This is a genomic window from Halomonas tibetensis (assembly GCF_042643535.1).
Classification (GTDB): Bacteria; Pseudomonadota; Gammaproteobacteria; order Pseudomonadales; family Halomonadaceae; genus Halomonas; species Halomonas tibetensis.
The window spans coordinates 115344-173014 of sequence record NZ_JBHRSQ010000014.1; the positions used below are offsets into that span (position 1 = coordinate 115344).

At 64.2% G+C, this 57671-nt stretch carries 49 protein-coding genes, 1 tRNA gene and 1 pseudogene (2 of these 51 cut by a window edge); 38 read left to right on the plus strand and 13 right to left on the minus strand.

From position 1 onward, the window contains the following. The 7 genes from ribBA to lon form a co-directional block, all read left to right on the plus strand. Positions 1 to 773, plus strand: partial view of a bifunctional 3,4-dihydroxy-2-butanone-4-phosphate synthase/GTP cyclohydrolase II gene (gene ribBA, locus ACFODV_RS11135; RefSeq protein ID WP_379759144.1) — the 3' portion only. 415 nt of this gene lie to the left of the window's left edge; only the last 773 of its 1188 coding nucleotides appear in the window; the start codon falls outside the window, past its left edge; the stop codon is at positions 771 to 773. Positions 774 to 840: 67 nt separating this feature from the next. Further along, on the plus strand, positions 841 to 1335 hold the full coding sequence (gene ribH, locus ACFODV_RS11140; RefSeq protein ID WP_379759147.1) for a 6,7-dimethyl-8-ribityllumazine synthase: 495 nt from the start codon (positions 841 to 843) through the stop codon (positions 1333 to 1335). Then, positions 1332 to 1835 carry a transcription antitermination factor NusB gene (nusB, locus tag ACFODV_RS11145; RefSeq protein WP_379759150.1) on the plus strand — a complete coding sequence of 168 codons (504 nt, stop codon included), beginning with the start codon at positions 1332 to 1334 and terminating at the stop codon, positions 1833 to 1835. Before ribH ends, nusB begins: the two co-directional genes overlap by 4 nt. Positions 1836 to 1848: 13 nt before the next feature. Then, positions 1849 to 2832, plus strand: a complete 984-nt coding sequence (gene thiL / locus ACFODV_RS11150; RefSeq protein WP_379759153.1) for a thiamine-phosphate kinase — start codon at positions 1849 to 1851, stop codon at positions 2830 to 2832. Between the two features lie 2 nt (positions 2833 to 2834). Continuing rightward, positions 2835 to 3308, plus strand: a complete 474-nt coding sequence (locus ACFODV_RS11155; RefSeq protein WP_379759535.1) for a phosphatidylglycerophosphatase A family protein — start codon at positions 2835 to 2837, stop codon at positions 3306 to 3308. Positions 3309 to 3367: 59 nt separating this feature from the next. Continuing rightward, positions 3368 to 4603 carry a DUF945 family protein gene (locus tag ACFODV_RS11160; protein WP_379759156.1) on the plus strand — a complete coding sequence of 412 codons (1236 nt, stop codon included), beginning with the start codon at positions 3368 to 3370 and terminating at the stop codon, positions 4601 to 4603. Between the two features lie 133 nt (positions 4604 to 4736). Next, a complete protein-coding gene (gene lon, locus ACFODV_RS11165) occupies positions 4737 to 7199 on the plus strand; it encodes an endopeptidase La (protein WP_379759159.1) in 2463 nt (820 codons plus the stop codon). On the opposite strand, the gene ACFODV_RS11170 is transcribed toward lon, so the two are convergent. Further along, complete coding sequence (locus ACFODV_RS11170) at positions 7196 to 7948, minus strand: SDR family NAD(P)-dependent oxidoreductase (RefSeq protein ID WP_379759162.1); 753 nt, start codon at positions 7946 to 7948, stop codon at positions 7196 to 7198. The two genes, lon and ACFODV_RS11170, sit on opposite strands and share 4 nt — an antisense overlap. A 73-nt stretch (positions 7949 to 8021) precedes the next feature. On the opposite strand from ACFODV_RS11170, the gene ACFODV_RS11175 reads away from it, so the two are divergent. From ACFODV_RS11175 to ACFODV_RS11190, 4 genes are all read left to right on the plus strand, one after another. Then, positions 8022 to 8987 carry a TAXI family TRAP transporter solute-binding subunit gene (locus ACFODV_RS11175; RefSeq protein ID WP_379759165.1) on the plus strand — a complete coding sequence of 322 codons (966 nt, stop codon included), beginning with the start codon at positions 8022 to 8024 and terminating at the stop codon, positions 8985 to 8987. 57 nt (positions 8988 to 9044) lie between these two features. Beyond that, on the plus strand, positions 9045 to 10850 hold the full coding sequence (locus ACFODV_RS11180; protein WP_379759168.1) for a TRAP transporter permease: 1806 nt from the start codon (positions 9045 to 9047) through the stop codon (positions 10848 to 10850). Between the two features lie 11 nt (positions 10851 to 10861). Further along, the gene (locus ACFODV_RS11185; RefSeq protein WP_379759170.1) at positions 10862 to 11410 is read left to right on the plus strand and encodes a hypothetical protein; all 549 of its coding nucleotides are present in this window, start codon (positions 10862 to 10864) and stop codon (positions 11408 to 11410) included. A gap of 101 nt (positions 11411 to 11511) precedes the next feature. Further along, positions 11512 to 12600, plus strand: coding sequence for an oxidoreductase (locus tag ACFODV_RS11190; protein WP_379759173.1), 1089 nt, complete (start codon positions 11512 to 11514; stop codon positions 12598 to 12600). On the opposite strand, the gene nudE is transcribed toward ACFODV_RS11190, so the two are convergent. After that, positions 12601 to 13197, minus strand: a complete 597-nt coding sequence (gene nudE, locus ACFODV_RS11195) for an ADP compounds hydrolase NudE (protein WP_379759176.1) — start codon at positions 13195 to 13197, stop codon at positions 12601 to 12603. It lies immediately after the preceding gene. 74 nt (positions 13198 to 13271) lie between these two features. Between nudE and yrfG the strand changes: the two genes are divergently transcribed. From yrfG to rsd, 8 genes are all read left to right on the plus strand, one after another. Then, entirely contained in the window at positions 13272 to 13982 is a 711-nt protein-coding gene (gene yrfG, locus ACFODV_RS11200; protein ID WP_379759179.1) for a GMP/IMP nucleotidase, read from the plus strand. Next, positions 13975 to 14364, plus strand: coding sequence for a ribosome-associated heat shock protein Hsp15 (gene hslR, locus ACFODV_RS11205; protein WP_379759182.1), 390 nt, complete (start codon positions 13975 to 13977; stop codon positions 14362 to 14364). The genes yrfG and hslR overlap by 8 nt, the downstream gene beginning before the upstream one ends. Before the next feature lie 13 nt (positions 14365 to 14377). Beyond that, on the plus strand, positions 14378 to 15253 hold the full coding sequence (hslO, locus tag ACFODV_RS11210) for an Hsp33 family molecular chaperone HslO (protein WP_379759185.1): 876 nt from the start codon (positions 14378 to 14380) through the stop codon (positions 15251 to 15253). Positions 15254 to 15501: 248 nt separating this feature from the next. Next, the gene (locus ACFODV_RS11215; RefSeq protein ID WP_379759188.1) at positions 15502 to 17055 is read left to right on the plus strand and encodes a phosphoenolpyruvate carboxykinase; all 1554 of its coding nucleotides are present in this window, start codon (positions 15502 to 15504) and stop codon (positions 17053 to 17055) included. Between the two features lie 155 nt (positions 17056 to 17210). Next, positions 17211 to 19619 (plus strand): Tex family protein, encoded by a 2409-nt coding sequence (locus ACFODV_RS11220; RefSeq protein WP_379759191.1) that lies wholly within the window; start codon positions 17211 to 17213, stop codon positions 19617 to 19619. Between the two features lie 50 nt (positions 19620 to 19669). Further along, a complete protein-coding gene (gshA, locus tag ACFODV_RS11225) occupies positions 19670 to 21280 on the plus strand; it encodes a glutamate--cysteine ligase (RefSeq protein WP_379759194.1) in 1611 nt (536 codons plus the stop codon). Beyond that, on the plus strand, positions 21277 to 21795 hold the full coding sequence (locus tag ACFODV_RS11230) for a disulfide bond formation protein B (RefSeq protein ID WP_379759197.1): 519 nt from the start codon (positions 21277 to 21279) through the stop codon (positions 21793 to 21795). The genes gshA and ACFODV_RS11230 overlap by 4 nt, the downstream gene beginning before the upstream one ends. 107 nt (positions 21796 to 21902) lie before the next feature. Continuing rightward, positions 21903 to 22397: a sigma D regulator gene (rsd, locus tag ACFODV_RS11235; protein WP_379759200.1), complete on the plus strand. Its 495-nt coding sequence runs from the start codon at positions 21903 to 21905 to the stop codon at positions 22395 to 22397. Positions 22398 to 22456: 59 nt separating this feature from the next. Here rsd and ACFODV_RS11240 read toward each other — a convergent pair whose 3' ends face one another. Then, entirely contained in the window at positions 22457 to 25528 is a 3072-nt protein-coding gene (locus ACFODV_RS11240) for an efflux RND transporter permease subunit (RefSeq protein ID WP_379759203.1), read from the minus strand. 1 nt (position 25529) lies between these two features. Continuing rightward, positions 25530 to 26621 (minus strand): efflux RND transporter periplasmic adaptor subunit, encoded by a 1092-nt coding sequence (locus ACFODV_RS11245; RefSeq protein ID WP_379759206.1) that lies wholly within the window; start codon positions 26619 to 26621, stop codon positions 25530 to 25532. Between the two features lie 189 nt (positions 26622 to 26810). Here ACFODV_RS11245 and ACFODV_RS11250 point away from each other — a divergent pair, with 189 nt between their 5' ends. Continuing rightward, positions 26811 to 27788 carry a malate dehydrogenase gene (locus tag ACFODV_RS11250; protein ID WP_379759208.1) on the plus strand — a complete coding sequence of 326 codons (978 nt, stop codon included), beginning with the start codon at positions 26811 to 26813 and terminating at the stop codon, positions 27786 to 27788. 88 nt (positions 27789 to 27876) lie between these two features. Here ACFODV_RS11250 and ACFODV_RS11255 read toward each other — a convergent pair whose 3' ends face one another. After that, a complete protein-coding gene (locus ACFODV_RS11255) occupies positions 27877 to 28533 on the minus strand; it encodes a histidinol-phosphatase (protein ID WP_379759211.1) in 657 nt (218 codons plus the stop codon). Positions 28534 to 28724: 191 nt separating this feature from the next. On the opposite strand from ACFODV_RS11255, the gene ACFODV_RS11260 reads away from it, so the two are divergent. Together ACFODV_RS11260 and ptsP are read left to right on the plus strand one after the other, a co-directional pair. After that, positions 28725 to 29216 carry an RNA pyrophosphohydrolase gene (locus ACFODV_RS11260; protein ID WP_379759214.1) on the plus strand — a complete coding sequence of 164 codons (492 nt, stop codon included), beginning with the start codon at positions 28725 to 28727 and terminating at the stop codon, positions 29214 to 29216. A 216-nt stretch (positions 29217 to 29432) separates the two neighbouring features. After that, positions 29433 to 31691, plus strand: coding sequence for a phosphoenolpyruvate--protein phosphotransferase (ptsP, locus tag ACFODV_RS11265; protein ID WP_379759217.1), 2259 nt, complete (start codon positions 29433 to 29435; stop codon positions 31689 to 31691). A gap of 200 nt (positions 31692 to 31891) precedes the next feature. Here the strand turns inward: ptsP and ACFODV_RS11270 are convergent, their stop codons facing one another. Beyond that, entirely contained in the window at positions 31892 to 32659 is a 768-nt protein-coding gene (locus tag ACFODV_RS11270) for an NRDE family protein (protein WP_379759220.1), read from the minus strand. 140 nt (positions 32660 to 32799) lie between these two features. On the opposite strand from ACFODV_RS11270, the gene ACFODV_RS11275 reads away from it, so the two are divergent. The 12 genes from ACFODV_RS11275 to ACFODV_RS11330 all read left to right on the plus strand — a co-directional run bounded on the left by ACFODV_RS11275 (position 32800) and on the right by ACFODV_RS11330 (position 47614). Beyond that, positions 32800 to 33810 carry a response regulator gene (locus ACFODV_RS11275; RefSeq protein ID WP_379759223.1) on the plus strand — a complete coding sequence of 337 codons (1011 nt, stop codon included), beginning with the start codon at positions 32800 to 32802 and terminating at the stop codon, positions 33808 to 33810. A 60-nt stretch (positions 33811 to 33870) separates the two neighbouring features. Continuing rightward, positions 33871 to 34659, plus strand: a complete 789-nt coding sequence (gene lgt / locus ACFODV_RS11280) for a prolipoprotein diacylglyceryl transferase (RefSeq protein ID WP_379759226.1) — start codon at positions 33871 to 33873, stop codon at positions 34657 to 34659. Between the two features lie 81 nt (positions 34660 to 34740). Next, a complete protein-coding gene (locus ACFODV_RS11285) occupies positions 34741 to 35040 on the plus strand; it encodes a nucleotidyltransferase domain-containing protein (protein ID WP_379759229.1) in 300 nt (99 codons plus the stop codon). Positions 35041 to 35237: 197 nt separating this feature from the next. After that, positions 35238 to 36068 (plus strand): thymidylate synthase, encoded by an 831-nt coding sequence (locus ACFODV_RS11290; RefSeq protein ID WP_379759538.1) that lies wholly within the window; start codon positions 35238 to 35240, stop codon positions 36066 to 36068. Then, on the plus strand, positions 36065 to 36598 hold the full coding sequence (locus tag ACFODV_RS11295) for a dihydrofolate reductase (protein WP_379759232.1): 534 nt from the start codon (positions 36065 to 36067) through the stop codon (positions 36596 to 36598). The genes ACFODV_RS11290 and ACFODV_RS11295 overlap by 4 nt, the downstream gene beginning before the upstream one ends. 81 nt (positions 36599 to 36679) lie before the next feature. Next, positions 36680 to 37912 carry a ProQ/FINO family protein gene (locus ACFODV_RS11300; protein WP_379759235.1) on the plus strand — a complete coding sequence of 411 codons (1233 nt, stop codon included), beginning with the start codon at positions 36680 to 36682 and terminating at the stop codon, positions 37910 to 37912. 314 nt (positions 37913 to 38226) lie between these two features. Then, positions 38227 to 39279 (plus strand): porin, encoded by a 1053-nt coding sequence (locus ACFODV_RS11305; RefSeq protein WP_379759238.1) that lies wholly within the window; start codon positions 38227 to 38229, stop codon positions 39277 to 39279. A gap of 269 nt (positions 39280 to 39548) precedes the next feature. Beyond that, complete coding sequence (locus tag ACFODV_RS11310; protein ID WP_379759241.1) at positions 39549 to 41522, plus strand: sensor domain-containing diguanylate cyclase; 1974 nt, start codon at positions 39549 to 39551, stop codon at positions 41520 to 41522. A gap of 322 nt (positions 41523 to 41844) precedes the next feature. Continuing rightward, positions 41845 to 44334: an EAL domain-containing protein gene (locus ACFODV_RS11315; protein ID WP_379759244.1), complete on the plus strand. Its 2490-nt coding sequence runs from the start codon at positions 41845 to 41847 to the stop codon at positions 44332 to 44334. 45 nt (positions 44335 to 44379) lie between these two features. After that, a complete protein-coding gene (locus ACFODV_RS11320) occupies positions 44380 to 46098 on the plus strand; it encodes an ATPase domain-containing protein (RefSeq protein WP_379759247.1) in 1719 nt (572 codons plus the stop codon). Next, entirely contained in the window at positions 46095 to 46397 is a 303-nt protein-coding gene (locus ACFODV_RS11325; protein ID WP_379759250.1) for a circadian clock KaiB family protein, read from the plus strand. The genes ACFODV_RS11320 and ACFODV_RS11325 overlap by 4 nt, the downstream gene beginning before the upstream one ends. Before the next feature lie 164 nt (positions 46398 to 46561). Continuing rightward, positions 46562 to 47614, plus strand: coding sequence for a GGDEF domain-containing protein (locus ACFODV_RS11330; protein ID WP_379759253.1), 1053 nt, complete (start codon positions 46562 to 46564; stop codon positions 47612 to 47614). A gap of 91 nt (positions 47615 to 47705) precedes the next feature. Here ACFODV_RS11330 and ACFODV_RS11335 read toward each other — a convergent pair whose 3' ends face one another. Continuing rightward, positions 47706 to 49562 carry a diguanylate cyclase gene (locus ACFODV_RS11335; RefSeq protein WP_379759256.1) on the minus strand — a complete coding sequence of 619 codons (1857 nt, stop codon included), beginning with the start codon at positions 49560 to 49562 and terminating at the stop codon, positions 47706 to 47708. A gap of 194 nt (positions 49563 to 49756) precedes the next feature. Between ACFODV_RS11335 and ACFODV_RS11340 the strand changes: the two genes are divergently transcribed. Beyond that, entirely contained in the window at positions 49757 to 49903 is a 147-nt protein-coding gene (locus ACFODV_RS11340; RefSeq protein WP_379759259.1) for a hypothetical protein, read from the plus strand. A 224-nt stretch (positions 49904 to 50127) separates the two neighbouring features. Continuing rightward, positions 50128 to 50381, plus strand: a pseudogene (locus tag ACFODV_RS11345) (IS3 family transposase); the annotation flags it as partial. Positions 50382 to 50420: 39 nt separating this feature from the next. Here ACFODV_RS11345 and ACFODV_RS11350 read toward each other — a convergent pair. The 6 genes from ACFODV_RS11350 to ACFODV_RS11375 all read right to left on the minus strand — a co-directional run bounded on the left by ACFODV_RS11350 (position 50421) and on the right by ACFODV_RS11375 (position 55446). Further along, the gene (locus ACFODV_RS11350; RefSeq protein WP_379759262.1) at positions 50421 to 51194 is read right to left on the minus strand and encodes a M15 family metallopeptidase; all 774 of its coding nucleotides are present in this window, start codon (positions 51192 to 51194) and stop codon (positions 50421 to 50423) included. A 4-nt stretch (positions 51195 to 51198) separates the two neighbouring features. Further along, positions 51199 to 52476 carry a TRAP transporter large permease gene (locus ACFODV_RS11355; protein ID WP_379759265.1) on the minus strand — a complete coding sequence of 426 codons (1278 nt, stop codon included), beginning with the start codon at positions 52474 to 52476 and terminating at the stop codon, positions 51199 to 51201. Next, the gene (locus ACFODV_RS11360) at positions 52473 to 52967 is read right to left on the minus strand and encodes a TRAP transporter small permease (protein WP_379759268.1); all 495 of its coding nucleotides are present in this window, start codon (positions 52965 to 52967) and stop codon (positions 52473 to 52475) included. The genes ACFODV_RS11355 and ACFODV_RS11360 overlap by 4 nt, the downstream gene beginning before the upstream one ends. A gap of 63 nt (positions 52968 to 53030) precedes the next feature. Beyond that, positions 53031 to 53987, minus strand: a complete 957-nt coding sequence (gene dctP, locus ACFODV_RS11365) for a TRAP transporter substrate-binding protein DctP (RefSeq protein WP_379759541.1) — start codon at positions 53985 to 53987, stop codon at positions 53031 to 53033. A gap of 176 nt (positions 53988 to 54163) precedes the next feature. Next, the gene (locus ACFODV_RS11370; protein WP_379759271.1) at positions 54164 to 55099 is read right to left on the minus strand and encodes a LysR family transcriptional regulator; all 936 of its coding nucleotides are present in this window, start codon (positions 55097 to 55099) and stop codon (positions 54164 to 54166) included. Positions 55100 to 55369: 270 nt separating this feature from the next. After that, positions 55370 to 55446: transfer RNA gene (locus ACFODV_RS11375), tRNA-Arg, on the minus strand. Positions 55447 to 55615: 169 nt separating this feature from the next. Here ACFODV_RS11375 and ACFODV_RS11380 point away from each other — a divergent pair. Next, positions 55616 to 56896 carry an efflux RND transporter periplasmic adaptor subunit gene (locus ACFODV_RS11380; RefSeq protein ID WP_379759275.1) on the plus strand — a complete coding sequence of 427 codons (1281 nt, stop codon included), beginning with the start codon at positions 55616 to 55618 and terminating at the stop codon, positions 56894 to 56896. After that, positions 56893 to 57671, plus strand: partial view of an efflux RND transporter permease subunit gene (locus ACFODV_RS11385; protein ID WP_379759278.1) — the start only. 2359 nt of this gene lie beyond the right edge of the window; 779 of the gene's 3138 nt are visible here — the first part of the coding sequence; its start codon is at positions 56893 to 56895; its stop codon lies off the right edge, out of view. Before ACFODV_RS11380 ends, ACFODV_RS11385 begins: the two co-directional genes overlap by 4 nt.

Below are 57671 nucleotides of genomic sequence, written 5' to 3' on the forward strand. Positions count from 1 at the left end.
AGCCCGGCGGCGTGCTGCGCCGCGCCGGGCACACCGAGGCCGCCTGCGATCTGTCTGCCCTGGCCGGTCTCGACCCCAGCGGCGTGATCTGCGAGATCATGAACGACGACGGCAGCATGGCGCGCCGTCCGGAGCTCGAGCGCTTCGCTACCGAGCACGGCCTCAAGATGGGCACCATCGCCGATCTGATCCACTACCGCATCCACAACGAGCAGACCGTGCAGCACGTGGAAGCCACGCCGGTCCATACCGCCTACGGCGAGCTGACCCTGCATGTGTTTCACGACAGCATCCAGAATGCGCACCATCTGGCCCTGGTCAAGGGGCATCCCAGCTCCGATACCCCGACCACGGTGCGCGTGCATCTGGCAGACGCCATGCGCGATCTGCTCTCCCTGCAAAAGGGCGAAAGCGCCCACTGGAATTCCCACCGGGCCATCGCCGAGGTGGCCCGCGCCGAACGCGGTGTTTTCGTGCTTATCGACGACGGGCGGCCTCGCCAGGACCTGCGCGACTATCTCGACACCTTCCTGGAACGCCGGCGGACGCCGCGTACCAGCGATTCCGACGGTGCCGGCAACTACCTGACCATTGGTACCGGCTCCCAGATCCTGCGTCACCTGGGCGTGGGCAAGATGCGCCTGCTCAGCTCCCCCTGGAAGTTCTCGGCCCTCTCCGGCTTCGACCTGGAAGTGGTCGAACGCCTGAGCCCCGAGGACATCGCAGATGCCGCCGCCGCCGAGGCTGCGCCCTCCGAGCCCCGCAGCGACTGACGACGACTCCCCGACCATCGAGTGGGCGCGGCCACGGCGGCGCCCCAGCACTATCAGGAAGACAGCTATGGAACCCATCTCTCAAGTGGAAGGCAGCTTCATCGACGTTGACGGCCGCTATGTCATCGTCGTGGGCCGCTTCAACCATCATGTGGTCGACAGCCTGGTGGAAGGCGCCGTCGACATCCTGGTGCGCCATGGTGTCGCCAGTGAGAACATCGATATCGTTCACGTGCCGGGTGCCTGGGAGCTGCCGCTGGCGGTCAAGAAGGTTCTCCGCGTGGCCCACCCCGATGCAGTGATCGCGCTGGGCGCGGTGATCCGCGGCGGCACCCCCCACTTCGAGTATGTGGCCGGCAGCTGCAACTCGGCGCTGGGTGCTCTGCAGCTCGAGTTCGAGACCCCCATCGCCAACGGTGTACTGACCGTCAACTCCATCGAGCAGGCCATCGAGCGCTCCGGCACCAAGGCCGGCAACAAGGGCGCCGAGGCGGCCATGGCCGCCATGGAGATGGTGTCCCTGCTGCGCTGCTTCGGCGATGACGACGGGGGTGAGGAATGAGTGGCGAGCGCGCCAGAGCTCCCTCCAAGTCGCAGCTCGCGCGCCGTGCCGCCAGGGAACTGGCGGTGCAGGGCCTTTATCAGTGGCAGATGACCGGCAAGTCGATCAGTGCGGTGGAAGCCGAGTTCCGCAGCCAGCTCGCCGATGACGACCTCGAGGACCACGAGAACTGGCTCAAGGTCATGGAGATCGCCGACCTGGCGCTGTTCCATGAGCTGCTTCACAATGTGGCGCGTTTCAAGGCCGACCTCGACGCTTCTATCTCGCCACTGCTGGACCGCAAGCTCGAGGAGCTTGATCCCATCGAACTCTCCATCCTGCGACTGGGCGCCTATGAGCTCTCGCGACGCCTGGAGGTGCCTTACCGGGTGGTGATCAACGAGGGCGTTGAGCTGGCCAAGTCCTTCGGCTCCACGGACGGTCACAAGTACGTCAACGGCATCCTCGACAAGCTCGCGGGGCGTCTGCGCTCCGCCGAGGTGGCCGCCCGCCGCCGCTGAAGGGGGTGCCCCCATGCCAGAATGTCAGCACAGTGAATTCGAGCTGATTGCCCGCTTCTTCACTCCGCCGCCACCCGGATCCGACGCCGGCGTCGCGCTGGGGGTGGGGGATGATTGCACGCTGCTGGCTCCCACTGTGGGGCGGCAGCTGGCGGTGAGCGTCGATACCTCGGTGGCCGGCGTCCACTATCCCGAGGACGCCCCCGCCGACGCGGTGGGTCACCGCGCCCTGGCGATCAGCCTGAGCGACCTGGCGGCCATGGGCGCGCGTGCCCGCTGGTGCCTGATGGCGCTGACCCTGGCGGAGGCCGACGAGGGCTGGATGGAAGGCTTCTCGCGGGGTTTTCGCGCGCTCTGCGAGAGCAGCGGCACCGCGCTGGTGGGCGGGGATGTGACTCGCGGGCCCACCGCCATCGGTGTCACGGTGATGGGGGAACTGCTCCCGGGCAGCGCCTTGACTCGCCACGGCGGATGCCCGGGGGATCTCATCGCCGTGACCGGGGCGCTGGGCGGCGGGGCTGGCGGTCTGGCGCTGTGGCAGCGCGGCGAACGCGACCTGGACCACCCGCTGGTGATTCGCTATCTGCGCCCCCAGCCGCGCCTGGCGGCCGGAGAGGCGCTGGTGGGGCTGGCCAGTGCGGCCATCGATGTTTCCGACGGCCTGCTGGCCGACCTGGGGCACCTGCTCGAGTGCTCCGGCGTCGGCGCTGCCCTCGAGCCCGCGGCGCTGCCGCTGGCAGAAGGGCTGGTCGATGCACTGGGTGACGCGGGGGCCCGCCAAGCGGCCCTCTCCGGCGGAGACGACTACGAACTGCTGTTGGCCCTGCCCCCAGAGAATCTCGACGAAGCCAGAGCACGGCTTGCCGCCCTGGGCCTGCCGCTCACCGTGATTGGCCGCTTCGAGGCCGAACCCGGCCTGCGGGGCGTTGAGGAGCAGAGTGACGGCGGCGGTTGGCAGCACTTCCATGGTTGGCCGTCTCGGGGAGGAAGCTCATGAAAATGAAAAACGCGCCCGCCAGCATCTGGCATCGTCCGACCCACTTCCTGGCCTTCGGTCTCGGCAGCGGCGCCTCGCCATGGGCGCCGGGAACCTTTGGCACCCTGGCCGCCATTCCTTTCTACTGGCTGCTCTCCGAACTGCCCCTGGGCTGGTATATGTCGGTGGTGTTTGTAGCGTTCGTCTGGGGGGTATGGCTGTGCGAGAAGACCTCCCGCGATCTCGGCGTTCATGACCACTCCGGCATTGTCTGGGACGAGTTCGTGGGCTACTGGATCACCATGGCGGCGGTGCCTTTCTCCTGGGAGGCGGCGCTGTGGGGGTTCGTGCTGTTCCGCATCTTCGATGTTATCAAACCCTGGCCGATCCGCTGGGCCGACCGCCGGGTAGCGGGAGGCTTCGGCATCATGATCGACGACGTGATGGCAGGCGTCTATGCCTGGAGCATCATGCACATCTGGTTCTGGCTACACTGAGCGACGGGTGTGTTGCGGCTCGCCCGACCGGGCGACGCTGAGCGGGGAACGGGTGGGCTATGCGCAAGGAACGACTGATCGTCCCGGTGGCGGTGACGCTGGCCGTGGTATGGGCGGTGGCTCAACTCCTCGCTTCGCTGCTCTTCGAGCGAGAACTGTCGCGCGCTCTGGTCGACCTCGAGGCCCGGGGCGAGCTGGTGGTGGAGCGCAGCGATGTGGAGCGCGGCTGGCTGAGTTCTTCCGGGGTCGTGCATATTTCGCCGGTGCTGGGTGACGGTTGGCGGCTCGAGCTCTCCTATGCCGCTCGCCACGGGGTCTTCAGCACCCGGGTCGAGGGTGGCGCGCATCCCTCGACCGGCCCACGTCAGCTGCGCCTGTTCGGCGACTGGCTGCCGTCGAGTCCGCCGCGTTGGCACGCCCGCTACCAGACCCTGGGCGGGACACTGGAGGGCAGCATCCAGCTCGCCCCCTTCCTGATCAGCCAGGGTCCTCGGGAGCTGGACTTTCGAGGTGGCCAGATCAGTTTTGGGGGAGTGTACGGCGACTGGCGCCTGCGGGCTCGGCTGCAGCCCTGGCGTCTGACCGACGGAGCGGCCACCCTGGCGTCCGGGCCAGTCACCCTGGAGAGTCGCTATGCCTATACCGCCGGCGCCCACCACTTTACCCAGCATGACCTGCTGCGCATCGATGAGTTGGCCTGGCAGCAGCCCGGTCTGGAGCTCGAGGCCCATGATCTGTTCTATCTCAGCCGCATGCAGCTTGATGACAGCGAGCTGCGCATCGACGGCGAGCTGACCCTTGCCAGCGTGCTGGTGGCGGATCAGGTGTTGCTCAGCGGTCGGGTGGCCATGGAGGTGTCGCGAATCAACGCCGATGCGCTGCGCGAAGCGCTGGCCGGGCTTCGCCGGGAAGCGGCTCAGGCCCTAGAGCGCGACCCGCAGGAGCTGCTGGCACGCCTTGAGCCAGCCTTGCTGGCCACCCTGGTCGACTCGCCGCGCCTTGACCTGAAGGCGGTGGATCTTGACAGCCCCATGCTGGGAGTCGCTGCTCGCGGCGACGGGGCGCTGTTCTTCGATCCGCGCGGCCTGGATGAGCTTAGCCTGGTGCGGCTCGACGACGAAGCCGAGCAGGCGCGTTGGTTGGGGAGGCTGGACGGCGACTTTGTCTGGCGCGAGGTGCCGGCCGTGGTGTCCCTGTGGCTGGGTCTGCCGCTGAGCACGCAAGACCTGGAGATCGACGTGATACGGGGCCAGGTACGGGTCAATGGACGCCCGATGCCGCCGCTCTGGCGTTGAGCGCGGCGAGGCATCGAGGCTCGATTCGCGGCGCTTAATTGGCATGAAAGCCCGGATAAGACTTGAAGTGGCGGACCTTCGCCCGCATCCCTGAGCCATTGGCACAAGCCACCATCGGATCAGGATGATGACCATGAGCGACGAGCAGGATCGGCACCACGACCCGGATGCGCCGGAGTGGCTGCACGACTCCCTCGACGAGGATGAGCTCTTTGACCTCGGCGACCAGAGCAGTGATAGCCAGCCCAGCGAGAGCCAGCACGCCATGGTGCCGGCCCGCGACACCCTTCCCGAACGTATCTACCTGCTGCCGATCCATAACCGCCCTTTCTTCCCGGCTCAGGTGCAGCCGCTGGTGATCAATCGCGAGCGCTGGGACGAGACCATACAGCGCGTCGCCAAGACAGCGCATCGCACCGTGGGCTTGGCTTTCGTGGGGGAGGGCGCATTGGAGGGGTTGGCCCAGGACGACTTCCCCGAGATCGGCACCGCGGTAAAGATGCACAAGCTGCAGAGCGAGGAGGGGCAGCTGCAGTTTATCGCCCAGGGGCTGCAGCGCTTTCGCATTCAGCGCTGGCTCTCCAGTGAGCCCCCCTATCTGGTTGAGGTGAGCTACCCCCGCGAGCCAGTGGACGCCGAGGCCGATGAGGCTCGCGCCTACGCTATGTCGTTGATCAACGGCATCAAGGAGCTGCTGCCGATCAACCCGCTCTACGGCGAGGAGCTCAAGCACTACCTCAACCGCTTCAGCCCCCATGAACCGGGCCCTCTCACCGACTTTGCCGCCGCTATCACCTCCGCTAAAGGGCGTGAGCTGCAGGACGTGCTGGCCACCCTGCCGGTGCTTCCTCGCATGCAGAAGGTGCTGCCGCTGCTGCGCAAGGAGATCGAGGTCGCTCAGTTACAGAGCGAGATCAGCGACCAGGTCAACGCCCAGATGCAGGAGCGCCAGCGGGAGTTCTTCCTGCGTGAGCAGCTCAAGGTGATCCAGCGTGAGCTGGGCATCTCCAAGGACGACCGCGAAAACGACGTCGATACCTTTCGCGACCGCCTGGAGAGCCTGGTGGTGCCGCCAAAGGTATTGACCCGCATCGAGGAGGAACTCGATAAACTCTCGGTGCTGGAAACCGGGTCGCCGGAATACGGCACCACCCGCAACTATCTCGACTGGCTGACGAGCATGCCCTGGGGCGTGCACACCCAGGACCAGCTCGACCTGGCCCATGCCCGGCAGGTGCTCGACCGCGACCATGACGGTCTGGCCGACGTGAAGGAGCGCATCATCGAGTTTCTCGCCGAGGGCACCTTCAAGGGCGACGTGGGCGGCTCCATCCTGCTGCTGGTCGGCCCGCCCGGGGTCGGCAAGACCTCCATCGGCCGCTCCATCGCCGAGGCCCTGGGGCGCGAATTCTACCGCTTCTCGGTGGGCGGTATGCGCGACGAGGCGGAGATCAAGGGGCATCGGCGCACCTACATCGGCGCCATGCCCGGCAAGCTGGCGCAGGCCCTCAAGGAGGTTGAGGTCGAGAATCCGGTGATCATGCTCGACGAGATCGACAAGATGGGCCAGTCCTTCCAGGGCGACCCCGCCTCGGCGCTGCTCGAGGTGCTGGACCCGGAGCAGAACGTCGACTTCCTCGATCACTATCTGGACGTGCGCGTGGACCTCTCCAAGGTGCTCTTTGTTTGCACCGCGAACACCCTGGATGCGATTCCGGGTCCGCTGTTCGACCGCATGGAGCAGATTCGCCTCTCCGGCTATATCGCTGAGGAAAAGCTGGCCATCGCCAGGAACCATCTTTGGCCCCGGCTGCTCAAGCGGGCCAATATTCCCAAGAAGCGCATCAACCTCACCGAGGCGGCGCTGCGTCAGCTGGTCGAGGGTTACGCCCGAGAGGCGGGGGTGCGTCAGCTTGAGAAGCAGCTGCACCGTATCGTGCGCAAGGCGGCGGTGATGCTGCTGGAAAACGAGCAGCAGTCGGTGAAGGTCTCGGTGAAGAATCTCGAAACCTTCCTCGGTGCGCCGACCTTCCGCAAGGAGGAGGTGCTGACGGGGGAGGGCGTGGTCACGGGTCTGGCCTGGACGTCCATGGGGGGGGCCACCCTGCCCATCGAGGCCGGCAAGGTGCACTCGCTGACCCGGGGCTTCAAGCTGACCGGCAAGCTCGGCGAAGTGATGCAGGAGTCGGCCAACATCGCCTACAGCTATGTGCTGGGGCACCTGGGAGAGTACGGCGCCGACACTGACTTCTTTGACTCCGCCTTCGTGCACCTGCACGTGCCGGAGGGCGCCACGCCCAAGGACGGCCCCTCGGCGGGGGTGACCATGACCACGGCACTGCTTTCCCTGGCCAAACACCATGCCATCGACCGGCCGCTGGCCATGACCGGCGAGCTGACGCTCACCGGCCAGGTGCTGCCGGTGGGCGGCATCCGCGAGAAGGTGATCGCCGCCCGGCGCAGCGACATCTTCGAGTTGATCCTGCCCGACGCAAACCGCCGCGACTTCGACGAGCTGCCCGGCCACCTCAGGGAAGGCATGACGGTGCACTTCGCCAAGCGCTACAAGGACGTTGCCAAGGTGGTGTTCGGCTAGCCGGGCCTGTCTGGTTCCCCGCCCAGGTTGGCGGTCGCCCCGCCGTCCAGCACCAGCGTCTGGGCGGTGATGAAGGTGTTCAGGGGAGACGCGAGCTGAAGCACCGCCCGGGCCACTTCGTCGGGGCGTGCCACTCGTCCGAGGGGGGTGGCGGCCTGCCAGCGGCGTCGCGATTCGGAGTCGGCGTCCTGCATGCCGACACTGACCGGCCCCGGCGCCACCGCATTGACGAGAATGCCCTGGGGGCCCAGCTCCACGGCGAGGGCGCGTGTCAGGGACAGGATGGCACCCTTGCTCATGGCGTAGGCGCTGCGCTCGGCGCTGGTGCGCAGGCCGTGAGCCGAGGCAATATTGACGATTCGCCCGCCCTGCGGCATGAGCCTAACGGCGTGCTGCAGGGCCTGAAAGGGGCCGGTGACGTTGATCGCCATCACCTGCGCCAGGGCGTGCGCCGAGGTCTCCAGGAAGCGGGCGCGGTGAATGATGCCGGCCGCATTGATACAGGCGTCGAGACCCCCGGCGTCTTTGCCGATCTCGCGGAACGCCGCCGTAATACTGCTCTCATCGCAGAGGTCAATGGCGATAAAACGGGCCTGCTCCGGGCCAGATGACAGCAGGCTGTCGAGTGGGCTTCTTCGCTCCTCCAGATCCAGCAGCCAGAGTCGCGCTCCCTGCTCCACTAGCATCTCGGCGATGGCGCGACCGATCCCACCGCCGGCGCCGAGTAGCGCAACGTCTTGTCCTGTCATGGCAAAAAGGTTCCTCGCCTGGAAAATCGGCATTATAGTGGTTTGTGGATTCTGGACACCCAAGGAGAACAGCATGCCCCACTTCACCCGCCATCTGCTGGCGTCCGCGACGGCCGTCCTGATCGGCACCGCGGCTTTTCAAGCTCAGGCGGAGACCCGCGTCACCTACAAGTCCGCTTCGGCGGGTACCGCCTACTATCAGATGGGGGTCGAGCTCTCGGAAGCGATCCGCCAGGGGTCCGATGGCGAGGTCGTGTTGACCCTGGAAGAAAGCCAGGGCTCGGTGCAGAACGTCATGGAGGTGATGGCACGCCAGGGCAACTATGTCTTTACCACGCCGCCGGGGCTGGTGACGCAGGCCATGGCAGGCGAGGGCGCCTTTGCCGAGCGTCAGAACCCCCGCTTTCAGGAAATTCGCGGCCTTTTCCCGATTCCTGCGATCACCATGCACTTTGTGGTGGCCGGCGACGAGGGCGTGATCGGTCTGGAAGAACTCGAAGGCAAGCATATCCTCATTGGTCGCGGCACCTTCGGCGCTCGTGAGGCGGAGCGCTATCTGGAGATGTTCGACCTGCTGGACAAGGTCCAGGTGGCCAGTGCCAATATCGGCAGTGGTCCTGACGCCCTGAAGAACGGCCAGATCGAGGCCTTCGTCACCGCCAGCTCCTTCCCCACGCCCAACGTGATCGAGACGGCCGCCAGCATGGCCGTGAGCCTGGTCAGCCTTACCGATGAGCAGATTGCACAGACGGGAGCGGCTCGGCAGACCATTCCGGGAGGCACCTATCCCGGTATCGATCAGGATGTCGAGACCACCTCGCTGCCGGTGATCGCCTACACCACCACCAGCATGGATGACGACACCGCCTACACCCTGACCAGGACCTTCTGGGAGCGGCGTGACGCCATGGCCGAAGAGACCGCCTGGTGGGGGGGCATCACCCACGACATGGTCGGCAACATCGCCGGGACCCTGCATCCGGGCGCCGCACGCTACTACGATGAAGCCGGCATCGAAATACCCGACGCCCTGCGTTAATGTCCCCCCGGCGCCCCTGGCCTCCCGGGGGCGCCTCGCGTCAGCAAGGTAAGCCGCATGTCCCTTTCTCTTTCTTCATCGTCGGCCGATGCCGGCGATGCTACGGCGTCGCGCCTGCACCCGCTCTGGGTGGTGCTGGGCGGCGTCAGCGTTATTTTCCATCTGGGGCTGATCTTCTACGGTCTGACCCCTGCGCTGATCAGTCGGCCCATTCATATGGCGCTGGCGCTGCCGTGGATCCTGATCCTGCTGGCTCAAACCCCCTTCGAGCGCTGGAGTGGCTGGCTGCTGACGGCGCTGGGCATTGCCGCCTGCGGCTACATCGTCTTCAACGAGCAGGCGCTGGCGAATCAGTACGGCTTTATCGATACCTCCTTGCAGATGACGATCGGGGTATTTCTGATCGGGCTGACCCTTGAAACGGCGCGCCGTGCCATCGGCTGGCCGCTGCCCACGGTAGCGCTCTGCGCGCTCCTCTATGGGGTCTTTGGCTCGCATATCCCCGGTCAGTTTGGACACCCCGGTATGCCGGTGCAGAGCTTCGTGGGCACCTTGACCATTTCGGAGGGTGGCCTGTGGGGGTCGCTAACCGGGGTGAGCGTCGGCGTGGTGGCGATCTTCGTGATCTTCGGCGCCGTGCTCAACGCCGGAGAGGCGGGGCGTGGATTCATGAACATGGCCAGCGCCGTGGCGGGACGTCTCACCGGCGGAGCCGCCAAGGTGTCGGTCATCTCCTCGGCGCTGATGGGCTCGATCTCCGGCTCGGCGTCGGCCAACGTCGCTTCCACCGGCGCCATCACGATTCCGTCCATGGTGCGCCTCGGCTATCCGCGCTCCCTGGCCGGTGGCGTGGAAGCCGTAGCCTCTTCCGGCGGACAGATCATGCCACCGCTGATGGGCGCCGGAGCCTTCGTCATGGTCGAGCTGACCGGCACCCCCTATACCCAGATCATGGCGGCGGCCATGATCCCGGCCATTCTCTACTTCGTCACGGTCTGGATCGGCATCAACGCCTATGCCACGCGCCATGATCTGCGCCCCATGGCCGAAGAAGAACGCCCCTCGGGTCGTGAGGTGCTGATCACCTCGATGTTCTTTGCGGTGCCCTTTGTGCTGCTGCTGGAGCGCATCTTTCTGGGTGGCTACACGCCACAATATGCCGCCAGCCTGGCGGTCTTTGCCGGCCTGGCACTGCTGTTCTTCGACGTCACGCTCAGCTTCTCGCTGCGAGGCTTCGGCACGCGTCTGGCCGAGGCGCTGTTCACGGCGGGGCGTCAGGTCGCGGTGATCGGGGCCATCATCATCTGCGCCTCCCTGGTCATCGGGGTGCTGTCACTCACCGGGCTGGGGGTGAAGATCACCTCGGGGATCCTGTCACTCTCCAACGAGATGCTGTGGCCGGCGCTGTTGCTCACCGCGCTGGCCTGCCTGGTCCTGGGCATGGAAGTGCCGACTACCGCGGCCTACGTCATCTGTGTTTCCGTGGCGGGGCCGGCGCTGATCTCGCTGGGGCTGGAACCCTTGCTGGCCCATCTCTTCGTGTTCTGGTTCGCGCTGCTTTCCACTATTACGCCGCCGGTCTGTGGCGGCGTCTTCATTGCCGCCGGCATGGTGGGGGAGAATTGGCTGAAGGTGGCGTTCAAGGCCATGGCGCTGGGCATCGGGCTCTACATCATTCCCCTGGCCATGGTCGCCAATCCCGACGTGATTCGTCTGGCCTCCGATCCGGCAGGGGCGATCTTCGATGGGGTCAAGATCGCCGTTGGCCTTGGCGGCATTTCGTTTGGCGTTATCGCACGCCGAGCGCTCTGGCTGCGCGCCCTGCTGGTGGTCGCCGGCGCGCTGATCATCTTCATGCTGTAGGAGACGACACAATGCGGATCGCCACCCTGGGGCCCATCGGCAGCAATCACGCGCTGATTGCACGTCGCTACGGCGACCGCCACGCTCCCGCCTCGACAGAGATTCTGCTGTTTGGCGACTTCTTCGCCGCCTTCGAGGCGCTGATGGCCGGTGAAGTGGATAGTGTGCTGCAGTGCACGGCTCACTTCATTCATGCCGACTGCGTCGGGCGCTATATGCATCGTGCCTTTCCGGTCGACCTGTTCGTGGCGGGCAGTCGTGCGCTGGCGCTGCTGGCTCGGTCCGAAGTCGCCAAGCCCGAAAGCGTGGGCTTTCAGCCGGCAACGCGGTATTACACGGACCTTGCGGCCTTCGATGCGCGGGTCGAGGTGCCCACCATCGTCGCCGCGGCCGAGGGCTTGCTGGCCGGCCGCTTCGACGCCGCCATCTGCGCCCGGGACGTGCTGGACCAACACGCCGTAGCGCTGAGGCTGATCGAGGATCTGGGGCCGGCGCTGGATGTCTGGGTGCTCTATGGCAAACATCCACTGCCGGACACCAGCCCGCTGGTGCTTTCCTGAACCTGGCCTGGCGGCCGATCGCATGACAGAATCCATGGCCTGGCCATCAGAAACGCCCCGGCTCCGTGCCGGGTAGGCCCTATCAGCAGGGAAGCCGCTTCATGAAGACCCACACCCTCAGCGTCGGTTTGATCGGCTACGGCATGTCGGGGCGGAATTTTCATGCCCCGCTGATCCAGGCGACGCCCGGCCTGGAACTGGCCGCCGTGGTCAGCGGCGATGCCGACAAGGTCCATGCCGACCTGCCCGACATGGACGTGCTGGCGAAGCCGCCGGCGCTGCTGGCACGGCGCGATATCGATCTGGTCGTGATTGCCACCCCCAACGAGACCCACTACCCGCTGGCCAAGGCCGCCCTGGCGGCAGGCAAGCATCTGGTCATCGACAAGCCCTTTGCCGTCTCTCTTAACGAGGCGCGGCGGCTGCGCAGCCAGGCGGAGGGCGCCGAGCGGCTGGTCAGTGTCTTTCATAATCGCCGCTGGGACAGCGACTTCCTGACCCTGCGTGCGCTGCTCGAGGCCGGGACCCTGGGGCGAGTGGTGGCGCTGGAGTCGCGACTCGATCGATTTCGCCCCACGGTCACCGACCGCTGGCGCGACCACCACCAGCCGGGCAGTGGGATCTGGTTCGACCTGGGGCCGCATCTGCTTGACCAGGCGAGGGTCCTGTTCGGAATGCCTCGGGCGATCCTGCTAGAGCTCGCCACAGTGCGCAACGGCGCCGAGGTGGACGACGATTTCCTCTGCCTACTGGAGTATGACGGCCTGCGGGTGACCCTCCAGGCGAGTTCCCTGGTGGCCGAGCCTACGCCGCGTTTTCGAGTGCACGGCACCCGTGGCAGCTACGTGAAGTTTGGCTTAGACCCCCAGGAGGCGTGGCTCAGGGCAGGGCGCGTTCCGACACCTGGCTGGGGAGATGATCCACTGGCGGGGCGTTTGACCCTGGCCGAAGGCGAGGGTGAGTCACCCACGGGTCAGGCATACCCCAACCTGCCGGGCGACTGGCCCGACTACTACGGGGGCATTGCTGCGGCACTGATGCAAGGCGCGCCACCGCCGGTGACCCTCGATGAGGCCATGGACGTCATGTCCCTGCTCGAGAGCGGTCTGGATAGCTATCGCCAGGGACGCTGGCTGCGCCTCAAGGAAGGCAACGACCTGCGGCGCCGGCTGCACGCCGCGCGCCGCTGACTACCAGAGCGAATCCGAAGTGGACTCGGCGCGTAGCCGCTCCCTGGCAATATAGAGCGCGGCGATGGCCCTGGCTTCGTGGAAGTCTTCCCGGGTAAGCAGCGAGGAGAGCTCATTGATCGAGTGGGTCTCGACGATCAGCGGCTCGGGCTCGTCGCCGGGCAGCCGCTTCGGATAGAGATCCTTGGCCAGCATGACCTGCATGCGGTGGCGCATGTAGTTGGGCGCCAGCGAGAGCTCTACCAGCGGCTCCATGCTGCGCGCACCAAAGCCGCACTCCTCCATCAGTTCTCGGTTGGCAGCGGTGACGATGTCCTCGCCCGGGTCCACCAGCCCCTTGGGCAGGGTCAGCACGTAGTCCTCGAAGCCGGCAGCGTACTCGCGGATCAACAGCACGTGCTCAGGATCAGGCATGGCGACGATCATCACCGCGCCCTGGTCGCTGCCGGTGAGCCGCTCGAAGGTGCGCTCCTCGCCGTTGGAGAATCGCAGGTCGAGAGACTCGACGTGGAACAGTCGGCTTCTGGCCACCGTCTGGCGGGCGAGAACGCGGGGCTTTTGCGGCCACTCTGAGTCTGACCGGGGAGGGTGGGACATACAGGCTCCGTTTCTGGGTAGGGAGGTCGCCTGATACAATACCACTCCTTGTCTGCCACCACCCGGGAGTCGCGATGATCGACTGGCGCGCCATCGATACCGTCCTGCTCGACATGGACGGCACCCTGCTGGACCTCCATTTCGACAGCCACTTCTGGCTGGAACACCTGCCCAGACGCTACATGGAGCTGCATCAGCTCGACGAGGCCACTCAGGAGGTGGTGCGCTCGAAGGTGCTGCGCGAGCAGGGCACTCTCAACTGGTACAGCCTGGCCTACTGGAGCCGCGAGCTTGACCTCGATATCGTTGCCCTCAAACGCGAGATCCAGCATCTGATCGGGCTGCGCGGCGATGCTCTGGACTTTCTCAAGTGGCTCAAGCGGGCACACCCCCGGGTAGTACTGGCAACCAATGCCGATCGGGCGAGCCTCGAGCTGAAGCTGCCGTTGACCGGCCTGGAGGAGTACCTGGATGCCATCGTCTCCTCGGCGGATCTGGGCGTCCCCAAGGAGGACCAGGCGTTCTGGTTGGCGCTGCAGGAAGTCGAGCCCTTCGACCCGGCGCGCACCCTGTTCATCGACGACAATCCCCGGGTGCTGGAGAGCGCTCGGGAGTTCGGGATTCGCCATCTGCTGGGCATCAAGCAGCCCGACAGCATGCGGCCGGAGAAGGAGCTCGAGGAGTTCATTGCCCTGGACCGCTTCGCGTCGATCTTTCCCGGCAACCTGCCCCCTGGCCAGCGCACCGTCGCTGGGCGCGCGCCGGAGGAGGGAGCCCATGGATAGCGTTCGGCTCGACAAGTGGCTGTGGGCGGCGCGCTTCTTCAAGACCCGGGGCCTGGCCAAGAAGGCCATCGAGGGTGGCAAGGTGCACTATAACGGCGCCCGGGCCAAGACCAGCAGGAGCGTCGAGCTGGGCGCCCTCGTCCGTGTGCCCCAGGGGTGGGATCTCATGGAGGTGGAGGTCGTCGCGCTCTCCGACCAGCGCCGCGGCGCTCCCGAGGCGCGTGCGCTCTACCGGGAGACCGAGGAGAGCGCGGTGCGCCGTGAACGCGAGGCCGAGGCGCGACGTCTCACCAATCAGGCCATGCAGCATCCGCTCAAGCGCCCCGACAAGAAGCAGCGCCGTGACATTCAGCGTTTCCAGCGTCAGCAGCCCGACGACTAGCCAGAGAGTCAAGATGACCGACCAGATCCAGCGTTTCCTCTTCGATAATACCAATGTCCGCGGCGAGCTCGTGACCCTTGAGCAGGCCTATGCCGAGGTGCTCGTTCGCCACGACTACCCGCCGGTGGTCAACCGCCTGCTGGGCGAGCTGCTCGCCGCCGTGGCGTTGCTCACCGACACCGTCAAGCTCGATGGCACCCTGAGCATCGAGGTGCGTGGCAAGGGGGCTCTGGCCATGCTGATGGCCGAGTCCAATCCCGGTGGCGAGCTGCGCGCCATCGCCCGTCTGGCCGAGGATGCTCCGGCCCCGGCCGATGATGTGGGCTTTCTCGAGCTGCTCGGCGGCGGGCAGATCATGATCACCCTGGACCCCCGGGAGGGGAATCGCTATCAGGGCATCGTCGCCCTGGATCACGACAGCCTGGCCGGCTGCCTGGCCGCCTACTTCGTTCAGTCGGAGCAGCTGCCTACGCACCTGTGGCTGGCGGCGGACGGCCACCGTGCCGGCGGGCTGCTGCTTCAGCGCATGCCGGACGAGTCGCAGAACCAGGACCTTGATGCCTGGGACCGCAGCGTCCTGCTGGCCGATACGGTCATGGATGAAGAGCTGCTGGCGCTGGCTCCCGAACAGCTGCTGCAGCGTCTTTATCACGAGGAGCCGGTGCGGATCTTCGACCCCAAGTCGCTGCGTTTCGGCTGTACCTGTTCTCGGGAGCGGATCTCCTCCGCGCTGCTGACCCTGGGCGAAGCGGAGCTGCGCGAGGTGCTGGCCGAGCACGGCAGCATCGATACTCAGTGCCACTTCTGCCACACCCGTTATCACTTCGGCGAAGTCGACGTTGAGGCGCTGCTGGCCGAGGGCGAGGGATCACCCCCGGTGATCCACTGAGCGCATTGCTGCGGCGCACAATGCTTCCTGTGGTGAAATGGCGTCATGTTGTAGAAAAACTACACGAATTTCGGCCAAAAACAGCGTTTCACGCGGCGGCGGTTTTTGCCATAATGGCGCCGCTTTTTCGGCTCGATCGTTTCGCCACCCGACGGAAAATCCGCAGCGGCGATCGATGGCAGGTACCCGCTGCGTCGCCACTGACGCCCGGCACACGTGAGAATCGGCCGCAAGGCCCAGGAACCGATATGACCACACCCCAAGCTCCCAAAGCCCACGTCAACCTCAGCAGCGCAGAACTGATTGAGCGTGCAGTGGCCACCGGTGAGGGCCGCCTGGCCGCCAACGGCGCCCTGGTGGTGGATACCGGTGTGCGCACCGGGCGCTCACCCAAGGACCGTTTCCTGGTCGATGAGCCGTCCACCAGCGCGCAGATCGACTGGGGCAGCGTCAACCGTCCCTTCGACGCCGAGAAGTTCGATGCCCTCTGGGCCCGCGTCGAGGATTACCTGCTGAGCCAGGAGCACTTCGTGTCGGAGCTCCACGTTGGCAGCGATCCGACCTACTACTTGCCGGTACGCGTTCAGACCGAGGCCGCCTGGCAGAACCTGTTTGGCCGCACCATGTTTGTGCGCCCGGAGGCCTACAACCCCTCCGCCAAGGAGGAGTGGACCATCATCAACGCCGCCGGCTTCGAGTGTGATCCGTCCCGTGATGGCACCCATTCTGACGGCGCCGTGATCATCAACTTTGCCCAGAAGAAGGTGCTGATTGCCGGGATGCGCTACGCCGGCGAGATGAAGAAGGCCATGTTCTCGGTGCAGAACTTCCTGCTGCCCGGCTTCGACGTGCTGCCGATGCACTGCTCTGCCAACGTGGGCGAGGACGGTGAGACCTGCCTCTTCTTCGGTCTCTCTGGTACCGGCAAGACCACCCTCTCCGCCGACACGGCCCGCTACCTGATCGGTGACGACGAGCACGCCTGGGGGCCGGGCACCGTGTTCAATATCGAAGGTGGCTGCTACGCCAAGTGCATCGATCTTTCCGAGAAGAACGAGCCGGTTATCTGGAACGCCATCAAGTTTGGCACCGTGCTGGAGAACGTGGTCCTCGACGACCGCCGCGAGCCGAACTACGCCGACGACAGCCTCACCCAGAACTCTCGTGCCGCCTACCCGCTGGAGCACGTCGAGAAGCGCGTGCTCGAGAACCGCGCCGGTGAGCCCAACGCCATCGTCTTTCTGACCTGCGACATGAGCGGTGTGCTGCCGCCGGTCTCGGTGCTTTCCAAGGAAGCCGCGGCCTATCACTTCCTCTCCGGCTACACCGCCAAGGTGGGTTCCACCGAGATGGGTTCCGCCGAAGGCCTCTCCACCACATTCTCCACCTGCTTCGGTGCGCCTTTCTTCCCGCGCCCGGCCCGCGTCTACGCTGACCTGCTGATCAAACGCGTGGACGAAAAGGATGCCCAGGTCTACCTGGTCAACACCGGCTGGACCGGCGGCTCCTACGGTGAGGGCGGTTCGCGCTTCTCCATCCCGACCACCCGCGCCATCATCAGCGCCATCCAGTCCGGCGTGCTGCGCGAGATCGATACCCAGCGCCTCGACGGGCTCAACCTGGACGTGCCGATGGCGGTGCCGGGGGTTGATTCCAGCCTGCTCAATCCGCGCGATACCTGGGAAGACAAGGACGCCTACGACCGTAAGTGCCAGGACCTGGCCGAGCAGTTCGTCGACAACTTCAAGAAGTTCGACGGCGTCAACGAGGCCATCGTCAAGGCAGGCCCCAGCCTGACCTGATTGCCTGGCGGCACCAGCGCGTCTCGCGACCCCTGCAACAGCCCCGCGTGCCCCGGCCGCGGGGCTGTTGCTTTCACGGACGTCAAGCCTGCCGCGGGCGGGGCGCTTGTGATACCTTGTCGCGATTGAATTTCGAGCATCAGCGAAGGGGTTACATGGACGCCACCAGCCGCATCATCACGCGCCTCGTCGAGGAACTCTCCGTTCGCCCGCAGCAGGTCTCGGCGACGGTGGAGCTGCTCGACGGCGGGGCGACCGTGCCCTTCATCGCCCGCTATCGCAAGGAGGTGACCGGCGGGCTTGACGACATTCAGCTGCGCAACCTTCACGAGCGCCTCGCCTATCTGCGTGAGCTGGAGGAGCGCCGTGGGGCGGTGCTGGCCGCCATCGAGGAACAGGGCAAGCTGACCGCCGAGCTCAAGGGGCAGATCCAGGCCGCCGACACCAAGCAGCGCCTGGAAGATCTCTATCTGCCCTACAAGAAGAAGCGCCGGACCAAGGCCCAGATCGCTCGCGAGGCGGGGCTTGAGCCGCTGGCCGAGGCGCTGCTGGCCGATCCGACCCTGGACCCGGAGACCGAGGCGTCCCGCTATCTTCACCCGGCGAAAGGCGATGTCCCCGCCGTCGAGGATACGAAAGCGGCCCTGGATGGGGCCCGCCAGATCCTGATGGAACGCTTTGCCGAAGACGCCGAGCTGGTAGGTCGGCTGCGCGAGCGGCTTTGGCAGGAGGGCGAGCTCAGCGCCAGGCTGATTGCCGGCAAGGAGCGCGAGGGCGCCAAGTTCTCCGACTACTTCGAGCACGACGAGAAACTCGCCAGGACGCCATCTCACCGGGCGCTGGCGATGTTTCGGGCCCGCAACGAGGGCGTGTTGACCCTGGCCATCAGGCTGCCCGGCGAGGACGAGGCGCCGATCCATCCCGCCCAGGTGGCCATCGCGCGGCACTTCGATATCTTCAACGGGAGCGGCGACGAGGGCCGCGCCGCCGACAAGTGGCTGCGCGACGTGGTGCGCTGGACCTGGCGGGTCAAGCTCTACACCCATCTCGAGACCGAGCTGTTGGGCCGGCTGCGCGAGCGCGCCGAGCTTGCGGCCATCGAGGTGTTCGCCGCCAACCTCAAGGATCTGCTGCTGGCCGCCCCGGCGGGGCAGAAGGCGACGCTGGCCATCGACCCGGGCCTGCGCACCGGCTGCAAGGTCGCTGTGGTGGACGCTACCGGCCAGTTCCTCGAGGAGGCCACCCTCTACCCCCACGCGCCGCGCAACGCCTGGGAGGCGTCCCTGGTCGAACTGGCCAGGCTGGTCGAGAAGCACGATGTGGCGCTGATCGCCGTGGGCAACGGCACCGCCAGTCGCGAGACCGACCGTCTGGCCGGTGATCTCGTCAAGGCCTTCGCCTCGAAGCGGGCGCTCTCCAAGGTGATGGTCAGCGAGGCCGGGGCCTCGGTCTACTCCGCCTCGGAGTACGCCTCACGGGAAATGCCGGATCTCGACGTTACCATTCGCGGGGCGGTCTCCATCGCTCGGCGCCTGCAGGACCCGCTGGCCGAGCTGGTCAAGATTGAGCCCAAGTCCATCGGCGTGGGCCAGTACCAGCACGACGTCTCCCAGCTGCAGCTGTCGAGAAGCCTCGAGGCGGTGATCGAGGACTGCGTGAACGGCGTGGGGGTCGACCTCAACACCGCCTCCAGCGCGCTGCTCTCGCGAGTGGCCGGCCTCTCACCGGCCCTGGCCGAGGCGGTCGTCGCCCGGCGCAATGCGCAAGGCGCCTTCGCCAGCCGCCGTGAGTTGCTTGAGGTCAGTCGCCTGGGGCCCAAGACCTTCGAGCAGTGCGCCGGTTTCCTGCGCATCATGAACGGCACCAACCCGCTGGACGCCAGCGCGGTGCACCCCGAGGCCTATTCGCTGGTAGAGCGCATCGCCCGCCAGAGCGGTCGCGAACTGGCCAGTCTGATTGGCGACACCGCCACCCTTCGGTCGGTGAAGCCTGCCGAGTTCGCCGACGAGCGCTTTGGCGTGCCCACGGTGACAGATATCCTCGCCGAGTTGGACAAGCCGGGCCGTGACCCGCGGCCGGAGTTCAAGGCCGCGGCGTTCCGCGAAGGGGTCGAGACGCTCAAGGACCTGGAGCCCGGCATGGTGCTCGAGGGAACCGTCACGAACGTTACCCACTTCGGCGCCTTTGTCGATATCGGGGTCCACCAGGATGGCCTGGTGCATATCTCGGCGCTCTCCGACACGTTCGTCGAGGACCCGCGTTCGGTGGTCAAGGCCGGCGACATCGTCAAGGTCAAGGTGATGAGCGTGGACATTGAGCGGGCCCGCATCGGCCTTACCATGCGCCTGGACGACCAGCCCGACGAAGAAGGCGGCGGTAGGCCGCGCCGAGGCAACAACAGCCGCCAGCCCGGGGGCCAGAAATCCGATGGCCACAAAACCAATGGCCACAAAACCAATGGCCAGCCTGCTTCCCGCAAGGCAAATGGGCGCAGCTCGGACACTCCAGAGGGGCAGGTGGGCGCTCTCGGTGCCGCCCTGCTCAAGGCCAAACAGAAGCGCTAATCTTCCACGCTAATTTTCCACGCTAATTTTCGACTACCAGGGGTGTTACCTTGTCCGACTCACTCGCCACCCTCATCGAGCGCCTGGCCGGTCCCGCCCGCCAGGGGCAGTTCAGCCGGCTGCGCCGCGGTCTTGAGAAGGAGGGGCTGCGCGTCGACCCTGCGGGGCGCATCGTCCAGACCCCGCACCCGGTCGCGCTGGGTTCCAAGCTGACCCATCCGCATGTCACCACCGACTACTCCGAGGCGCTGCTCGAGTACATCACGCCGGTGTACTGTCGCCCGGCGGACGCCATGGCCTTTCTCGGCGATCTGCACCGCTTTACCTATCGCTACCTGGGTGAGGAGCTGATCTGGCCGGCCAGCATGCCCTCGCGGCTCGACGGCAACGACAGCGTGCCGATCGCCGACTACGGCACCTCCAATGTGGGAACCATGAAGCGGGTCTACCGCAAGGGCCTGGACGTGCGCTATGGGCGGATCATGCAGGCCATCGCCGGGGTGCACTATAACGTCTCGCTGCCCGAGGACCTCTGGCAACTGCTGCGCGAGCTGGAGGGAGCCTCCGAACGGCCCATGTCCGACTATCGCTCACAGCGCTACTTTGGGCTGATCCGAAACTTTCGCCGCCACAGCTGGCTGCTGCTCTATCTGTTTGGCGCTTCCCCGGCGCTGGATCGCAGCTTCCTGCCCGACGGCGAGCTTCCCGATAAGCTCCAGGCTCACGGTGCCGAGACCCTGATCTCCCCCTGGGCCACCAGCCTGAGGATGTCGGACCTGGGCTATCAGAACAAGGTCCAGGAGCAGCTCAAGATCTGCTTCAATTCCCTTTCCAACTATGTGGGCACCCTGCGCAATGCTATCTCCACCCCCTGGCCCGCCTATGCGGCGCTGGGCGTGAACGAGGACGGTGAGTGGCGCCAGCTGAACGCCAATATCCTGCAGATCGAGAACGAGTACTACAGCGATATCCGCCCCAAGCGGGTGACCCGCCACGGCGAGACCCCCAGCCAGGCCCTGGAGGGCGGCGGGGTGGAATACATCGAGGTGCGCTGCCTCGACCTCAACCCGCTGCTGACCCTTGGGCTGGATGAGGAGCAGATCTACTTCATCGACGCCTTCGTGATGTGGTGTCTGCTCGACGAGAGCCCCTGGATTTCCGATGAGGAGTGCGAGAGCCTCGACGACAACCGCCGCCTGGTGGTGGAGCGTGGCCGCGACCCGGAGCTGCGCCTGAATGACCGCGGTCGTGATCGCAGCGTGGCGGAATGGGGCGACGAGATCCTGGCTGCCATCGACGGCGTGGCCGGCCTGCTCGACCTGTTGGAGGAGGGCAGCCCCCACCGTGACGCCGTGGCCGCCATGGCCCCGCGCCTCGCCGATCCTGCTCTCACGCCCTCCGGGCAGCTGCTCGCGCGCTTGCAGGAGAACGACGAAGAGTTCAGTGACGCCATGCTGGCCATCGCTCGCGAACAGGCCGAACGGCTGCGCCGCGAGCCCATGGACCCGGCTCGTGAGGCGCTCTTCGAGGAGCTGGCAGGAACGTCCATGCGCCAGCAGGAGGAGATCGAAGCCGGTGACCGTGTCTCCTTCGATGACTTCCTGGCCGACTACTTCGCCCATGCCCGAGAGTCGCGCATCATCGGCGAGGCACGCCCATGAGCCATCCCCTGGCTCGCCTGAGCGTGCGCCACTGGAGCCTGGCCGGGTTGGCCTTCTGCGTGTTGATGATGAGCGTGGCCCTGGTTCTGGAGCACGTCGTCGGGCTTGCCCCCTGCCCGCTGTGCATCTTCCAGCGGGTGGCAGTGCTCGCCGCCGCCGCTGTCTTTGTTGTCGCTGCCCTTCACAACCCCACGGGACGGGTTGGTGCGGGTGTCTATGGTGTGCTGGGGTTGGCTGCCGTGATTGGCGGCATCGGCGTGGCCTGGCGGCATCTTTGGCTGCAGTCGCTGCCCCCTGACGAGGTGCCCAGCTGTGGTCCAGGCCTCGACTACATGATGGAGTTGCTGCCCTGGCGGGACGTGCTGGCCATGGTGCTCTCCGGCTCCGGCGAATGCGCCGAGATCGACTTCCTGCTGCTCGGCATCTCGCTGCCAGGCTGGACGCTGATCGGCTTTGTGGTGCTGGCCGTGGCGCCGCTGGGCCTGGTGCTCTCGGCATTCCGCGAGCGTCGCTGAGCCCCCGCCCGGGCGGGGGATTGACACTCGCCGCGGGAGGGGGGAGTCTGGATTCATCGGTACGGTGTCTCCTGCCACCGGCCCTCATGGAGCAACGGAGGTTCCCCATGCTGGAAGACTGCAAGAGCGCCCTGGAACGCTGGGGTGGCGTGCACCAGCTGATCGATCGCTGGTTGGATGAGCGCCGCGAGCTGCTGGTCCACTTCGTCGCCCTCAAGCAAGCCTGCGACGTTGAACTGGAAGCGGTGAGCAAGGCGGATATCGATCGCTTCAGCGAGCTGTTGATGGACTACATCAGCGCCGGCCATTTCGAGATCTACCCCCAGTTGCGGGACGAGGCCAAGGCCTTCGAGGACGAGGCGGCCCTGAACCTGGCCGATAGCCTGCTGACGCGGCTGGAGATGTCGACCGAACTGGTGCTTTCCTTCGATGCCGAGTACAACAGTCCCGGCCGCGTGCGTCAGCATCTTGGTCGGCTGCCCGCCTGGATCGAACGCCTGGCCCACGGCCTCACCGAGCGCTTCGGCCTCGAGGATCAGTTGATCGCTCGGGTTCACGCCGCCCACGCCCCGGATGCGGCCCGAGCCGAGCTGGGCTCCTAGCCGCCAATAATAGCTTTCGTTCTGATAATAGTTTTCGTTCTTGTCCCCTGGAGCCCGATTTATCGGGCGCGCTTCTCGAAGCGCCCACCCAACACCAGCATGCAGGGCGTCAGCAGTAGCGTCAGGGCGGTGGCGAAGGTCAGGCCGCCGGCGATGGCGCTGGAAAGCTGGGTCCACCACTGGGTGGAGGGGGCCCCTAACCCCAGGCTCGGCGCAAACAGGTTCACGTTTACCCCCAGCACCATGGGCGTCAGGCCGAGCACCGTGGTCACCGCGGTGAGCAGCACGGGGCGCAGGCGCAGCCCGCCTGCCTCAAGGGCTGCCTCACCGGGAGATAGCCCCTCGCCACGCAGCTGATTGTAGGTGTCGATCAGCACGATATTGTTGTTCACCACGATCCCTGCCAGGGCGATGATGCCCATGCCCACCATCACGATGCCGAACGGCTGGGCGTTGACCAGCAGCCCCATGAGCACTCCCGCAGTGGAAAAGACGATCGCCGTGAGCACCAGTCCCGCCTGATAGAAGCTGTTGAACTGTGTCACCAGGATCAGCGTCATCATGGCGATGGCGATCAGGAATGCGCTGCCCAGAAAGCGGCTGGCCTCCTGCTGGTCTTCCTGTTCACCGGCCACCTCGACCATCACTCCCTCGGGCGGCGTGCCGCCGGCCTCCAGCAAGGCGCGCAGTCGCTCATCGCTGCGGTATCCCTCCGCCACATCCGCCTCCAGGGTCACCGCGCGGCGGCCGTCGATGCGGTGCAGGGTGCCCACCTTGGGTGCCGGCACCAGCTCCGCGAAGTGTGAGATCGGCACCTGACCCCGGGCGGTATTGAGGGTCAGCCGGCCCAGCTGGTCCAGTGAGCGGTAGCCCGCCGGCAGGCGCACGCGAATGTCCACCTCGTCGCTGACCCCGGCGGGACGATAGCTGGCCACCTGCAGGCCGGTGGTGATCAGCTGAACGGCGCTGCCCACCGCCGCGACATCGGCGCCGAAGCGCGCCGCCGCCTCGCGGTCCACCATCACTCGCCACTCCACCCCGGGCAGGCTGCGGTTATCTTCGATGTCGCGGAAGCCACCTAGCCCGTCCATCAGCTCGCGCAGTCGCTCTACTGCGCGGTCGGTGGCGGCATCGTCATGGCCGCTCACCTCCAGGACGATGGGTTTGCCCTCGCCGGGCCCCATCTCCTGTTCGCGAAACTCCAGAATGACCCCGGGCAGGCCGGCGGTGCGCTCGCGCATCTCCGAGAAGATCGCCGCCACCGGGCGGCGGCGCTGCCAGTCGATCAGCTGAAACTGCAGCACGCCGATCACGTCGCTGCCGAGCTGTTGATTGGGCATGGCGAAGGAGCGGGCGTAGAGCGCTTCCACCTCGCTCATGCCGGACAGGCGAGCCTCCACCCGGCGCACCACGGCGTCCTTCTCCTCAGCAGAAAAGTCGCCCCGGGTCCGCACCAGCACCTGGGCGCTGTCCGGTTCCACGGCAGGAAAGAATTCTACGCCGTGGTTGAAACGGGCATAGGCGGTGGTGATCAGCATCATGAGCAGCAGGGCGAACAGCAGGGTCAGTCCCGGCATGGAGAGCAGGCGGGCGAGCAGGGCGCGATAGAGTTGTCCGCCGACGCTGACCCGGTTCTGGTTCTGCCCGGTTTCTCGGCGGGAGGCACTCACGCCGAAGACGCCGCCCAAGGTGGGCAGGAATACCAGCGCCATGGCCAGCGAGGCCAGCAGGCAGAGAATCACCGTGGCTGGCAGGTACTTCATGAACTCCCCCACCACGCCGGGCCAGAAGAGCAGCGGCATGAAGACGGCCAGGGTGGTGGCGGTGGAAGCGATCACCGGCCAGCTCATGCGCGCGGCGGCATTCACCCAGGCCTCTCGGGGCGGTTGGCCCTGGCGCAGATGGCGGTCGGCCAGCTCGCTGACCACAATGGCGCCATCCACCAGCATGCCGGCCACCAGGATCAGCGCGAAGAGCACCACCACATTGAGGGTATAGCCGAGCGTCCAGATCATCAGGATGCCGCTGAGAAAGGCCCCGGGAATGGTCAGGCCCACCATCAGCGCGCTGCGCAACCCCATGGCGGCAAGAACCACCACCAGCACCATGACCACCGCGGTGAGCACGTTGTTGAGTAGCTCGTCGAGCATTTCTTCCACCATCTCGGACTGGTCCATGATGGTGGTGATCTCGAGAGCCTCGGGTATGACCCCGCCGGCGTCGTCGAGCAGGCGCTCGACCTGTTCGATGGTGGCGATGACGTTGGCCCCGGCGCGTTTGGATATCTCCATCACCAGCGCCGGCTGGCCGTCGATGCGGGCGAAACCTTCCGGGTCCTTGAAGGTGGGGCGGATCCAGGCCACATCGCCGAAGGTGACCACCCGGTCGCCGTCCACCTTCACCGGCATGGCCATGACATCCTCGAGTCGCTCGATCACGCCGGGTACCTTGAGCGCCAGGCGTCCGGCGCCGGTGTCCAGGCTGCCCGCCGCCACCAGGCGGTTGTTGCGGTTGACCAGGTTGAACAGGGTGCCGAAGTCGACGCCGTAGGTGTCCAACACCAGGGGGTCGACCACAATCTCCAACAGTTCTTCGCGGTCGCCGCCGATATCGACCTCCAATACCTCGGCGATGCCCTCGATCTCCTCCTTCAGACGGCGCGCCACGGCCAGGCGCTGGGTCTCCTCCAGCGGCCCGGAGAGACCGATGGAGAGCACCGGAAAGAGCCCCACATTGACCTCCATGACGCGAGGTTCGTCGGCCTCCTGGGGCAGCTCGGCCCGGGCGATGTCGACCTTCTCGCGCACGTCGGTAAGCGCCTGTTCCGGATCGAAGCCGGCATCGAACTCCAAGGTCACCGCGGCGCGGCCTTCGCTTGCCTGGGAGGTCATCTTGCGGACCCCCTCGATGCTGCGCAGCTCCTGCTCCATGGGTCGCACCAGAAGCCGCTCACCATCCTCGGGGCTGACCCCCTCCAGCGACAGCGACACATAGATGATGGGGATGGCAACGTCGGGGTTGGCTTCCTTGGGAATCACCTGCCAGGCGGCCAGGCCAGCCAGCAGCAGGGCGGCCAGCAGCAGCAGGGTGGTGCGCGACCGATCCAGGGCAGCTTCGATCAGGGTGCGCATCTCAGGGCGACGCCTGTGTGGCGTCGGCCTCGACCGGCACGACCCGTTCGCCCGGGGCCACCAGACCGGCGCCCAGGGTAATCAGGCGCACCCGCTCGGGTAGCCCCGCGACCCGGGCGTCATCACTGGAGGCGTCGACCAGGGTCACCGGCGTGCGCACGACCCGATCCTGGTCATCCAGATGCTTTACCGCCAGCTGGCCATCATCGTCGAGCCCCAGCAGGGCGGGGGAGAGTCGGTGCACCGGCTGCTCAGGGAGGGTGATGACCAGGGTGGCGCTGGCGCCGGCCAGGCGCCGCCGGTCGGGGTTGGCCACCCGGGCCTCCACGGCGAAGGTGCGTGTTTCATCCTCGGCACGTCGGCCGACCAGACTCACCTCGCCCTGCAGTCGGGAACCGTCCAGTAGATGCAGCTCCGCGGGCAAGCCGGGCTCTAGCCCATGGGCATCCCTCTGGGGGGCCCAGGCTCTGGCGACCAGTCGGGTATCGTCCACCAGCAGGCCCCAGGCCTCCCCCACCTGAATCAATTCGCCAAGCTCGGGGTCGAGGCGGTCGAGCACGCCGTCGAAGGGGGCGGTGGGGCGAGTGTCGCCGAGCTGGCGGCGCAGGCTTGCCAGCTCGGCAACGGCGCGGGAGGCGCCGCTCTGCAGGCGCAGGTAGTCGGTGTTGGAGATCAGCTGTCGGCGGCGCAGGTCGTCCGCGCCGGCCAGTTCGGCGCGGGCCAGGGCCAACTCCGCCTCGGCCTGTTCGAGCCTAGCCGGCAGCTCGTCTTGGGCCAGCGCAAGCAGCACCGTGCCGGCCTCGACCCGGCTGCCTGCCGCCTTGGGGAGTGCCTCGACGCGCCCCGCCTGACGCGCGCGCAGGGTCAGTTCGCGGTCGGCCGCAAGCTGACCCTGAAGCACCAGTCGTGGGGAGTGAGCCTCGGCCTTCTGCGTTACCACCTCGACCCTTGCCGCCGGCTCTGCCTCGGCTGCCTCACCCTCAGGTGCAGCGTCCTGGAAACGCTGCAGATCGCCGAAGGCCAGCCACACCACCAGGGCAAGGGTCACGGCGATGGCCAGCAGCGGGGAGAGGGGTAGGCGTCGAAGCAACATGCGGGGTGATCCATCAGCGAGCATGACGTATCAGCATATCACCCTCGGCAACAGGTCCTCATCCTAGGTCGAATTGAGTTTTGTGCAGTGCAGGCATAACATGCCCCGGTTTGAATGCTGGCCCGGCGGCAAACCCGGCGGGTCCGTCCTCACGGCGATAACCCGTGCGTTGACAATCAAGGAGCCTCCATGAAACAGCCCGTCCGTATTGCTATCACCGGCGCTGCCGGTCAGATCAGCTACTCCCTCGCTTTCCGCATCGCCTCCGGCGACATGCTGGGCAAGGATCAGCCGATCATCCTGCAGCTGCTCGAGATCCCCCCGGCCATGGAAGCCCTGAATGGCGTCGTGATGGAGCTGAACGACTGCGCCTTCCCGCTGGTGCAGGAGATCGTCGCCAGCGACGATCCCAATGTCGCCTTCAAGGACGCCGATTTTGCCCTGTTGGTCGGCGCGCGTCCGCGCGGTCCGGGCATGGAGCGCAAGGACCTGTTGGAAGCCAACGCCGCCATCTTCTCCGTGCAGGGCAAAGCGCTGAACGACAACGCCAGCAGCGACGTGAAGGTGCTGGTGGTGGGCAACCCGGCTAACACCAACGCCCTGATCGCCTCCTGCAACGCGCCGGATATCGATACCAAGCAGTTCACCGCCATGACCCGTCTGGATCACAACCGCGCCCTGACCCAGCTGGCCCAGAAGACCGGCAAGCACGTCACGGATATCCAGAGCATGGTGATCTGGGGCAACCACAGCGCCACCCAGTATCCCGATATCGCCCACTGCAAGGTGGTCGGCAAGCTGGCGGCTGACCTGGTCGAGCGTGACTGGTACGAGAGTACCTTTATTCCAGACGTGCAGCAGCGCGGTGCGGCGATCATCAAGGCTCGCGGTGCCTCTTCCGCTGCCTCCGCTGCTTCTTCTGCCATCGACCATATGCGCGACTGGGCGCTGGGCACCGATGGACAGATTGTCAGCATGGCGATTCCGTCCGACGGCAGCTACGGCGTGGAGCCGGGCATCATCTACTCCTACCCGGTGACCTGCCAGGGCGGCAAGTACGAGATCGTCCAGGGTCTCGAGCTTGACGATTTCAGCAAGCAGAAGATGAAGGCCACCGAAGACGAGCTGCGCGAAGAGCGTGCCGCCGTTGAGCATCTGCTGGGCTGAATTTCAGCGATAAGCTGTGAGCTGTAAGCCGTAAAAAACCCCGCCAGGCTTTCCTGCGCGGGGTTTTGGGTTGTGCATGAAGCGGCGCTCAATCCCTCAGACTGATGATCCGCCAACCCCGACTCTCTGCCACCTCGCGAAGGGTGGGGTCGGGGTCTACCGCGACGGGATAGTCAACTTTTTCCAGTAGCGCCAAATCGTTGTGGGAGTCGCTGTAGAACCAGGCGTCGTCCAGGCTCAGCCCCTGGTCGGTTAGCCACGCCTCCAGGCGAACGACCTTGCCCTCGCGGTAGCTTGGGGTGCCCGTCACATGGCCAGTATAGCGACCTTTTACCATCTCGGGCTCCACGGCGATCAGGTCGTCGATACCCAGCCTCTCGGCGATGGGGCCGGTGATGAAGCGGTTGGTGGCGGTAATGATCAGCAGGGTGTCGCCGCGAGTCCGGTGGCGGGCCACCAGCTCTTCCCCCTTGGGCAGGATGTGCGGCTCGATCTTGCTGGCCATGAACTGCTGATGCCAGGCCGCCAGCTGCTCGGGGCTGTTCTCGGCCAGGGGCCTGAGCGCCACCTCGAGAAAGGCGTGAATATCCAGGGTGCCGGCCTGGTAGTCGGCGAGGAAGCGATCATTGGCGTCGCGGAAGGCCACCGGGTCCACGGCGCCCTGCTCGAGCAGAAACTCTCCCCAGGCGTGGTCGCTGTCGATCGACAGCAGGGTATTGTCCAGGTCGAAGATGGCCAGGCTCACGATGACTCCCATGGGCAGGTTGCAAACGGTGAAGGTCGGGGGTGACGGTCAGTGCCGAAAGTCGGCGATTATCGCAGAACACTGGGTCGTCTGCGACTCGAGTTCAGCCCGCTCGTCCGCAATGCGTATTGATGCGGTTCGTGGCCTTGTGGAAGAATGGTGTTAATTCAGGTTTTAACAAGGTGAAGTCCGTGATCGACGCTGACGGCTTTCGCCCTAACGTTGGCATCATCATCGCCAACGATCAGGGGCAGCTGCTATGGGCGCGTCGGGTAGGGCAGAATGCTTGGCAGTTTCCCCAGGGAGGCATCAAGGCGAACGAGACACCGCAAGAGGCACTTTTTCGCGAACTCTTCGAGGAGATCGGCCTGACGGACGACGATGTCGATATCCTTGCCTGCACCCGGGGTTGGCTGCGTTACCGCCTGCCGCGACGCATGATTCGTACCCATTCACGGCCGGTGTGCATCGGCCAGAAACAGAAGTGGTTCCTGCTGAGGATCCGCTGCCAGGAGAGTCAGATCTGCATGGACGGGACTGAGCAGCCAGAGTTCGACGGGTGGCGCTGGGTCAGTTACTGGTATCCTCTGGCTCAGGTTGTGCCCTTCAAGCGTGAGGTCTACCGCCGCGCGCTCAAGGAGCTTTCCCCCCGTGCCCAGCGCCTGGCCCTGGGGTTAGGCTAAGGTTTTCGGCTAAGTTCCTCGGATGAGTTCCTCGGCTGAGTTCTTCGCTTAAGTTCTTCGCCTGAGATCCTTGACCGATCTATCTGCTCGGCCGGTTCCTCTGAGAGTCTGAGGGTGTTGCCGGACACAGGAACCCCGCCCCGGTGAGGCAGTCTCAAAGGGCTGAAGAGATTGCCTGCCTCTCTCCCAACGATAACAACGGGAAACGTCACCCCCATGCTTGATGTCCTGCGCCGCATCACACAGGAAGTCACCGGGGCCCGCACCCTGGAAGCGGCTCTCGCCACCATGGTGCGGCGCATCCGCAAGGCCATGAAGGCTGATGTCTGTTCCTTCTACCTCCACGACGATGAGATCGAGCAGCTGGTGCTGATGGAAACCATCGGCCTGCGCACCCAGGCGGTGGGGCGGGTGTCGCTGCCCGTGGGCGAAGGCCTGGTGGGGCTGGTGGCCAGGCGCGAGGAGCCGCTCAATCTCGAGGACGCTCAGGCGCATCCCCAGTTTCGCTACTTCGAATCCACCGGCGAGGAGCGCTACTGCAGTTTCCTCGGCGTGCCGATCATCCACCAGCGCCGCATGCTCGGCGTGCTGGTGGTGCAGCAGGAAGAAAAGCGTCGCTACGACGAAGAAGACGAGGCTTTCCTGGTCACCATGGCGGCCCAGCTCGCCGGGGTGTTGGCCCATGCCCTGGCCACCGGCAATCTCACCCGCCCGAGCCTTGAAGGCCAGGTGCACTTCAAGGGGGTGGCCGGTGCCCCGGGCATGAGTATCGGCGAGGCGGTGGTGATCGCCCCGCCCGCCGATCTCGACAGCGTGCCGGATCTGATCCCCACCGACATGGAGTACGAGATCGCTCGCCTCAAGGAGGCGATCGGCCGCGTGCGAGAGGAGCTCCGCGCCGTCGCCGCGCGCCTGGCCAACCGGGTCTCCGCCCAGGAGCTGGCGCTGTTCGAGGTTTACCAGCAGATGCTCAGCGAGGCGGCACTTTCCCAGGAGGTGGAGAAGCGCATCCGCGAAGGGCAGTGGGCCCCCGGGGCGCTCGCCGACGTGGTCAAGCGCCACGTGCAGTACCTGGAACGGGTCGATGACGATTATCTGCGCGAGCGTGCCGCCGACGTGCGGGATTTGGGGCGCCGCGTGCTGGCGCACCTGCAGGAAGAGACGCCGCAGATGCCCGCGGTCTTTCCCGACAGCACCGTCCTGGTGGGCGACGAGCTGAGCGTGGCGATGCTTGGCGAGGTGCCCCGCGACAAGCTCGCCGGGCTGGTCTCGGTCCGCGGCTCCAGCACCTCCCACGTGGCGATCATCGCCCGCGCCATGGGCATCCCCACGGTGCTCGGGATGGTCGACCTGCCCCTGCCCAGGCTTTCCGGCGCGCGGGTGATCCTCGATGGCCACCGCGGTCGACTCTTCGTGCGCCCCGGGGAGGAGCTGCTCACCCACTATCGTGGACAAATCGCCGAGGAACAGGCGCTCACCGAGGTGCTGGAGCACGAGCAGGACCTGCCCAGCCGCACCCCGGACGGTCACGATATGCCACTGATGGTCAACACCGGCCTGGTGGTGGATGCGGTGGCCTCGCTGAAGAGCCGCATCAGCGGGGTGGGGCTCTACCGCACCGAGGTCCCCTTCATGGTCACCGAGCGCTTTCCCGGTGAGCAGGAGCAGACGCGGCTCTACCGCGACCAGCTGGAGAGCTTCGCTCCGCTGCCGGTGGTGATGCGCACCCTGGATATCGGCGGCGACAAGGACCTGCCCTATTTCCCCATTGAGGAGGCCAACCCCTTCCTCGGCTGGCGCGGCATCCGCGTCACCCTCGACCACCCCGAAGTGCTGATGGTGCAGCTTCGCGCCATGCTGCGTGCCTCCCAGGGCCTGGACAACCTTCAGGTGCTGCTGCCCATGGTGACCAACGTCGACGAGGTCGACGACGCCCTCAAGCTGCTCGACCGCGCCATCGTGGAACTGGGCGAGGAGGGCGTTGAGGTCCCGCGGCCGAAGGTGGGCGTGATGATCGAGGTGCCGGCGACCCTCTACCAGCTCGACGCCCTGGCCCGGCGCGTCGACTTCTTCTCGGTGGGCAGCAACGACCTCACCCAGTACCTGCTGGCGGTGGATCGCAACAACCCGCGGGTCGCCGATCTCTTCGACGCCTGTCACCCGGCGGTGCTCTCCGCCATGGCGACCCTGGCCCGCGAGGCCCGGCGGCTCGATAGGCCAATCTCGGTGTGCGGCGAGCTGGCCGGAGACCCCGCCGGCGCCCTGCTGCTGATGGGCATGGGCTTCGATGCGCTCTCCATGAACGCCCCGAGCCTGCCCAAGGTGCGCGCCGCCATCCGACGCGTGACCCTGCAAGGCGCCCGCGAACTCGTGGCAGAGACCCTGCGCCTCGACAGCCCAGGCGAGGTGCGCCGCCACCTGACCGAACGCCTGGGAGGCTGGGAACTCGGCCACCTGCTCCCGCCAAGGGATTGAAGAGCAGCATCGCCCATCGTTGGTCTTCTGCTTGAGGATGGTTTTTTCTGGTGGGAGCCACGCTCTGCGGGGCGAAGGGAGGCCGAAGGGCTCCTGGGCGGCATTCTGCAACGTAAGCAACACCGCCGGGGCGCCTGCGGCGCCATTCGCCGGGCAGAGCCCATCTCCCACCAGAAAGAATGGGCCTTTGGGGGTATTGCCTAAGTGGTGAGGCGCTCCACGCTCTCCCCCTGCGCCACACCCCCGGGGCCGAAGCGTCGTTCACCGATCTCGATGCGACCGCTGGCGTGCCAGCCCAGCCAGGTCATGGCGCGAGTGCCATAGCGCTCGCCAACGATGAAGGGTGAGGAGAGCATTCGCTCCATCTCCACGCCCACGCCGGTTTCCGGCAGCTGGTGGTCATCGGCCGGGTGGGGATCGGCCATGGCCGTGATGGCATCCTCGGGCCAACGACCGTGGCGCAGGCAGGCGCCTAGCCCCTGGCGCGCCTCGATCAGCTTGGGCCATGGGGTGTTCAGGCTTGAGTTGGAGAGCCCGTGCAGGCCTGGGGGGATCACGCTAAGAGAAATGCCACCCAGGCCGCGGTGCAGGTGCCACAGCCGGTTCCCGTCGCCGGCCAGCAGGTTGAAGCCGGCAAAGCGTGCGGCTTCGCCTCCGGCCAGGCGGTCGAGCCAGGCGGGGAGGTCGGGGCAGGTGAGGGCGTCTCGCACCAGGTCCCCGCGGCTGGGCGCATCGACCGATACCTTGAGTCGCGGGTCGCGTACGTTGGTGACCGCGGCGAAGCGCCCGCGGCGATGCACCGCCAGCCAGCTGCCGCCGGCCTCGAGGTCGCGGCCGCCGACGATGGCGGGTACATCCGCCCAGCCGGCGAGCGGGGCGGCAGGGCGGTCGTAGAATTCGTCGCGGTTGGCGACCAGCCGCAGCGGCCACGCTTCGCCGGGACGATGGTCAAAGGCAATCAGGCACATGCCGCCAGCTTAGCGGCTCCCGCAGCCCTCGGGAAGCGTTCCGCCGGTGGTCACATCACCGGCCATGACAGCCGGCCACCCCCGACGTACACTCTTTTTCGTCAATCTTTCGCCAATCACATGATCGACCAGGGATAACAATGCGGTTCGATAACCGTCGCCCATCGCGGCGATTACCTTTCACCCTTCGCCTGGTGCTGCTGGTGCAACTCGGCCTGCTGCTGGCGGGTCTGCTGGCACTGCTGCTGGTCGATGCCCCTGGCGGCTGGCTGGCGGCGATGCTGATGGCCTCGGCGTTCAATCTCGTCGTGGCAGTGGCCGTGGCCGTGCGCCAGCCAGGCAGGCATGCCGAGTCCGATGCCAGCGCTCCTGCGCCTCGGCGCCTGGCTGTCGTTGCGCCGGCGAGCGATCCCGTCCCGCCCGGGGATGAGCCGCTGCGTCGCCGCCTGCAGCATCTGGAAGCGGAGCTTGCCCGGCGCGGGCAGCGCCTGGAGCGCCTGGAAGCCGGGCGTGATCGGGCCCGGGAAGAGTCTCGGCTCAAGTCCGACTACCTGACGCTGCTCGGACGTGAGCTCAAGCCGCTCACCAGGAGCCTGGAGTCGCTGCTGACGGCGAAAGATGAGCCCCTCAGCGACCCCCAGCGCCGCGCGCTTGGCGAGCTTCGCGAGCGGCTCGGTGACCTGGCGGTGCTGCTCGAAGGTATCTCCGGTGCAGAACCGGTTGCCGCCGACCCGCCGGCTGCCCAGCGGGTGAGCCGAGTGCTGATTGTCGACGACGGCCCCGTCAATCTTATGCTGGCTCGTCAGGTGCTGGAGCGTCAGGGATTTGAGGTCCGCACCGCTACCAGCGGTGCCGAGGCCCTGGCCTGCCTGGAGCAAGTGCCCTTTGACCTGGTGTTGATGGACATTTTCATGGACGACATGGACGGCATGGAGGCCAGCCGCCGCTGGCGCGACCTCGAGGTCGAGCGCTACCCGGGGCATCGCAGCGTACTGGTGGCGCTGACCGCCAACGCCAGCGAAGAGGATCGCCGTCGTTTTGCCGAGGCAGGGCTGGACGACTATCTGGCCAAACCCTACCGTCCCCAGCAGCTGATCGAACAGGTCAGACATTGGCTGCCGACCCATGTCGACGCCCCGGATACCCCATGATGTTGCGCTCGGCCCTTCAGCGCCGGGCGTCCGATCCTTATGCCCCTGCAAGGAGCTTTGATGCTGAACTATCCCGAGATAGACCCCGTGGCGATTTCCCTGGGCCCCTTCCAGGTGCACTGGTATGGCCTGATGTACGTGGTGGGCTTCGTCGCCGCTTGGTTCCTGGGCCGCCGACGCGCCCCGCGCATTGGCCTCACCCATGACGACATTGGCGACCTGCTGTTCTATGCCGCCATCGGCGTAGTAGTGGGCGGGCGCCTGGGCTACGCGCTGTTCTACGGGTTGGGCCAGTGGGTCGAGGATCCGCTGTGGATCCTGCGGATCTGGGATGGCGGCATGAGCTTCCACGGTGGCCTGGCCGGGGTGCTGTTGGCTTCTTGGTGGTTCGCTCGCAAGAAGGGCCTGGCCTACCTGACGCTCACCGATTTCGTCGCTCCCCTGGCGCCGATCGGCCTGGGCGCCGGGCGTATCGGCAATTTCATCAACCGCGAACTCCCGGGGCGATCCACCGAATTGCCTTGGGGCATGCCGTTTCCCGGCATGGGGCCCCAGCCGCGCCACCCTTCGGCGATCTACGAAGCGGTGCTGGAGGGGCTGGTGCTCTTCCTGGTGCTGTGGTTCGTCTCCGCCAAACCGCGTGCCCGCGGGCTGCTCTCCGGCCTGTTTCTGACGCTGTATGGCATGTTCCGTTTCGCGGTGGAGTTCGTGCGACTGCCCGATGCCCATATCGGCTTCATCGCCTTTGGCTGGGTGACCATGGGGATGCTGCTGACCCTGCCGATGATCGTCGGCGGCCTGGCGCTGATCGCCTGGTCTCGCCGCCAACCGGTGGATGCGAAGGTGTGAATGGTAAGTGATGAGTGATAAAGGGTGAGCGATGAAGGGTGAGTGTTGCTCAGTCGTGTTGAATGAAGCAGGAGGTGGGGTATGCGGCTAACGCCGGAGCAGGTGGCTATCATCAAGCAGACTACTGATGAGATTTTCGGTGATGACGTTAGCGTAAAACTCTTCGGTTCACGCTTGGATGACCATGTGCGGGGAGGGGATATCGACCTGCTGGTTGAGAGTCCGAGCCTGATCGAAAACAAGATGGACAGGATGCTGACCTTGACCGCACGCCTTCAGCTTCGTCTGGGCGATCAGCCGATTGATATTCTGGTGGTTGACCCCAGAACTCCTCTGAACCCTGTTCACCGCCACGCCATGCAGACAGCGATAACGTTGTGATCCTTACTGGTCGCCGGATAAATCCGGCTCCTAAGGGCTGGAGTAGGCGCCCTCCACGTTTTATGCGCACGGTTTATCGCGCGATAGGTAAGGGCCAACCCGTCGCTTTGGCGTGATAATCTGTCGGGTTGTCCGCCCAAGGCTTCAGGGAGCTCCGTCGGGTGTGTAGAATCCCCGCACCTACACACCCTGCCCAGATGAATGCCGTGACCGACCAGACGCTCCCCGCCCTCGAACAGCCCTATCTCGACCTGATGCGCCAGGTGCTCGACCACGGCGTGGCGCGAGACGACCGCACCGGGGTGGGCACCCGTTCGATCTTTGGCCACCAGATGCGCTTCGACCTGGCCCGCGGCTTCCCGCTGGTGACCACCAAGAAGTTGCACACCCGCTCGATCTTCCACGAGCTGCTGTGGTTCCTGGCCGGCGACACCAATATTGCCTACTTGAAGGAAAACGGGGTGCGCATCTGGGATGCCTGGGCCGATGAGAACGGCGACCTGGGCCCGGTATACGGCTACCAGTGGCGCAGCTGGCCCGACCCCCGCGGCGGCCATGTCGATCAGATCGCCGGGCTGATAAAACAGCTGCGCACCAACCTTCAGTCGCGGCGGCTGATCGTCTCCGCCTGGAACCCGGCGCTGGTGGATGAGATGGCCCTGCCGCCGTGCCACTGCCTATTCCAGTTCTACGTGGCCGAGGGGCGTCTCTCCTGCCAGCTTTACCAGCGAAGTGCCGATATCTTCCTGGGTGTGCCCTTCAATATTGCCAGCTATGCGCTGCTGACACAGATGATCGCCCAGGTGGTGGGCCTTGCGCCCGGCGAGTTCATTCATACCCTGGGCGATGCCCATCTCTACCTGAACCACCTGGAGCAGGCTGAGCGGCAGCTGGCGCGCACCCCGCGAGAGGCGCCGACTCTGGCGCTCGACCCGAGGGTGACGGACCTGTTCGACTTTCGCATCGAACACATCGCCATCGAGGGCTATGACCCTCATCCCCACATCAAGGCGCAGGTGGCCGTATGAGCGACGAGACTCTGATTCCCGTGGCGATGATCGCCGCCATGGACCGCAACGGAGTGATCGGCGTGGACAACCAGCTGCCCTGGTACCTGCCCGAGGACCTCAAGTTCTTCAAGCGCATGACCCAGGCCAAGCCGCTGGTGATGGGCCGCAAGACCTTCCAGTCCATCGGCCGGGCGTTGCCGGGTCGTCTCAATATCGTGGTGACCCGGGATCCCGACTTTCACCACGAGGGTATTCGCGTCTGTCACGATCTGGCGTCGGCCCTGGCCCTCGCCGATCAGCAGGCCACCATCGACGGGGCGGAGGAGATCATGGTGATGGGCGGTGCCGAGATCTACGCCCAGGCGCTGGCCTATGCCAGCCGGCTCTATCTGACCGAGGTGGCCATTGAGGTGGAAGGTGACGCCCGCTTCCCCAAACTCGACCGCGCCGAGTGGGAGGAACTGCAACGTCTGCCCGGCAGCCCCGCCGAGGGTCAACCCGCCTATGATTTTGTTGAGTATCGCCGCCGCGGCGTTGGCGAGAACTGACGACATTTGTCATGGGGCGGCATCTGGCACAAACTGGCTCGAAATGCCTCGCTCCCTGGCTCATGCGTGGAGGACAACGGTTTGACCGAGGAACGCTCAATACGCCTGCTGGACGCCCTTGAGGGGCGCACCGATACCCTGCTGGATCGCCTCCGGCAGGAGCGTGAGGCGTGTCTGGTTCTGCAGCAGCGCCTGGCCGAACTGGAGGACGCCCGCCTTGCCCTGGCCGAGAAGAGTCGCGAGCTGATGGAAGAGCGCCGCGAGCTGATCGAAGAGTGCCGAGAGCTCGACGAGCAGAACAGCGAACTTGAAGAGCACAACCGCCACCTTCACGAGCGTCTGGCCAAGAGCCCCGGCGACACCACCTTCCCGCGTCCTGCTCGTCGCTCCCAGGGGCTTTCCGCGCTGATGGGCCGCCGTGCCGCGCCGACTTCTGATGGGATGCGCAACACCTTCGAGGTAAATCGATCCAGGATATCCTCTCCTGTGCCGGCTCAAGCTGACGATGAGCAGGCTGTCGATAAGCAAGCCGTCGATAAGCAAGCCGAACGAGAAGTAGCGAACCCTGCAGAGGGTTCGGTATCTCGGCGAACCGCGGGAGACACCGGTCCGACAGAGTCTTCCATTCCTGCCGGGCAAACGGAAGATTCCGACGCGCAAGCCGCCGGCTCTCCGAACGCTCTCTCCGTCAGCGAGGCGCCTTCTCCCCAGGCGCTGCTCGGCGAGTGGTACCGGCGCTACGGGTCGGCCTTCTTCAAGGGGCACACTCGGCCGCTCAAGGTGGGCATCCATGAGGAGCTGGCAGCGCTTGAGCCCTGGCCCGAGAAGCTGGTGCGTCGTGCGCTGGCCTGCTACGTGAATCTACCGCGCTATCTGAAGGCCGTGCGCGAAGGGGCCGAGCGCATTGATCTGGACGGTAAGCCCGCCGGGGCAGTCGATGCCAAGGCCGCCGAGCACGCCAGAAAGAAGCTCGATCGCCTACAGGCCGAGCGTCGTGGCAAGCCACAGTCCGGCACGCCTCGCCGAGAGGGCCATGTAAGAAGCGAGCGTCGCGAAAAGAGTGAGAACCGTGAAAATGGCGGCGCCAAACGCATCCAATCTGACACAACGTCTGGAGCCAAGCCGGACGATAAGGCCGATCTCGACCCATCCGGCGTGAGTCTTGCTGCCAAGAGCGAACTCAGTGAGTCTGCGCAGATCAATTCGTCGCAAAACAAGCCTATAACGACCAACCCCCGGCCTGCCGCCGAGAAGCGCTTCGTGACCATGGAAGAAAAGCTGGCTGCCCTGGTGGCCAAGCACCGTCAATCCTGAGCGATTCGCACGATGATTGATTTCGGCCCAAGCACGCGTACCGCAGGCGTCAACGAAAGTTCCAGGGGGAGGGGGAAGCTTGTAGGGAAACAGTGTTTTTTCTTGTTGCGTTCCCCTGCCCCCCAGTATAAAGTTCCTCTTGCGAGCATTGGAATATAACAAGGCTTCGCTGAGGCATGCCGCCATGCGAACCGCTTTCCGCGACGGAAACCGGCCAGCAAGAGAAGAGCACACCCGGCAAGCCAGCTGCAGTGACTGCTCCGCGGTCCGCAGGAAAACGATCGAAACAGACTGCTAGTCAAAGGAACCTAACGATGAAAAAGACACTTTTAGCGACTGCTATCGCTGGCGCCATCGCCGCTACCGGCATGATGGCCACCACCGCACAAGCTGCCACCGTTTATGACCAAGATGGCACCAAGGTTGATATCTATGGCCGTATTGCCATGGGTATCCGAGGCGGCGGTCCCGAGTACAATTCTGCTGACGAGCTCGTCAGCAATGATGAAGAGTTTGTCGATGTTTACTCTCGTCTCGGTCTTCGCATGAGCCATGCTGTCACTTCTGACCTGACCGCTTTTGGTCGTCTCGAGTGGCGTTTCAAGGGCGACGAGCGCTACACCGATTCCGGTTTTACCGAGATTCGTCAGAGCTTCCTGGGTCTGCGCAGCGACACCTGGGGTACCGTGCAAGCCGGTAACTTCGACTCTATCTACAACCAGTACGTCTCCATCCCGTTCGATGTCTACATCGATCGCGGCCTGGAGCTCGCCGGTCATCCGATCCAGTCCCGCGGCGATTCCATTGCCTACATGACGCCGAACCTCGAAGGTTTCAGCGTTGCAATGCAGGCCAAGCACTATAGCGATCGTGGTCAGGTTGAGCCGTCCGATGGCACCACCGTGGCCGCCCAGGGCGCCCTGAAGTACGAGATCGACAACCTGCGCCTGGCGCTGGGTGTTGTGGATGATGTCGTCGAAGGCGGCGGCAACGATGAAGTGCTGTACGGCGCTACGGCCTCTTACGAGTTCGTGCCTGGCTTCAGCGGTCGTCTGGGCTACGAGACCCGTAGCGACAACGACGTCTACGGTGGCGGTTTTGACACCTGGGGCCTCGGCATGAGCTACGCCGTCAACCAGTGGGCGTTCAACGCCGACATTTACGATGTCAGCCCGGACAACAGCGACAGCCGCACTTCCTGGGCCGCTGGCACTTACTACAATGTCTCCAGCGCTTTCCAGGTCTTCCTGGAGCTGCAGCAGGCTGATCAGCAGTCCATCAGCATTGAGCTTGACGGCTTGGATTCCGAAGTTACTGCCGATGGCGACGACATGTATTGGCTGACTGGCGCTCGCTACTTCTTCTAAGCGGCTCTCAGCCCTTGTAAGCAGCGACACCGATAGCGCAGTGTAAAGAAGCCGGCCCCCCTTGGGGCCGGCTTTCTTTATAATGGGTCCTGGATTCCCTGGGCAAGCGGCATGGCGGCGACGTCGAGGACACGGCCTGTTACTATCCCGCTATACGCCCATGCAACGGGATGATTCGACCGCTCCGAGGGAGCGCCGGAAATTCGATCGCCGATGACAATTCTCTTCTCTGCCTTTTTCGCCTCGAGCTTGCGTACCCGTGAGGCCGCTTGGCTCGCTGGGTAACTCTGTCGCTGCGCCTACGCCTGCTGCTGGGTATCGGCCTCGGCTGGTTGGTGCTGGTGGCGGCGCTGCTCGGCTACAGCCACCTGAGCGGCGGAAATCTGACTCGCCACGAAAACCTTGTCCACCTGGAGTACGAGGCTCAGCTGGTGGCGGATCAGCTCTCCCGGGAGCTTGCCGAGCGCCAGCGTGTGCTGGCGCGGCTGGCCGACGACATCGCTATCGATGACCCCGAACTCGCGTCGCAGCTGCAGCGCCAGCAGCCGCTGCTGGCGCTGTTCGATCGTCTGATGGTCTTTGATGCCGAGGGCCGGCCCGTCGCCGACTGGCCGCCCTTTCCCGAGGGTGGCCCAGAGATTAACTACCGCCCTTACTTCAAGCACGTGAAGGCCTTTCGCCGTCCCCATGTCAGCGAACCCTACCGAGGCGGTGAGACCGGCATCGACCAGGTGATGGTGATTCACCCGCTGCTCGGCGACGGGGGAGAATTTCTGGGGATTCTCGGCGGTAATACCCGTCTGCGCGACGGAAAGGCCTTCTTGAACCTGCGCGGACGGCGACTGGGAAAGGCAGGGCACCTGATGGTGGCCACCGCCGACGGCCAAGTGATCAGTCACCCGAACGACGCCTGGCTGACCCGATGGCTGCCCGGGCCGGACACCCACCCGCTGGTCGAACAGGCGCTGCTGGGCTGGGAGGGCAGCGGTGAGAGCAACACCCTGGACGGTGAACCTGCGCTGGCTGCCTTTCGCCAGGTGTGGCCGGCCAGCTGGGTGGTGGCCGTCTATCTGCCACTGGCGCAGCTGCAGGCCCCGGTTGACCGCTACGCACGCGAGCTGCGCTGGGTGGGTACCGGCAGCGTGGTGGTAATGCTCCCGATGCTGTGGTGGCTGCTGGGTCTTGGCCTGCGTCCGCTGTATCACCTGGAGCGTCAGATCGGCCGGGTGGGGCAGGGCAAGGCCGAGCGCCTGGAGCTCAACACCGGCATGGTGGAACTGCAGCAGGTCGCCGAGGCGTTCAACCGAGTGGAAGAGGGGCGCCACGAGGCCATGGAGTCCCTGGTGGCTCGCGAAGCCTTTCTGATGTCGGTACTGGCTTCCTCACCGGTGGGGATGTTTCTGACCGACCCTCGCGGCCAGGTGAACTACCTCAACCCGGCGTTGACGGGGCTCTCCGGGATAAGCCCCGAGGACTATCGGCCGCTGGCCTGGTTGCGACGTGTTCACCCGGAAGACCGTAGCCTCTTCCTGGAGGGCTGGCGCCAGGCGCTATTGCCGAGCGGCACCTTGATCCAGCTCTACCGCTTCCGCCGTCCCGAAGGCGACTGGCGCTGGTTTGAGGTGCATGCCAGCCGCGTCAGCGGTGGCGGCCGAGTGCTGGGCTACGTGGGCCTGGTCCAGGACATTACCGATCGCCATCAGCGCGAGCAGCGTCAGCGATGGGAGGCGGAGCACGACCCCCTGACCCGCTGTCTTAATCGACGAGGCTTCGTGCGTCGGTTGAAAGCGGCCTGCGAGCTGTCGCGGCGAAAGGCCGATCATACTCTTGCGCTGGTGATGCTCGACCTGGACCACTTCAAGGTGGTCAACGATAGCGCTGGCCATGCAGTGGGTGATGAGCTTCTGCAAAAGGTGGCCGCGGTGCTGGGTGATGCGATGCGCGATGAGGACGCCGTGGCGCGTCTCGGTGGCGATGAGTTCGCCATGTTGCTGCCCGGCGCGTCCAACGAGGCCGCCAGGGAGATCGCCGAGCGGGTGCGCCAGCGGCTGGTCGCCATCGATTTTCGCCACGGCGGACGCCGTTTCCCCGTCAGCGCTAGCCTTGGCGTTGCGTTTTTCTCCGAAGATGACAACGACGTCAGTCTGGTGGAGCGTGCGGACAAGGCCAGCTATCGGGCCAAGCAGGAGGGGCGCAACCGCGTGGTGATGGCGGATACCTCGCTGTCGCTGGATAACGGCTGAGTTGTCGGCAGACTAGGGCATCTCGAGATGGTTTGCCTGATCGACGTGTCCATGGGGATCTGGGATGATGGGGATATTGGGTTAGGGTAGTTTCCCACGAGTACTTTACAACTTTCTCGACAACCCTCTCGACATGGACACCGCGACGCATGTGGATTCGACAATCCTCCTGTCCGATATGGTGCCGGATACCAATAGCGCTCATGCCACTGCTGTCGGGTATTATCCCGATGGGCAGCTTTTCGGCGTCCGAAGCAGATACTGATGATCCCCTTGGCCTCCATGGTGTCGATCAGGCCCCGAATGACCGGATAGCCGGTCCATGAAGCTTGTGCGCCTCTCTGTGGTAAGCATCACTGCCTGTGTGATCGGCCTTGTCACTCTGCTTCTGGTGGGGCTGAACAGCATGGGTGAGATGCAGGAAAAACAGGCGGAGATCGAGGACCTGATGGCGCTCAACTATCGCATCGGGGAATTCTCCGTGGCCAGCGACGCCCTGCTGGTCAATCGTGCCGATCCAATCGCTATAGAGAATTATCTTGGCGAGGCGGGCTCCCTGAAGCAGACCCTCAGCGCACTGGCGGAGGAGCATCCCAGCGCCCGTCGCGCTATTCACCATATCGATTTCCTGGTTGGCACCCTTTCGGTCGTCTATTCGCAACCCGCCAGGTTCCGGGAAGGCAATGCGTCCCAGCGCCAGGCCGACAGTCCGCTGCTTCTGCCCCTGAGCAGCCAGGTCATCATGAATCAGGTCGCCGGCTACGGCATCGAACTGGATATCGCGCTTCGGGAGGTGACAAGCCAGCGTCGGGCCCAGATTGCCCGCGATGCCAGCTGGGTCGCTGCCGGTTTTGCTGGAGCGGCGGCCATGTTCGGCTTCTTGTGTGTCGGTGCCTTCGCGCTGCTCTTCAGGCGAATCAACGGTCCTCTTCGCGCCCTGTCCCGGGTCGCCCGGCGGGTTAAAGCCGGCGAACATGAGGTTCGCGTTCCCGTGTCGGGCGCCGACGAGTTCGCGGATCTCGCGCGCACCTTCAACCAGATGCTTGACCAGCAGAACGCCATGGTCGAGACACTCTCAGGTGCTCTAGCCACTCGCCGGGCGCTGATTGACTCGCTTCCCGCCCATATTGCCCTGCTGGATGGTGACGGCAAGATTCTTGACGTCAACGACCAGTGGCGGCACTTCGGCACCACCAATGACCAGCCGGACGCGACATTCGGCGTCGGTAGCAACTATCTGTCGATCTGTCGTGCCGCCGAGGGCAACTGCGCCGAGGAAGCATTTGAAGCGGCCGATGGGCTGCAGGCCGTACTGGCGGGCGACAGGGACTCCTTCGCCCTCGAATATCCCTGCCATGCCCCGGACCAGCCTCGTTGGTTCCGTATGATGGCCAGTCGGCTGGCACCCGACCTCGAAACAGAAGGCATGCTGGGCGCCGTGGTGATGCACGTGGACATTACCGGACGCGTACTGGCGGATCAGGAGCTGAAGCGACAGGCCTACCAGGATCCACTGACCGGACTGGCCAATCGGCTGGGCTTCACCGAAGCCTTTTCGCGCCGCCTTGACCAGCACGGCTGGAACCCGCAGGACATCATCGCCCTGCTGGATATCCGGGAAATGCGCAACATCAACGATGCCCATGGCTACGATATCGGCGACCAGCTGCTTACGGAGATGGCGCGTCGCCTTGAAAACCATCTCTCGGATGACACCCTGATCGGTCGTATCAGCGGTGACCAGTTTATTCTCCTGCTGCCCGGTGATGACGCCTCACTCCCCGAAGAACGTCTCGACCGGATGATTCGGATTTTTCATCAGCCGATACGCCTGCCGGGACTGGTTATCGAGGTGGCGGCGCGCGGCGGCTATACCCTGCTGGGTGAGGAGGCGCGCAGCGCCGAAGCCCTGCTCCACGAAGTGGAAATTGCCCTGCATGAGACTCGCCTTCGCGATAGCAGCGAGTTCTATCGCTACGACCGCGAAATGGATCGACTCGCCCAGCAACGCATCGACCTCACCCGAGATCTACGCCTGGCCCTGGAGGAGGATCAGTTCGAGCTGCACTACCAGCCGAAGGTAGACCTCAAGACCGGCGACGTGATCGGCTGCGAGGCGTTGATCCGCTGGATGCACCCGGAGCGCGGTATGCAGATGCCCGGGCAGTTCATCCCTGTCGCCGAACAGAGCCGGTTGATTGGGCCGATTGGCGACTGGGTGCTCTTCCAGGCTTGTCGGCATCTGCAAGAGTGGCAGGAGGCGGGCCTCGACGTGGTCCGGGTCTCGGTTAACGTCTCAGTCGATCAGTTCCGTATGGGGGACTTCACTCACAAGGTGCAGGAGGCCCTCGAGAGGCACGCCATTGATCCAGGGTCGCTGACACTCGAGATCACCGAAAGCGTATTCAGCGAGGAATCCGAGACGCTGCGACAACAGCTCAATGACCTGCATGCGCTGGGGGTGCGGCTTTCCCTGGACGACTTCGGCACCGGCTACTCGTCCTTGCTCTACCTCCAGCAATATCCTTTTGACGAGATCAAGATCGACATGGGGTTTGTTCGAGGCATTCTCGACGAGCCGCTGAACCGTAATATCGTCTCGATGATCCTGGGCATCAGCCAGGTGCTGGGGGCCGACACCGTGGCCGAAGGGGTGGAAAATACCGCCGTTCGGGATGTCCTGCTCGAGTTGGGATGCCGTATAGGCCAAGGGTACTATTACAGCATGCCGCTGGAGGTGGAGGATTTCTGCTGGTTGCTGGAGAAGCAGTCCCGTCTTCCCTTGACACTTCCCTCCCCGAGTCAGTCATGACGTGATTCACAAAGACGTAGGCACTTTTTTCCGCCGGGAGATACGATGAAAGAGACCGACACAAGAGCGGAACATGGGCTCGTCAAACGCCCCACCGGCATTCAAGAACTGGATACGGTCACCCATGGTGGGCTGCCCGCCGGCGGTGCGACCCTGGTGATCGGCGAGCCGGGTTGCGGCAAGACCATCATCGGCCTCCAGATCCTCGCCAGCGCCCTGGCGCGAGGGGAAGGGGGTGTCTTTATGAGCTTCGAGGAGTCCCGCGACCAGATCCTGCGCAATGCCGATGCCTTCCGCTGGGGGCCGCAGCTGCGGGCGTCTTCGCGCTGCGAGATCATCGACGGTCAGGCGATGAGAAGGGCCGAATTCTCCGGTGCCTTCGACATCGATGGGCTGCTCGCGGTGCTCGATCTTTGCGCCAGACGGGTGGAGGGTACCTGGATCGTCCTCGACGGGATCGACCAGCTGCTGCGTCGCCAGCTGGACAGCCAGATGGCCATCGACCAGATCGCCCAGCTCAACGACTGGTGCATCGAGCACAACTATTCCCTGCTGCTGACCGGCAAGCACACGAGTAGCGACCGCACCCAGCCGGATTATCTCAATGGCATCGAGTTCATGCTGTCCACCATCCTGGTGCTGTCGAGCACCCTGGTGGACAAGCGCCTCAATCGCCGCTTTCGCATCGCCAAGTACCGAGGCACTCGCCACAACCCCGACGAGCTTGCCATGCTGATCGACGAGGCCGGCATTCACCTCCCCTATGCGGATCCCTTTATCCCCGAGCTGGTGCCAGCCGCGGGTGAACGTCTCGGTACCGGCGTAGAGCGCCTCGACGAGGTACTGGAAGGCGGCGTCTATCGCGGCTCGATCACGCTGGTGTCCGGCCAGCCAGGTACTTCCAAGACCACGCTGGGAGCAGCGTTTGTCGCGGCCGCCGCTCGGCGCGGCGAGCGCGCGCTACTGGTCAGTTTCGACGAGTTCACCCGTCAGATCGTGCGCAATGTGGCAACCCTGGGCATCGATCTGCAGACCCCTATCGACAGCGGCCACCTGAAAGTCGTTGCCCGGGCGAGCTGGGGGGCGCTGGTGGAAGAGCACTATATGGCCATGCTGAAACTGCTTGAAGACTTTCAGCCGGACTGCCTGGTCATCGACCCGGCCTCGGCGCTGCTAAAGTCGTCGGACGCCGACAGCGCCTTCCTCGCCCTGGAGCGCCTGTTGGCCGTGACGCGTAGCCGGGGCATCACCCTGATGCTCACCTCGCTGTCCGAGGCCGACGATCCCTTCGGCGAATCCAGCCTGAGCCATGCTTCGACCCTCGCGGATACCTGGATCGTGCTGCGCTACCAGGTCCATGGCGGCGAGCGCAATCGCTCGCTGTCGGTAGTCAAGTCCAGGGGCACGGCCCACTCCAATCAGGTTCGCGAGATGACGCTCTCTCCCCAGGGTATCGAACTCGCCGACGTCTACCCTTATGGCAGCGAAGTCCTGATGGGCACCGCACGCGTTCAGAAGGAGAGTGAGGAAGCCGTCCGGCGGCAGCGTCAGCTCAAGGAACGCCTTCGCCAGCAACATGGCCTGGAACGAGAGATCGACAAGACCCGCGGCCTTATCCTGCAGGGGCAGGAGGAACTTGCCCGGCTGCAGGAGGAATTGACGGCCGAGAGTCACGACCAGAAGGAAGTGGATCGCGGGGCGGACCGGCATCAGGACAACGTCATACAACGCCGTAATCCCGGCCAGGGAGGGCTCGACCAGTGAACCTCTCACCAGCCGACGATACCCACCCGAAGCGTACCTCTCTTATCCTGTTTGTTACCGGAGAGGCACCCCGTTCCCGTCGGGCCCACCACAACCTGAACGCCGCCCTTGACGACAGCAACCTCGATATCGCGCCTGCCCGCGAGATTGACTTGCTGCGTGAACCACAGCAGGCCATCAGCTTCGGCATTTTTGCCACGCCAGCCCTGATGCGCGTCGATGCCTCGGGAAACCGAAGAGTGCTCTACGGAGATCTCTCCGATAAACGCCGCCTGAAAGACTTTCTCGCGGCGCTTTGACGCCGATGGCGAGAAACCAGGCTACATCACGTATCCCATCGACATGAGCATTGGAGAGCAAGCAATAATGGCCCGATTTCACTATGGATTTCTGCAAGGCTTTCCCTGTTCTCGGCCGCTCCCCTTGCGCGACCTGACCGTCATGCCGGAATGCCTGTCCGCCCATGCCTGACAACACCGATCTTGGCTCAGCTGGGTACGAAACGCTCCGCCTACAGGCCCTTGCCGACTATGAAATCCTCGACACGCCTAAGGAATCAGCGTTCGATGAAATCACCGAAGTGGCCTCGATCATCTGCGAGGCTCCCATCGCCGTGGTCAATTTCATTGACCGCGATCGGCAGTGGTTCAAGTCGGAAAAGGGGCTGGGGATGCGAGAGACCGCGCTGGATATCTCGATCTGCAGGTATGCCATCCTTCAACGGGGGCTGTTCATCATACCCGACACCACCCGGGACCCACGTTTCGCCAATAACCCCCTGGTGACCGGTGACCCGCACCTGCGTTTCTATGCCGGGGCTCTGCTGGAAAGTCGGGACGGCTACCCGCTGGGGACGCTGTGCGTGCTCGACTATCGTCCCCGCGAACTAAGCGAGCGACAGCGCTTCGCGCTCCAGGCCCTCGCCAACCAGGTGATGGCGCACATGGAGCTGATGCATGCTCACCGTGAACAGGTTGAGCTGGTAAGCCAGTTGGAGGCAACGCGGAAGGAACTGTCCAAGTTGGCTACCACCGATCCGCTCACAGGGTTGCTCAACCGCCGGGCCTTTGAGCAGCGTCTCGATCAGGAAGTCTCGCTGATCAAGCGCGGTGCCCCCCCCGCCGCCCTAATCATGATTGACCTGGACCATTTCAAGACCGTCAACGATACCCTGGGCCACCAGGCCGGTGATGAGGTTCTCGTGCGTTTTTCCGATCTATGTCGGGAGGCATTTCGGCAGGCCGACGTGATTGGCCGTTGGGGCGGAGAGGAATTCGTGGTTCTGTTGCCGAGATCCACCGTGACGGAAGCGCAGCATGCCGCCAAGCGTCTTCAGGAGCTCCTAACCACCACGCCAATGCTGGAGAACATCTCCCCACCGCCTTACATCACCGCCAGCGCCGGCATTTGCTTACTGACCGGCTCCAGCAACATGGATGAGTGTTTTAAGAGAGCCGACGAGCTTCTTTACCAAGCCAAGGAGCAGGGCCGCAATCGCTTGGTCTGTGAACCTTGAGGAACATTTTCTTCGCGCTAGCTCAGCGACTCGACGGCCGCGTTGACAAACACAATGTGCGGCTCGATAGGCCTGATGAAGACCGAGATCTTCACCCCGTTACCACCCTATCCCGCCCTAAGGCCTTGGCCTCGTAGAGTCGCTGGTCACCGACACGCATGAGAGAGTCCATGTCCTTGCCGTCTTGCCCCATTTGCGCGCAGCCAGCGCTGACAGTGATGTTCACCACCTTGTCTTGCTGCCTGATCTCCAGAGCGTGAATGGCCGAACGTATGCGCTCGGCTATCTCACTCGCCTGTTGAATATCGGCATCAGGCAGCAGGATCTGGAATTCTTCCCCACCCATCCGGGCCAGCAGATCAGTGGGCCTCAGGTTCTCTTGCATTGTGGAGGCCACATCCTTGAGCACCTGGTCACCGATTTGGTGCCCATGGACGTCATTGACGGTCTTGAAGTGGTCGAGATCCAGACACAGGAGCGATAAAGGCGTGCCGTTGCGCTGCGCCCGGGCGAGTTCCTTTTTCACCTGTGTCATGAACTGGCGTCGATTGGCTACACCGGTGAGTGGGTCGATTGAAGCAAGCTGTTCGAGCAGGCGGTTGGCCTCCTGTAAGGCTTTCGTTCGTTCGGCTACGCGGTGTTCCAGTTTTTCTTCCAATCGCTTCAGTTCGGTCAGATCGTGCTGCACGCCAACGAAGTGGGTCACCTGGCCATGGGAATCGCATACCGGGGCCAGACTCAGCTGAACCCACAGCGGCTGGCCGTCACGACGGTAGTTGCGCACCAGGGTCTGTACCGGCTGCTTGCGGCACAAGGCATCGCGAGCCTCTTTCACCCCTTTCTGGTCCTCTTCGCCGTGCTGCAGGAAGCGGCAGTTGCGGCCAATGGCCTCGCCGCGCGAATACCCGAACAGGGTTTCGAAGGTGTCGTTGACCCAGATGATGGGGGCGTCGGGGCGCCGTGCATCGGTGATGATGACCGCGTCGTTGATGGCTTCCATCGCGTGTTCGAACAGGCGCAGCCGCATACGTTGAGTTTCGATCTCGCGCAGCAGCAGGCTAACGCCAATCCCCACGATGGCCGTGACCGCGAGAAATTCCTGCAGGGCGAGAACGGCACCTTCCGGCTCCTCGCCGTGCAGCGGCCAGGACCCATGCACGGTTCGGGCGATGGCGACCGCGGCCACCACCGCGACCAGCGTCGCCGCACCGGGCACGCCAAAGCGTGCCGCCGCCCACAGCACCGGCGGCAGCAGCAGTACCAGCGACAGTGGATGACCGCCATCCTCTGCGTCTGCCGTGGCCATTAAGACCAGGCCCATAACGCCAAGCAGCAGAAGCAGCGCACCCGCCTCGATAAGACGCGTGCGGGTCCAGATGTGGAGTATGTCGCGGTACTGGCGTGCCAAGATGACCAGCAGCGGCGTCAGCAGCACAAGCCCCAGGGCATCGCCGAACCACCACAACTGCCAGTGGGCAAGATACTCGATCCCCTCTACGGCCAGTCCGCGATACACCGCCGCACCGAATAGCGCGGCGGTACCGGCCGCTAGCAAGGGGGCGAACAGCAGGAAGTAGCCCCCGCGGGCGAGGCTGTCAAAATCGAAGCGGGGACCGGTGATCCAGCGGATCAGTGAGGCCGCGAGGAAGACCTCGAACAGGTTGACCAGGCCGAAGGATACTGCCGCCCACAGCGGAAAGGCGGGGATATCCGCGATGACCTCCGCGGCCATCACCGCCGGGATAATCCAGGCCCAGCGGTGCAAGGGCAGCAGTAGTAGTGCCGCCAGTGCCACAGCATTGGGGGGCCAGATGATGGCATTGCCTTCTGGCGAGATGGTCTGGGTCACCCCTAGCCAGGCCCCGGCGAAATAGCCCAGCCCGACCAAGGCCATGGTGGCCAGACCGATCAGCCATTCGGGTCGTTGTGCTTGCGGCTTCGTGTGCATGCTTTCCTGTCGGGATGCCCGGTCGATGCCGCCACCGCTGGGGATTTTGTAATCCAGGCCTCTACAAGGGCCGTTACTTATACATCAGTTTGCGCTTATTTTTTGGGGCCAGCCACCCAACCAAAGGCTGGGTTGTATCGTGGAACCGCAGTGCTTCCGCCCAGTTCATCAATGAGACCTACGACCAGCTGACCATGGAAACCGCCATGGGCGAGGGCGAGCAGTGGCCCGCCGCCGAGTGTCCCGAGTGGCGGGCGTGGCAGCAGGAACACGAAGGCGCCCTGGAGCTGGTGGTGGAGGCAGACCTGACGCCGGGCAGTGCCCCCTGGGTCTCGCACTAGACGCTGGGCGGCGCGGCCAGGCTGATCCTGCGACCGCTGCAGTACGACCTGCTGGACAGCAACGCCACCCGCATGCCGAACTTGGCTCTGAAGATCGGGCAAGACGCTGGACCTGCGCTCCGGGGTGGAAGGGGATGATGATACCCATGAGGTGAGCCTGGGGCTGTCGTGGTATTTCTGAGGTGACTGGAAGGGATCTCAACGATTGCTCGACGCTTTAGCTGTATCAGTCGTTGCTGATCCGGCACGAGCTCACGTGCAGTATGAGCGCCAAGGGCAATTGCTATGACAACGCCTGCGCGAGAGCTTCTTCCATAGCCTCAAGGTCGAAGCCGTCCATGGCGAGCGATACGAGACGCGGGACAACATGTGGCGACAGGTGTTCGAGTACATCGAGTTGGACTACAACCGGCAGCGCCGGCACAGTGCAATCGGGATGATCAGCCCAGAGGCTTTTGAGACTCGAATGATCGCTTAGATCGGTGTCCACCAAAGCTGGGTAAGATCAAGTTATCTATCAGCCCAGCTGTCGACGCCAGCGGTTTTCAATCGTATCGAGCTCAGCTGGGCCGTAATGCGCTCGATCGCTACCGCTGTAATGCGCCCAGAGCTGATCACCGTAGTCGTAGTGCCACCACTCGCTGGGCAAGTTGGTAAATCTCGCTTCCTGCATCACACGGTAGAGCAGGCGTCGATTGTCACGGGCCTGGCGCTGAGCAGCGGTCAGTTCAGGCAATATTTCAAAATAATCGGAGTGTGATTCTGGGATAGCCTCATCAAACTGTGTGCCCATGTCGAGGGGCATGCCATCGGCGTCACACAAGGTGACATCCACCGCGCCGCCCGTCAGATGTGGACTCGGTGCCGCCGGATCTCGGCTCGGGAGCGAAACAAACTCTCGAGTGCGCTCCATGAGCTCAGCATCATCAAGCGCGGGATGATGGTGGTGAATGGCTTCATTTAGCGTATCGAACAGATACTGTTGCACGCGCCACGGCCGCCAACCGTCAAGAACCACCATACCAATCCCATACGGTAATCGGCGTGCTGCATCGAGAAGTGCCCGATAAACCCCCTCGCGGACAAAGCATTCTGGCACAGCGCCTGGGACCCCCAGTCGTGCATAGGCGGGAAATACCTTGATGGGCTCAGGCGCGAGGCTCATCGGAACCAGTCGCTCACCGCACTCCACAATTGGGAGGGTGGTTACGCGCTCCCAATCGGGCGAATGGCGGCTTGGGACTTTGTGGAAAGTGGCGCTTTCAGCGCTTGAGGAATCAGAAGTCGACATCGTCTTATCCAAGTACATTGGGCAGCCACAGCGTAAGCGAGGGAAACAAGATCAGCAGCAGTAGAACCGCGATGGCCGTAAGCACGAACGGCCAGATAGTCCGAAACAGTGAGACGATCTCCAACTTGCTTACTGCCGCAGCCACAAACACGCAGGCCCCCATGGGCGGAGTGATCAGCGCAATCGTGATATTGAGTGTGATGATGATGCCCAGGTGGATGGGGTCGACCCCGGCCATCATGGCGACAGGGGCAATGATTGGCGTTAGCAGCATGAGCGCCGAGACTTCCTCCATGAACATCCCGGTGACGAAAGTAATCCCACTGAGCATCAACAGAATCAAAAAGCTGTTATCGATATAGGGGGACAGCAGGGTGACAAACTGAGCCGGCACCTGGGCGTAAGAGAGCAACCAGCTGATGGTGGCTGACGCCGCCATAATCAGGAAAATGGCCGATGTAAGGCGAGCGGTGTCGACAATGGCCAACCAGAACTGAGTCAGCCTGAGACCACCCAGTACGATGCCGCACATCGCAACATAAAGTGCAGTCAAGGCGCCCGATTCAGTTGGAGTGACGAACCCCATCACGATGCCGGCCACAATGATGAACGGAGCCACCAGGGCCGGTAGGGCGGCCACCGCTGCCAACCCGAGCTCTTTGCCGGAGGGCAACTTGCCCCGTTTTGGCAGATCGTTTCGCCAGGCGTACCAAGCATTCATTCCCATGAACGCCATTCCCAGCAGCAGGCCAGGGATCACCCCAGCCAGAAAGAGGTCGCCCACTGAGGTGTTGGTGAGCGAAGCATAAAGGATCATAAAGATACTGGGCGGGATGATCGGCCCGATGAGTGAGCTGCCTGCCGTGAGGCCAGCCGCGAATGCGCGTGAGTAACCCTCCCGCTCCATTGCTGGCACTAGCAGCGAGCCAAGCGCAGAGGTATCGGCTACCGCTGAGCCGTTGACGCCAGCAAAGAACACGCTGGACACTACGTTGACATGCCCCATGCCCCCGCGGAAGTGACCGACCAGAAGGCGAGCTAGCCCCATCAGCCGCTCGGTCAGTCCGCTGACGTTCATTAGGTTCCCCGCCAGGATGAATAGTGGAATCGCCATCAGAGAAAAGACATTGATTCCCCCAAAGAACTGCTGAGGCATCATGCGTGGGATCATGGAAGGGTCGACAAATAGAAAGCCGACCAGCGCTGTCGTGAGTAGCGCAATGAACAATGGTAGCCCGAGAAGCACATGGCCCAGGAATACGGCCAGCATGGTCAGGATCATGATGCGGCCTCGTCTGTTGCAACTCGCAGGGGAGCGGGGCCATACCAGAGTGCATGCCAGGCCAGTAGGGCAAAGCCGATAGGTAGGGACATCATCGGTATCGTTCGGCTGATACCAAGCCCCGAGGTGGTAAACATGCTGACAGAGTTGGCGTAGCGGTAGCTGACCCAGGCACCACCTAGTGCAAGGCCGAGGGTTAGTAGCCACTGGTAGACATTTAACAGGCGAGTCAAAGAGGCCGGCAGGAGGCGCTCGATTAGCGCGACACGCATGTGACCGCCTTCTACCCACACTGCCCCCGCCGCAATCATCACGGTTCCGATGATGAGAAAACGTGATAGCTCATCGGTCCAGATGGGGGCGCCACCGGCAAAATAACGCATGAAGACGCCATAAAGGATGGCGGTTAGATTGATCAGCAGCAGGCTGGCGGCGAGTGTCAGCGACAAAGGTCTGCTGATCGCCAACACGCGAGAGCGCAGTGACGACATGGTTAATGTCCTGTGAGAAAAAAATGGGCCGGGAAATCCGGCCCAAGAGATATGTGCCAGAGATCAGTCGAGCAGATCGGCCATGCCGGCATCTTCAAGAGCCATGTTGATCCACTGTTGGTCAATACCGCGCTCTGACAGCCATTCAAGGTAGGCCGGCTGGCCAATATCACGGAAGGCGGTCAGATCCTCATCGGAAGGACGAATCACTTCCATACCTTGCTCCTCGAGGAAGGCGATGCGTTCCTCCACCTGCCCTTCGTTGTGAACGCGGGCGTTATGGTTGGCCTCTGCAACGGCTTCCATGAATGCCTCACGCACCTCTTCATTCCAGCTACTGATCATTTGGCTGTTGCCGACCAGAAATTGGTTCGAGTACTGAATGTTGGCGAGCGTCAGGTAGTCCTGAACCTCATAGAGGCTGCCCAGAATAATGTACATGGGCGGGTTCATCTGACCGTCGGCCACTCCAGTGCGCAACGCCATGTACACTTCCGTCCATGGGATCGGTGTGCCAGACGCCCCGAAGGACTCATAGAGGGCGACTTGGCTGGGGTCCATGGCCCGGAAGCGCAGGTCCTCAAAGTCATTGGGATGTGTGATTGGCTTTTCGTTGTTGGTGAAAGCCAGGAAGCCTCCCTCCTCAACGACCGCCAGCATGTCGACACCGGCACGCTCACGGAGCGTAGCCTCGATCTCGCGCCAGTAGTCACCTTCGTCGAAGAAGTGGCGAGCCGCGTCAAAGTCGTCAAACAAAAAAGGGATCGAACTGACAAAGATTTCGTCAACCAGCGGAGAGATGCCTGCGAACGATGCCACGTTCAGATTGGGCGTACTCATGGTCTGCTCCATACGCTCCTCTTCCTCTCCCAGCATGCTGTTGGGATAGAGCTCCAACTGGATTTCCCCTCCGGTTTTGTCTTCAACCAGATCCTTGAGATTGGTGGCGAAGACGTGAACGGCGTTCTTGTCGGGATCGGGTGCACCGTTGTAGCTCAGGTTGATTGTTGTTGCCGCCATGGCTTGGCTGGTGAGCAGCGCGGCCCCGAGCAGGCAGGCAGACGTCAGGGCGGTGAGTGGAAAGCGCTTAGACACAGGCATGGGCAAAATCCTTGTTCTTGATTGAGTGACATTAGGAGAGTAGGAATTGATGCGTTGACTATGCAATACCCAAAGCGTTGCAAAAAAGTCAACACTTAGGCTCGTGCTGCCAGTACCCTCGGTGCATCGGCCCGGAAAAAACGCATGCCGTCACTGAGGTGGATGAGGCAAGTGCATGCGGCTACGGTTAGCTCGCGGCCGGCCAGGCTCACAATTTGGGCACGCGCTTCACTCATGATGGGATATGTCATGGGCAGATGGTGAATCTCGCCGCGCTGGATTTCTTCCATCACTGTTAGCTCCGGCATGAACGTCACCCCGATGCCGGAACGCACGAAGTTTTTCAGCACTGCCACCGAGTTGGTATGCAGCCGAGCCTGGAGGTGTAAGCGCTCCTGATGAGCCACCATATTGACCATCTGACGCATTCCAAACGGGTTGTCCATGAGCGCCAAGGGCCAGTCGACCAGGTCTCGCAACTGGAGAGGGTGTCTCAGGACGAGTAAGGGGTGATCAGGAGGAACAATCAAGTCGAGGGGCTGGCGTGTCTCGACATGACAGTGAAGCGCTGGATCCACCGGTGGAGCGTAGAGCAAGGCGAGATCCACCTCACTGTCCTTCACCAGGGACATAGCCTCATTGACGCCGGCCATGCGAATTTCCACTTCGATGCCGGGAAAGGCGTTCATGAAGGCATTCATCGGTTCGGCGATGAGATCGGCAACGAATCCTTCCCCGACGGCAATGCGCACCTCACCACGGGCTACCCCCTGGAGGGCCGCTAACTGGGATAACAGCGACTCCTCGGCAGAGCGCTGGGCGTGAAAGTGCTGAACCAAAAGCTTGCCGGCTTCAGTGGCACGCATGCCGCCTCCATAGCGTTCGCAGACCCGAACACCCAGATCTTCCTCGAGTTGCTTAAGCTGACGGCTGATCGCGGAGGGATCAATGTTCAGCTGTGCGGCGGCACGTCGTAATGAGCCGCGTCGAATCACTTCATTCAGGTAGGCAAGCGCACGAGGATTCAGCATCAATGGCCTTTATCAGGGGTAGGGAAGTAGGGTCCCGGATGGCCTCATCCGTATGGGGGGGCTTTCCCACCGGGCGGTATCCGCGGAAGTGTTCCGAATCGAGTGGAACCATACGCTCATGTCGCTAACGCGCTACTGCTCTGAGCACTGGACAGGACTCAGGGTCAAGCATGGGGGTCGTGTTACTAAAACTAGGGGGCGAGCTAGGTGGCGGGGGTGGTTCTGATTGGATTGTTAAGCGAGGGATCGGAGCTAAACTGTTGAATTAATTGGTGCCCCCAGCACGATTCGAACGTGCGACCTTCCCCTTAGGAGGGGGACGCTCTATCCAGCTGAGCTATGGGGGCCAAGCGCTGCGCATTATAGGGAAAGTCGTCCTGGAGTGAAACCGCGCGGGACGATGCGGGGTGAGATGGTGATGCTGCGTTACCTTGCCGCACCGTGAACCGGCGGCGTTCGTGGCGGGCCCCGGGCAGCGTATAGTAGTCCCCGCTAATCACCGGCACGGACGTCCTCATGCTCAAGCGGTTGCTTCCCTTTCTGATTCTCGCCCTCGGCATTGCCGGTTTTTTGGCCCTGCGCCTGACCCGGCCCGAGGCGCCGCCGGCCGTGCCCCAGGAGCGCAGCTGGCTCGTTGAGGCGTTGACGGTGACGCGTGCCGAGCATGTGCCGGTGCTGCCGCTGTTCGGCGAGCTGGTGGCGCCGGAGCGGGTCAGCCTGGTGGCATCCGTTGCCGCCCGGGTGGCCGAGCGGCCGGTAAGTGATGGCCAGCGCGTGAGCGAGGGTACGCTGCTGGTGGCCCTGGACGATGCCGATCTGCTGCCGCCACTGCGCCAGGCCGAGGCAGAGGTGGCCGACCTCGAGGCCCAGGTGGCGAACGAGCGCTTACGCCATGACAACGACCGGCGTGCTCTGGAGCGTGAGCAAGAACTCCTGGCCAGTGCCAACCGCCAGTTGGAGCGCAACCGTTCGCTAGTGGAGCGCAACCTGACCTCCCAGGCCGACCTCGATACCGCTCGCGATGCTGTCGCCCGGGCTCGGCTCAGCGTAACCACTCGCGAAAGCGCGGTGGCAGAACACCCTTCCCGCCTGGCCAGCCTGGAGGCGCGCTTGGCCCGCGCCAGGGCAACGCTGGAGATGGCGCAGCGCGATCGGGAACGCGGACGGGTGCTGGCACCCTTCGATGGAGTGGTGAGCAACGTGCAGGTGGCGCCGGGGGACCAGGTGGCGGCTCGGGCGCCGCTGCTCTCGCTCTATCCGGCTCAGGGGCTTGAGCTGCGCGCGCGCGTGCCGCATCGCTACCAGGCCGAGTTGGCGTCGAGCCTTGAACGCGGCGAGATTCTTGCTGCAACCGCCGAGGAGGGCGGCCAACGCTTCGTACTGTCTCGCCTGGCGGGCGACAGTGACCCTGCCGGTACCGAGGCGATACTCACGCTCGACGGCCCGGCCGGCGGGATGCGCCCGGGGGTGCTGGCGGCGGTGCTGCTCGAGCGACCGTCGGTAGCGGACACCCTGGCGGTGCCCTTCTCTGCCCTGCACGGCAGCAACCTGCTCTACCGCATCGATGACGACTCGCGGCTAGAGCGTCGGCGGGTGGAGCGCCTGGGTGAGACCCTGAGTCCAGAAGGCGAGCGCTGGCTGCTGGTTCGCGCCGCTGGGCCGGTCGAGGGGCTGGCCCCGGGGGATAGGGTGATCGCCACCCATCTGCCCAACGCGATGCAGGGGCTTCGCGTCGAGGTCGTCGAGGAACAGGCCGAAACGCTAACCGAAAACCTGGCCGAGGAGGCTGGCCAGTGAGTCGTCGCGGCGGGCTGATCGGCTTCTTTGTCCATCACAAGGTAGCCGCCAACCTGGTGATGCTGGTCATGCTGCTGGGCGGCGCGCTGGGTATCGCGCGCATGAATATCCAGTTCTTCCCGAGCTTCGCCCTGGACGTGGTCAGCGTGCGGGTGGTGTGGAGCGGTGCCTCCGCCGAGGATATCGAGCAGGGCATCACCAACCCCCTTGAACAGCGCCTGCGCAGCCTAGATGGGCTCAAGCGCATGACCTCCACCTCGGCCCAGGGCATCGCCAACATTACCCTAGAGTTCCAGGAGGGCAGCGACCCGGTGCTGGCGCTGGATGATGTGCGCCAGCAGGTGGACAGCTTCACCAACCTGCCGGCGGACGCCGAGACCCCGGAGGTATCGCGCCTAGCCCGCTATGAGCCGGTGGCGCGGCTGCTGGTGCATGGCGATCTGGCCCCTTCCGAACTGCGCCAGCTGGCGCAGCGCTTCGAAGACGAGCTGCTGTTTGCTGGCATCGACCGGGTGGAGATCAGCGGCCTGCCGGCGCAGCAGATCAGCATCGAAGTGCCCGCGGAGCGATTGCAGGGGCTGGGAATGTCGCTGGGTGAGATCGCCGGCCGGGTCCAGGAGATGTCCCGGGACCTGCCGGCAGGGCTGCTGGGCCAGCGTGACAGCGCCCGAGAGCTGCGTTCGCTGCAGCAGCGTCGCGACGCCTTGGGTTTCGAGGATCTGCCGATCCTGAGCGGCGATCGGGTGCAGCTGCGTCTGGGCGACATTGCTACCGT

Excerpts from the sequence above, each read along its gene's own strand:
- ribH (WP_379759147.1), top strand. The coding sequence starts at position 841 with ATGGAACCCATCTCTCAAGTGGAAGGCAGCTTCATCGACGTTGACGGC.
- nusB (WP_379759150.1), top strand. The coding sequence starts at position 1,332 with ATGAGTGGCGAGCGCGCCAGAGCTCCCTCCAAGTCGCAGCTCGCGCGC.
- thiL (WP_379759153.1), top strand. The coding sequence starts at position 1,849 with ATGCCAGAATGTCAGCACAGTGAATTCGAGCTGATTGCCCGCTTCTTC.
- ACFODV_RS11155 (WP_379759535.1), top strand. The coding sequence starts at position 2,835 with ATGAAAAACGCGCCCGCCAGCATCTGGCATCGTCCGACCCACTTCCTG.
- ACFODV_RS11160 (WP_379759156.1), top strand. The coding sequence starts at position 3,368 with ATGCGCAAGGAACGACTGATCGTCCCGGTGGCGGTGACGCTGGCCGTG.
- lon (WP_379759159.1), top strand. The coding sequence starts at position 4,737 with ATGAGCGACGAGCAGGATCGGCACCACGACCCGGATGCGCCGGAGTGG.
- ACFODV_RS11170 (WP_379759162.1), bottom strand. The coding sequence starts at position 7,948 with ATGACAGGACAAGACGTTGCGCTACTCGGCGCCGGCGGTGGGATCGGT.
- ACFODV_RS11175 (WP_379759165.1), top strand. The coding sequence starts at position 8,022 with ATGCCCCACTTCACCCGCCATCTGCTGGCGTCCGCGACGGCCGTCCTG.
- ACFODV_RS11180 (WP_379759168.1), top strand. The coding sequence starts at position 9,045 with ATGTCCCTTTCTCTTTCTTCATCGTCGGCCGATGCCGGCGATGCTACG.
- ACFODV_RS11185 (WP_379759170.1), top strand. The coding sequence starts at position 10,862 with ATGCGGATCGCCACCCTGGGGCCCATCGGCAGCAATCACGCGCTGATT.
- ACFODV_RS11190 (WP_379759173.1), top strand. The coding sequence starts at position 11,512 with ATGAAGACCCACACCCTCAGCGTCGGTTTGATCGGCTACGGCATGTCG.
- nudE (WP_379759176.1), bottom strand. The coding sequence starts at position 13,197 with ATGTCCCACCCTCCCCGGTCAGACTCAGAGTGGCCGCAAAAGCCCCGC.
- yrfG (WP_379759179.1), top strand. The coding sequence starts at position 13,272 with ATGATCGACTGGCGCGCCATCGATACCGTCCTGCTCGACATGGACGGC.
- hslR (WP_379759182.1), top strand. The coding sequence starts at position 13,975 with ATGGATAGCGTTCGGCTCGACAAGTGGCTGTGGGCGGCGCGCTTCTTC.
- hslO (WP_379759185.1), top strand. The coding sequence starts at position 14,378 with ATGACCGACCAGATCCAGCGTTTCCTCTTCGATAATACCAATGTCCGC.
- ACFODV_RS11215 (WP_379759188.1), top strand. The coding sequence starts at position 15,502 with ATGACCACACCCCAAGCTCCCAAAGCCCACGTCAACCTCAGCAGCGCA.
- ACFODV_RS11220 (WP_379759191.1), top strand. The coding sequence starts at position 17,211 with ATGGACGCCACCAGCCGCATCATCACGCGCCTCGTCGAGGAACTCTCC.
- ACFODV_RS11230 (WP_379759197.1), top strand. The coding sequence starts at position 21,277 with ATGAGCCATCCCCTGGCTCGCCTGAGCGTGCGCCACTGGAGCCTGGCC.
- rsd (WP_379759200.1), top strand. The coding sequence starts at position 21,903 with ATGCTGGAAGACTGCAAGAGCGCCCTGGAACGCTGGGGTGGCGTGCAC.
- ACFODV_RS11240 (WP_379759203.1), bottom strand. The coding sequence starts at position 25,528 with ATGCGCACCCTGATCGAAGCTGCCCTGGATCGGTCGCGCACCACCCTG.
- ACFODV_RS11245 (WP_379759206.1), bottom strand. The coding sequence starts at position 26,621 with ATGTTGCTTCGACGCCTACCCCTCTCCCCGCTGCTGGCCATCGCCGTG.
- ACFODV_RS11250 (WP_379759208.1), top strand. The coding sequence starts at position 26,811 with ATGAAACAGCCCGTCCGTATTGCTATCACCGGCGCTGCCGGTCAGATC.
- ptsP (WP_379759217.1), top strand. The coding sequence starts at position 29,433 with ATGCTTGATGTCCTGCGCCGCATCACACAGGAAGTCACCGGGGCCCGC.
- ACFODV_RS11270 (WP_379759220.1), bottom strand. The coding sequence starts at position 32,659 with ATGTGCCTGATTGCCTTTGACCATCGTCCCGGCGAAGCGTGGCCGCTG.
- ACFODV_RS11275 (WP_379759223.1), top strand. The coding sequence starts at position 32,800 with ATGCGGTTCGATAACCGTCGCCCATCGCGGCGATTACCTTTCACCCTT.
- lgt (WP_379759226.1), top strand. The coding sequence starts at position 33,871 with ATGCTGAACTATCCCGAGATAGACCCCGTGGCGATTTCCCTGGGCCCC.
- ACFODV_RS11285 (WP_379759229.1), top strand. The coding sequence starts at position 34,741 with ATGCGGCTAACGCCGGAGCAGGTGGCTATCATCAAGCAGACTACTGAT.
- ACFODV_RS11290 (WP_379759538.1), top strand. The coding sequence starts at position 35,238 with ATGAATGCCGTGACCGACCAGACGCTCCCCGCCCTCGAACAGCCCTAT.
- ACFODV_RS11295 (WP_379759232.1), top strand. The coding sequence starts at position 36,065 with ATGAGCGACGAGACTCTGATTCCCGTGGCGATGATCGCCGCCATGGAC.
- ACFODV_RS11305 (WP_379759238.1), top strand. The coding sequence starts at position 38,227 with ATGAAAAAGACACTTTTAGCGACTGCTATCGCTGGCGCCATCGCCGCT.
- ACFODV_RS11315 (WP_379759244.1), top strand. The coding sequence starts at position 41,845 with ATGAAGCTTGTGCGCCTCTCTGTGGTAAGCATCACTGCCTGTGTGATC.
- ACFODV_RS11320 (WP_379759247.1), top strand. The coding sequence starts at position 44,380 with ATGAAAGAGACCGACACAAGAGCGGAACATGGGCTCGTCAAACGCCCC.
- ACFODV_RS11330 (WP_379759253.1), top strand. The coding sequence starts at position 46,562 with ATGCCTGACAACACCGATCTTGGCTCAGCTGGGTACGAAACGCTCCGC.
- ACFODV_RS11335 (WP_379759256.1), bottom strand. The coding sequence starts at position 49,562 with ATGCACACGAAGCCGCAAGCACAACGACCCGAATGGCTGATCGGTCTG.
- ACFODV_RS11340 (WP_379759259.1), top strand. The coding sequence starts at position 49,757 with ATGGAAACCGCCATGGGCGAGGGCGAGCAGTGGCCCGCCGCCGAGTGT.
- ACFODV_RS11350 (WP_379759262.1), bottom strand. The coding sequence starts at position 51,194 with ATGTCGACTTCTGATTCCTCAAGCGCTGAAAGCGCCACTTTCCACAAA.
- ACFODV_RS11355 (WP_379759265.1), bottom strand. The coding sequence starts at position 52,476 with ATGATCCTGACCATGCTGGCCGTATTCCTGGGCCATGTGCTTCTCGGG.
- ACFODV_RS11360 (WP_379759268.1), bottom strand. The coding sequence starts at position 52,967 with ATGTCGTCACTGCGCTCTCGCGTGTTGGCGATCAGCAGACCTTTGTCG.
- dctP (WP_379759541.1), bottom strand. The coding sequence starts at position 53,987 with ATGGCGGCAACAACAATCAACCTGAGCTACAACGGTGCACCCGATCCC.
- ACFODV_RS11370 (WP_379759271.1), bottom strand. The coding sequence starts at position 55,099 with ATGCTGAATCCTCGTGCGCTTGCCTACCTGAATGAAGTGATTCGACGC.
- ACFODV_RS11380 (WP_379759275.1), top strand. The coding sequence starts at position 55,616 with ATGCTCAAGCGGTTGCTTCCCTTTCTGATTCTCGCCCTCGGCATTGCC.